This window comes from Trinickia terrae (assembly GCF_005144415.1).
Taxonomy (GTDB): Bacteria; Pseudomonadota; Gammaproteobacteria; order Burkholderiales; family Burkholderiaceae; genus Trinickia_A; species Trinickia_A terrae.
Genome location: NZ_SWJE01000021.1, coordinates 1 through 57,671, shown reverse-complemented (window position 1 = coordinate 57,671; position 57,671 = coordinate 1). Strand labels below are relative to the sequence as shown.

Below are 57,671 nucleotides of genomic sequence, written 5' to 3'. Positions count from 1 at the left end.
GATTGACGGGCACGACCACCGCATCCGCGCGCAGGATCGCGTAGAAAGCGATGACGAACTGCGGGCTGTTCTGCATGTACAGCACGACGCGGTCACCCCGGGCGACGCCGCAATGCTGCTGCAGGAATCCGGCCAGCGCATCGACTTCGGATCGCAGTTGCCGGTAGCTCACGGTGCTGCCGTAGTAAAGGATTGCGGCCTTTTCCGGATGGCGGTTCGCGGAGACTTCGAGATTCGCGTACAGCGATGTCTGCGGCGCGGATAGCTGCCGCGGCGCGTCGGCCGGCCGACGCGGGGAGATTGCCGTCATGTCTGCTCCGGGCATAAGACGAGATGCAGTGATAGGGCGTGGCGCCTTGAAACCGTTTGCTTGCATCCACCAAGCGCCGCGCGCCAGGCGGATGCGCCTCTCTACTTCTAGAGAAGCTCGCGGCTCCACTGGCCGATTTCTTCGAGCGTCTCGGCGGTTTCCGGCAGGAACGGGAAGAGCGTGAAGACGTGAACCGAATCGGCCACCCTCTTCAACTTCACGTTCACACCGGCTGCCCTCGCCCGCTCGGCGAAGCGAGTCGTGTCGCTTTCCAGCACCTCGCCCTCCACGGCCGAAAGAAATACCGGCGGAAGATCCGCGAGGTCGGCGAACAGCGGCGACACCATCGGATCGGTCGGCTCGTGGCCCTGGAAGTAGGAGGCGGCGAGGTTGGAAAGCGTCTCGCGATTCGCGGCCGGGTCGTCTCCCGAATTCGCCATGACGGAAGGGCCGCCAAGCGTGAGGTCGGTGAGCGGACAGATTGCGATGACGCCCGCCGGCAGTGGCAGACCCGCGCGCCGCAACGCGGCGGCCAGCGCCAGCGCCAGGCCGCCGCCCGACGACTCGCCGCTCAGGAACACCGTCGACGGATCGACACCCGCGGCAAGCAAGCCGCGATAGGCGCTGAACGCGTCGTCGAATGCCGCCGGATACGGATGCTCGGGCGCGAGGCGATAGTCGACCGTGTAGCACGGCCCGTTGAGGGCGCGCGAAAGACGGCTTGCGTATTCGACCGAGCTCTTCGCCGAACCCAGCACGTAGCCGCCGCCGTGGAAGTGCAATGCGGTCGCGCTCGCCTTTTGCGCGGATCCCGGTGCAACCACTCGCAGCGCGCTCACGCCGTGAAGATCGACGTCCGTCGCCTCGGTGCCCGCCGGCGCGGGGAACTGCTCGAGCAGGAACCGTTCGTAGGCGGCTCGCTGCCCCCGGTCGCCGCGAGCAATGTCATCAGGCGTGAACACACCCTTCCAGAGATCGAAAGCGCGCTGGCTCTCGGGGCGCGCCATCCGCTTTCCTTCGCGCGCCGCGCTCAGGCCCACGACCTCGCCCGGCGGCAGCTTGGCGGCCGCGAGGATGTCGTGCCCCCAGGCGAACGACCACGAAGCCTCGGCCAACGGATCGATGCGCGAGAGTCCCTTCAAGCGTCCGTTGCGCTGGCGCACGCGCGCCTCGTCGGGCTCGTGCGCCCAATCGACGACAAACCGCGCACCCGCCTGAATCCGCGTCGTGCGCGGCTGGCGGCGCCGTTCGTATTCGAGCAGCGCGTCCTGAACACCGGCTTCGCCATGGTTCGCGAGGCAGCTGGCGAGAACCCACGCGTCTTCGATCGCCTGGCAGGCGCCTTGCGCGAGGTACGGCACCATCGCATGCGCGGCGTCGCCGAGCAGGGCGATCCGCCCGGTGCTCCAGTGCTCGATCGGGTCGCGGTGGTACATCCCCGTGATGAACGCCGAGTCCACGGCTTCCAGCATCTTTTGGACCCTCGGCTCGGACCCCTCGAACGAGCGCCGCAGCTGCGCGACGTCCCCCGACTGCGTCCACGACTCGCGGCTCACTTCGGTTGCCGGCACCGACGCAAGAATGCTGTAGAGATCCTTGCGAACCCAGTACGAGACGATGTTCCTGCCCACGCCGAACCAGTTGTTCCCCGCCACCGGCAACTTCAGGCCGGCGAGCCGGTCGGCGGGGATCAGCGAGCGCCACATCAGGATGTTGGCGAACTGCTTCTCCTCGGGGCCGCGCAGGGCAGTCCGGACGGCGGAGTGGATGCCGTCCGCGCCGATCACGGCGTCGCCGCGAATCACTTCGCCGTTTTGCAGCGTGACCCAGGCGCCGTCGTCGTCCTGGGAAATGGATGCGCATTCCGCTCCCAGCCGGACCACGCCGGGCGGCAAAGCCTTGGCGAGCAGGTCGATCAGGTCGGCCCGGTGAATGTTGTAGAGCAACGCGCCGTAACGCGCCGCCGCTTCCTTGCCCAACGGCGCAACGTACAGGAGACGCCCCGTTGACAGCTCGAGGTAGTCGAAGCGCTCCGGCACCGTCGCGATCTTCGCCATCGCGGGCTCAAGCCCCAATTCCCGCAGCACGATCGTGCCGTTCGCGGCGATCTGCACGCCCGCTCCGACCTCGGTCAATTGCGGGGCACGCTCCAGTACAATCGGCTCGATGCCCTGGCGCAGCAGCGCCAGAGCGGTCGTCAAGCCACCAATGCCTCCTCCGACAACTACGACTTTCATGCTAAGTTTCTCCTACTGGGTTAGTTAATCCAGTGTAGTTAATTAACTCGACACGGTAAAGTAATGACGACGTCAGGGAAAACCCTTCGCTCGGACGGGGCGGAAACACGGACTCGCTTAAAGGAAGAAGCGCAACGCCTGTTCGCGCTGCGTGGATTGGACGGGGTGTCGGTGCAGGACATCATTTCCGCCGCAGGACAGCGAAACAGCGCCTCGCTGCGCTACTACTTCGGAAACAAGCTCGAACTGGCGCGCGAGCTGATCGTCGACGGCGCGCGCCTGATCGACGAAGACCGTCAGGCGCGGCTCGACAAGCTGGAGACGGAGGGAGGGATAAGCGTGAGAACGGTATTGGGCGCGCTGCTCTTTCCGATGCTCGATCTCGCGGATCGCACGGGTCAGGCGACCTACATCCGCATGATCGCCAACTTGCAGTTGAACAACCGCGCGTTCTTGCGGGAAGCGCTGGAAAACAAATGGAATCTGGGCTATCAGCGCTGCAACGCCCAGCTCCGGGACCTGCTTTCCGACCTTCCGCCGGCCATCGTCGATCACCGGCTTTCGCTCGTCGGCATCTACGGCAATGCTGCGCTGGCGGCGTGGGAAGCGAGCCGCGACAACGGCGAAGCGGGCGGGCTCTGGTCCCCGCAATATGCCGTGTCCAGCTTGATGGACAGCTTCGAAAGCATCCTCGTCGCAGCGCCGTCGGAAGAAACGCGGCTGCTGTCGGAGGAAATCTGACGGCAAATGCCGAGCGTCGCGCCAACGCAGCGGAGACTGCGTTGGCGCAAACCGGCTCGATGCCTTACAACAGCGGCGTCAGGTAGGGATTGTCTTTCCCCGGCTCATGGCGCCGCGCCTTGACCTCCATGCGCGCAATGCTCTGCAAGTGGACCTCGTCGGGACCGTCCGCGAACCGCAGCGCACGCCCCCACGTCCAACTGTCGGCCAATGGCGTATCGGGGCTCAGCCCCATCGCGCCGAATACCTGTATCGCCCTCTCGCAGACCGCCGTGTGAACGCTCGGCACGAGCGCCTTGATCATCGCGATCTCCTTGCGTGCCTCCTTCGCGCCTACGTTGTCGATCATCCACGCGGCTTTCAGCACGAGGAGCCTGGCTTGGTCGATTTCGATGCGCGACTTCGCGATCCACTCGCCGACCGGGCCGTGCTCGTGCAGCTGCTTTCCGAATGCCGTACGCGCCTGCGCCCGCTCCACCATCAACTCGAGCGCCAATTCCGCGGCGCCGATCGAGCGCATGCAGTGGTGAATCCGTCCCGGCCCAAGACGCGCCTGCGCGAGCGCAAAGCCGCCGCCCTCTTCACCGAGCAGATTCGAGCGCGGCACCCGTACGCCCTTGAATTCGATCTCGCAGTGCCCTTCCGGCGCCACGTGATTGACCACCGGAATATTGCGGATCAGCTTGACGCCGGGTGCATCGGCCGGCACGAGGATCATGCTCTGCTGGCGGTGGCTCGGCGCGTCCGGATCCGTTTTGCCCATCACGATGAAGAGCTTGCAATTCGGGTGAGCCGCGTTCGTGATGAACCACTTGCGGCCGTCGATGACGTAGTCGTCTCCGTCGCGGCGAATCGACGTCGTGATGTTGGTCGCGTCCGACGACGCCACCGCCGGCTCCGTCATCGCGAACGCCGAGCGGATCTTGCCGTCGAGCAGGGGCTCGAGCCACTGCTCACGCTGGGCGGGCGTGGCGAACATATGGAGCAGTTCCATGTTGCCGGTGTCCGGCGCATTGCAGTTGAACACCTCCGACGCCCACGGTACGCGTCCCATGATTTCCGCCAGCGGCGCGTACTCGAGATTGGTCAGGCGGGTGCCGGGCTCGTCATCGCGCAGATGCGGCAGGAAAAGATTCCAGAGCCCCTCTGCACGCGCGCGTTCCTTCAACTCCTCCATGAAGGAAACCGGATATCGGCCCGCACCCACTTCGTCGTGCCATTGCCGGATGCGCGGGACGATGCAGGCATCCATGAAGCTGCGCACCTGTGTGCACAGCGCTTCGACTTTCGGGCTATACGCAAAATCCATTTCCATTTCTCCAGTATCCGATCGACGCCGCGCAACGACCACGCGGCTAGATCGTCAATCCGCCGTCGACGACGACGCACTCTCCATTGGTATAGCTCGCTGCGTCGGACACGAGGTAAAGCACGGTGCCCGCCATCTCGCGAGGTTCCGCATGGCGCCGCAGCGGAATGCGGGATACCCAGTCTTCATACGTGGCCTGATCTTCGAACAATGCTCCCGCAAAGCGGGTCTTGGTCAATCCGGGGAGCAGCGCATTCACGCGAATCCCCAACGGACCGCACTCCTTGGCGAATGCGCGCGTCATGTTGACGATGGCGGCCTTGGTGATCGAGTAGATCCCCTGCTTGTCGCCGGGCTGCAATGCGTTGACCGAAGCCGTGTTGACGATCGCGCCGCCGCCGTGCTCGCGCATCAGCTTGCCCGCCTCCACGGACATGAAGAAGTAGCCGCGCAGGTTGACCTCCACCGTCTTCTCGAACGACGCCAGATCGGTGTCGAGAATGTGTCCATAGTACGGATTCGCCGCCGCGTTGTTGACGAGGATGTCCAGACGCCCATGCCGCGCGCGAACATGCTGGAAGATCGCGTGGATGTCCTCGACGCGCCCGACATGGCACGCTTGCGCTTCAGCGCTCCCGCCCGCCGCCTCGATCTCGCGCGCCACGGATCGGCAATCCTCGAGCTTGCGGCTCGACACGATCACGTGAGCGCCCTGCTCGGCGAGCAGCTTGGCGATCTCCGCACCGATGCCCCGGCTGGCGCCGGTCACCAACGCAATCTTTCCTTTCAGGTCGAACAAATTCGTCGTCACGATCAGCCTCGATATGTCGTCTTACGTTCCGGTTTCCTGACTGTATTCAGACTTCAGACCAGGTCGACGCCCATCTTCGCGAGCGCCCCGGCCATCTCCCCCACCTGCCGCGCCTTCTCGTTCGACGCGTTGCCGCTCAAGGCCCGCTTCTTCACCCCCTGGGCGATCGCCGCGAGCCGGAAAAAGCTGAACGCCAGATAGAAGTTCCAGTTCTCGATCGGCGCCATTCCCCGCAGCCCGCAGTACCGCTCGACGATGGACGCCTCGTCCGGCACCCCCAGCGCCGCGAGATTCAAGCCTGCGAGGCCGGCGATATGGCCATGAGGCGGGAGCCGCAAACACATGCAGAGGTACGCGATGTCAGCGAGCGGATTGCCAAGCGTGGAGAGTTCCCAGTCGAGAACGGCGCGAACCTGCGGCGCGCCGCGCATGAAAATGAGGTTGTCGATACGGAAGTCGCCATGCACGAGCGAAGGCTTTCCGGTCTCCTCCGGGCAGTAGGTAGGCAGCCACTCGATCAGCGACTCCATCGCGTCCAGCGTATCCGTCTGCGCGGCGCGATATTGCTTGGTCCAGAGGTCGATCTGACGCGCGAAATAATTGCCGGGGCGGCCGTAGTCCGACAGTCCGGCTGCGTCGATATCCACGTCGTGGAGCGCCGCCATCGTGCCGATCAGCGCGTCATAGACGGCGCCGCGCTCCTCCACGGGCAACTCGGGCAGCGCCGGGTTCCAGAAGATGCGCCCGTCTTCGTAGCTCATGACGTAGAACATGCTGCCGATGACGTTGCGGTCTTCGCAAAGGTGATGGGCACGGGCGACAGGAACCTTCGTGTTGCCGAGCGCCGACAGCACGCGAAACTCGCGATCGACGGCATGCGCGGACTTGAGCAGCGCGCCGGAAGGCTGACGCCTCAGCACGTAGCTGCCGCTTTGCGCCTTCAGGAGAAAGGTCGGATTGGATTGCCCGCCGGGAAATTTCTCGACGGACATCGGCCCTTGAAACCCGGGCACGTGCGCCGTCAGATAACGGGTGAGATCGTCGATGTCGAACTGGAGTTCTGCCATGCCATCCTCGCTTCTATATGGCTGTCAGCGTACCCAGCGCCGAGTCATTCAGGAAGTTTATTGTCGTGATGGCGGCCAATAAATTTTCGTGACACCCGGCTACAACTGCATGTCCCGCATGAGCCTGCCGACCTGCTCGCGCAGCCAGCGATGCGCCGGGTCCGCGGTGACGCTGCGGTGCCAGTAGCAATGAGACTCGAGATCCGGAAGATCGAACGGCAACGCCAGGATTCGCGCGTCGTAACGCTGCAGGAGCACGAGCGGGGCCGTGAGGACGAGATCGGTTCGCATCGCGATCAGCGGAGCGACCAGATAGTGCTGGACCCGCGTCTGAATCGATCGCCTGAGGCCCAGCTTGTTCAGTTCTGCATCCACGAGACCCGTTCCCTGAGGGCGGCTCGATACGTGGATATGACCGAACCCGAGGTAGTCGTCGATCGTCAGCTTCTTCCTGGCGCAAGGATGGTCGTGGCGCAGCATGCATGCGTACCGGTCGCGGCCCAGCGGCTCCTGCTCGAGATCGGGGTCGTCGATCAGCGGCGCGTCGATCGCGAGATTGACCGCGCCGCTCGCCAACGCTTCCGGCACCTCTCTGCGCGTCGTGAAGTAGCTTTCGATGCGTATGCCGGGCGCCTGCCGCTGCAGCACCTCCTCCAGCGCGGGCAAGAGGAGCGCCTCCGTGAGGTCGGTCATGCTGAGCCGGAACGTGCGCTCGGACGAGGCCGGGTCGAAGTGTCCCCCGGCATGCGCGCTCGAATCGAGCAACTGCAGCGCCTCGCGGACCCTGCCGATGATATTTTCCGAAACGGGCGTCGGCACCATGCCGCTCGACGTGCTCACGAAAAGCTGATCGTCGAACGCCTTGCGCATGCGCGCCAGCGCATTGCTGACCGCCGGCTGGGTGATGAACAGCATCTCCGCCGCGCGGGTCAGGTTTCGCGTTCTATAGACGGCTTCGAAGACAACGAAGAGATTCAGATCGACCTTCGACAGACGCATTTTTCACCTTCCCCGACGCCGCTTGAACTGGCGCTTGAACTGGATTATCTGCTCCTCTTCTTCACACGTAAGCATCGGCAAAGCGCCATGGAGCAAGCTTGCGCGAGTCTACTCCCGCCGGCGAAGCCGCGAGAATGCCGGGCCCGGCCGACGCGATGTCCGTGCATCCGCACAAGGCCATGGTCGTATCGAGCTCCGCCGCGATGATCTCCAGGCTGCGCCGCACGCCCTTCTCGCCGGCCGCCGCCAGTCCATAGAGAAAGGCCCGGCCGATCATCGTGCCGCGCGCGCCCATCGCCACGGCCTTGAGCACGTCCTGGCCCGTCGTGATGCCGCCGTCGAGCCACACTTCGAGACGCTTTCCCACCGCATCCACGATAGCCGGCAAGGCCTGTACCGTCGAAACCGCGCTGTCGAGCTGCCGTCCGCCGTGGTTCGAAACGACGATGGCGTCCGCCCCGGCGCAGACCGCGTGGCGCGCGTCATGCGGATCGAGGATCCCCTTCAGTATCAGCTTGCCGTTCCAGCGTTTCCGGATCCATTCGACGTCCGCCCAGGTCACGGCCGGGTCGAACTGATCCTTCACCCAGGAGGCCAGCGACGACATGTCTTCGACGCCCTTGACGTGGCCGACGATGTTCCCGAAATGGCGCCGCCTGGCGCGAGCGATGCTCCACGACCAGCCCGGCTTGCCCGCCATATCGACGAGATTGGCCAGGGTCATGCGCGGCGGCGTGGACAAGCCGTTCTTCACGTCCTTGTGGCGCTGCCCGCCGACCGGCAGATCCAGCGTCACGACGAGCGCAGGGCAGCCGGCCGTCGCGGCGCGCTCGATCAGCCGCTCGATGAATGCGCGGTCGCGCATGACATAGAGCTGGAACCAGAACGGCCCCGGAGCATGCTCGGAAACATCCTCGATCGAACAGATGCTCATCGTCGACAGCGTGAACGGGACGCCGAAGCTGCGCGCGGCCCGTGCCGCGAGAATTTCGCCATCGCCCCTCATCATCCCGGCGAGCCCGGTCGGCGCCAGCGCGACGGGCATCGCAACCGGATAGCCGGCCATCGTCGTCTTGAGGTTCCGCGCTTCGAGGCCGATCCCGACTCGCTGGCGCAATTTGATCTGCCGCAGATCGATCGCGTTGGCGCGATAGGTCGATTCCGTGTACGAGCCGGAATCGACGTAGTCATAGAACATGCGCGGAATGCGCCGCTGCGCCAAAGCGCGAAGATCTTCGATGCAGGTGATCGGTTCGGACATGGTCTCGCTCCAGTGGTGTGGTGGCTCGCGCTCAATCCGTCATGTCGGTCAGCGCATTCGGTCACTGGAAACGCACAATGCCCGCCATGCCAAATCCCCAACTGCCAGAAATCAATCAATCTCGGGTTTACGCCGAATTGTTGGATTTCTGGCAGTTCTTCATTCAGGCCTCGCCGTACTGTGCGTCACCGGCGAATGAGTGAACTACGCCGAATCGCAAGCTGATCGAACTCAAGGGATGGACGCCATGAATGGAGCAGAGAGCCTATTGAAATCGCTGGTCGCCAGCGACGTGACCGTGTGCTTCGGCAACCCGGGCACATCGGAAATGCACTTCGTGGCGGCGCTCGATTCGGTCCCGGGCATGCGGCCAATTCTCGCCCTTCAGGAGAACGTCGCCACGGGCGCGGCCGACGGCTACGCACGGATGGCGGACAAGCCCGCGGCCACGCTGCTTCACCTCGGCCCCGGTCTCGCCAACGGGCTGTGCAATCTCCACAACGCGCGCCGCGCTTCGAGCCCCGTCGTGAACATCGTGGGCGACCATGCGTCTTCGCACTCGCGCTACGATGCCCCGCTATCGTCGGACATCGCCGGGTTCGCCCGCCCCGTCTCGGCATGGGTGCATTCGTCGACGAGCGCCCGGTCGGTCGGCTCGGACGCCGCGAAAGCCGTGCGGATCGCGCGCGAGAAGCCGGGGCAAATCGCCACGCTGATTCTTCCCGCCGACTCGGCATGGGACAGCGCGGACGACGTCGCCGAGCCGTTGCCCCTCGCACCGCACGCGCAGGCATCCGACGCGACCATCGACCGGATCGCCTCGTCGATCCGCAAAGGCGCGAAGACCGTCTTTCTGATGAGGGGAGACGTCCTCCGGGGACGCGGCTTGATGCTCGCCGGCAAGCTCGCGGCCAAAACGGGCGCGCGTCTCGTCTGCGACACGTTTGCCCCGCGTCTCGAACGAGGCGTCGGGCGCGTGAAGCTGGAGCGGCTTCCGTATTTCGGCGAGATGGCGCTCTCGTCGCTCCAAGGCACGGACCTGCTGGTCCTCGTCGGCACGCAGCCGCCGGTGAGCTTCTTCGCCTATCCGAACAAGCCGAGCTGGCTGACCCCGGAAGGATGCCAGGTGACCACGTTGACTCAACCTCATGAGGACAGCGTTGCGGCGATGGAGAAACTCGTGGATGCGCTCGACGCCCGGGACGCGCTGGAGTGCGTCACCGCGCAAACCGACACCGCCGTCTCGCTCGACGGCCGCCTCGACAGCGAAAGCATCGTGCGGCTGATCGCCAGGCACATGCCGCCGAACGCCATCTTCGCCGACGAGGGGATCACGGCCTCCATCCTCTACTACGACGTTCTGGAGAACGCCGCGCCCCACGACCACCTGAACCTGACCGGCGGCGCCATCGGCAGCATGATGCCGGTGGCGACCGGGGCGAGCGTCGCGTGCCCCGAGCGGAAAGTCATCACGCTCGTCGGCGACGGCAGCGCCATGTATTCGGTTCAATCGCTCTGGACGCAAGCTCACGAACAGCTCGACGTCGTGACCATCATCCTCGCGAATCGCGCCTACAAGGTGCTCAACAATGAACTCAAGCGCGTCGGCGCCGACCAGGACGGCCCCAACGCAAGGCGGATGCTCGACCTCGACTCGCCGGCCATCGGCTGGGTGGACCTCGCCAAGGGTCTCGGGGTGTCCGCCGCGCGGGCCGAGACGCGCCGCGAGTTCGAGCGGGCGCTCGGCGCGGCCATCGCCGGGCGCGGCCCTTGCCTTATCGAGGCGGTGATCGACTAATCAGCGTGGACACGGGATATCGCCCCTCATCCCGCCTGCTCGACCTCGATGCCGTCCAGGCCTTCGTCCTCGTCGCGGACTTGAGGAGCTTCACACGCGCGGCCGAGGTGCAGAACACGACTCAATCGGCGAACAATCGGTTCTATCCGTACGGAAAGACCCCGAAGAACTCCATGTCGCCTCGCGTCCGCCGTGCGCGAAGCGCAGTGTCGTACCGAAAGTTGTAGAAGACCAGGACGCACGCCGCTTTCGGTAGCGGGTGAGCTGTCGTTGCCGCAGCCAGCCCGCCTTTCAGCCGATCGCCCGATGACATCTCCGCGACCAATGCGTCCAGTTGGCAATCGCCCTCTTCCGCAAGATTGAACTCCGGCGGATCCAGCGGATCGATCGCGAACCCGAAATCACGGGTCCACTGGCCGCTCATATATTCATCGAGCGCCTCCTCAGTCCGATATTGGCCGATCCAGACCGAGAACACGCCCCCTTCACGCATGTCGGAGTGATTTTTCATATTAAAGGCTCGTCTGTACATTGAGAGCTTGCTGCGCCGGCCAGCGACAAACACCCGCTTCTTTGTAGTCGAGGCTATCGTGGCCGACGCGCGCTCAAATCGTCATAGCCAGATACTCGCCATTCCATTCCGACGCGCCGACCGCCAAAACCAGCTTGCCGACAAAGTCCTCAAAGCTATCCGCGATGAGGCGCTTGGTCTCCTCGTCCCGCCCGAATCGGATCACCTGACCGGACGAGCCTTTCTCATCAGGATCGTAGTCAAGTCCAATATGATTCCCGCCCCAGTCCTTCGTCAAAGGAATCCACAAGCGGTTGGTATACATCGGCTTGATGAATCCTTCGGGATGGGACGCCATGAAGTCCGCACTGTCGGCGTTCATGGCTTCTTCATCGAGCGAACGCCAGAGATCCCACTCCTGGCGAATCCCCTCGATCGACAGCAGCAGTTCGCCCCCCACCAACCCAACGGTTTCATCCTGGCCATCGTGAACGGAGAGAAAGGCCTTGAGACTCTCGGACAATCTCACGCCGAGGTGCGCTTCGAGTCCCTCGATCCCGCTCGTCGAGGCGCCGGCCCGCAGGCGCATCTGCTCCAGACACCCCTTCGTCGATAGCCATTGCTCGATTCGATCCCACTGCGCTTTCATATGGAAGCTCCTTGTAAGCACGGTCAATAGCAAGCCCTGCTGCTCAGCCGTCGCGATTCACTCGCAGCGATGACGGTCGCGCAATTCGCCGAGTCAGATTTCAGGCCGCCCATCCGCGTCCCAGTGCTGCCAAGGCTCGATTTCGATTCCGCGATCATAGCGACCCAGCGCCGCGAGCTGTCCGTTCGGATGGAAATCCTTCCACGGACCATGCTCCAAGCCATGCTCGTAGGTGCCTTCGGACGCAATCGCGCCATTCTCCTGATACGCGACAAACAAACCATGCCTGATCCACCGGCTTCCGTCCGGAACCAGATATCTGGTGTAACGAAATCTCAGCGAGCCGCTCTCATGGAAAACTTCGGCAATCTCCAGGTCTGCCATCTCCGCTCCCTCCATGGGTAATCGGACCCTGCGGTTCACGCGCCATCCTTCGATAAGTATCGATCGCAATTCTCGCTGAAATGCTTCAGTAATATGACCCGAAGTCCCGTCCTTTACACCGAACTCCCATCGACAAGCGGTATTACAGCCGATACCCCCCGGTATAGAATCGCGAAAACCAGCGAAGCAAAGCGCATTGTCGCGACATGACGCCGACGACGTTTTATGCCGCCCCTGAAAAGCCGCGTTGCTGCCCGGCCGGAGACACTACTTGATCGATTTCCCGCCTTTTCGATTGGATCGCGTCAATCGATGCGTCTGGGAATGCACGCCCGACGGCGCGAGCCGCAAGCTCACGCTGACGCCGCGCGCCTACGACATGCTGCAATACCTGATCGAGCACGCCGGCCGGCTCATCACACACGACGAATTCCTCAATGCACTGTGGCAGAACGTGCATGTCCAGCCTGAAGTGCTGAAGGCGCACATGCTGACGATCCGCACGGCGCTCGGCGACGACCCGGCGCGTCCCAGCTTCATCGAAACCCAGCGCGGCCGCGGCTATCGCTTCATCGCACCACTGCACATCGGTTCCGGCACGGCAACGCCCCGCACGCACAAGCGCGGCCACGGCGCGTTCGTCGGCCGCACGCCGCAGCTGACCCGGTTGCAGACGCTGTTCGAAGAGGCGCGCAACGGCGCCTCGCGCATCGTGTTCGTGGCGGGCGAGCCGGGCATCGGCAAGACGACGCTCGTCAGCCGGTTCCTGGATTCGCTCGCGGGCGAAGTCACGGTGCTGACGTCGCTCGGGCGCTGCGTCGAAGGCTATGGCGGCACCGAGCCCTACTACCCGGTGCTCGACGCGCTGACGCAGCTGACCCGCGGCGAAGCGGGTCCGATGATCAGCCGCTCGCTCGTATCGATTGCCCCGACCTGGGCCTTCCAGATGCTCGGATCGGTGCCGCAGCAATACCGCGCCGACCTGCAGCGTCAGGTGATCGGCGCGGCGAGCGGGCGCATGCTGCGCGAGATTTGCGAGTTCCTCGAAGCGCTGTCGCTGGAGCGTCCGCTCGCGCTGGTGTTCGAAGACTTGCATTGGTCCGACTATTCGACCGTCGACATGCTGTCCGCGCTCGCCCGCCATCGCAGCAATGGGCGTCTGATGGTGATCGCGACCTACCGTCCGGAAGACGCCGAAGCCGTGCAGCATCCGTTGTGCCGGCTGAACCGCGACCTGGGGTTGCAGAAGCTCTGTCACGACATCGTGCTGGAACCGCTCACCGAAGGCGCCATCGCCGAATACCTGACGGGCAGCCCGCACGACGATCGGCTCGGCAGTCCGGACGGCTTCGCGCAACTGGTGCGCGAGCGCTCCGGCGGCAACCCGCTGTTCATGGTCGCGACGCTCGATCACCTCGTCGAGCAAGGCATCGCGCAATCGACGCCCGAAGGCTGGAAGCTGCACCTGTCGCCCTCGGAAGTGCGGCTCGAAGTGCCGCTGACGCTGAACCAGGTCATCGAGCACCGCATCCAGCGGCTCACCGCCGACCAGCAACGCGCGCTCGAAGGCGCGAGCGTCGCCGGCCTCGCGTTCAGCGCGGCCACGGCGGCGCCGGCCGCCGGCTTGAGCCAGGAGCATTTCGAAGACATCTGCGAGGCGCTCTGCCGCCAGGAGAGCTTCATCCGGCGCGAGCCGTCGTCTACGCTCGACTACGGTCTCGCCGCGCGCACCTACGCGTTCCGCCACACGATGTACCGGCAGACCTTCTACGACCGGCAGGGCCTGCTGCGCACCGCCCGCTCGCATCTGCGCGCCGCCGAGGCGCTCGAAGCGCTGTTCGCGCCGGACGAGCGCGGCGGGGTCGCCGCCGAGCTCGCGCAGCACTTCGCGGCCGCGAAACACTGGGAGCGCGCGCTCGGCTATCTGCGCATCGCGATCCAGACGGCGAAGAAGCGTCTCGCGTACAACGACGCGCTCGCGGTCATCGACCGTGCGCTGATGCTCGCCACGAATCTGCCCGATGAAGCGCGCGCGGCGGCGGAAACGGAATTCCTCGAGGGCCGCGCTTCGATCTTCGCGGCGGCCCACGATTCCCGCACGCGGGAAGCCTGCGAACAGCTCGCCGAGCGCGCCGCGCAGCACGGCCTGATCGACATCCAGAGCCGCGCGCTGATGAGCCTCGCGTACGCGTTCAGCTGGCGCGACCAGGCACGCTGCAGCCAGATCATCGACGAAACGCTCGTGCTCGCCGAACGGCAGACCACCCCGCAGCAGCAGGCCCGCACGCGCATCAGTTGCTACGTCTGGCGGATGTGGGTGCGCGGCTGGCGCGCGGAAGACATCCCGCGGTGCGAGGCTGCCCTCGTCCCCCTGCGCGCCGGCGACGACCCCTGCACGACCGCCTGGTCGCTGTGCGAATACTCGATGGTCCTCATGGTGTCGTCGCGCTACCAGGAGGCCCAGGACACGATCCTCGCGAACTACCGCTTTCTCATCGAAAACGAGGAGAACCGCCCCGAGTTCAACATGGCGCGCGCGACCTGGATGGTGCATCTGGGTGTGCCGTGGGCGCTGCTCTACCTCGGCGAATTCGGCCGCGCGCAGCACGAGTTCGACAAGGCGATCAAGATGTTCGCGCACAACGGCAACCAGTATGGCGCGGACACGCTCACGCTCTATCGCTGCTGGCTGCAGTTCCACACCATGGATTTCGAGGCGATGTTGCAGTCCTGCGCGCAAGTGCTGGCCGGCAAGTCGCCCGAACCGGGCAGCGGCAAATCGATCCTGCCGGCCGAATACCGGCTCTGCCTGCTGCTGACCGGGCTCGCCCGGCTCGGCCTCGGCGATACACGCCCCGCGCGCGACGCGCTCACGCAGGTGCTGCGGCTGATGGACACGCAGCCGGTGATCTTCGACTGGTACTGGCGCGTGCCGCTCGAATGGGGGCTCGCGGGCGCCGCGCTCGCGGACCGCGATCTCGACACCGCGCTCGCCCATGCCGACCGTCTCGTCGAGCTGGCAACCCGCATCGAAGAGCGCACGTGGCAAGGCTTCGCGTGGGAGCTGCGCGCGCGGATCGCGTGCGAGCAGCACGATGCCGGCCATGCGCTGCACTGCGTGCAGCATGCGCTCGACGCGACGCGCGGCTACCAGACGCCGCTCGTGGACTGGCGCATCCACCGCACGGCCGCGCGCGCCTGCGAGATGGCCGGCGACCTGCAATCGGCCGAACGCCACGCCTTGCTCGGCAAGTCGATGAAGGACGCACTCGCCGCGACGCTGCCGCCGGGGCATTGTCTGCGCGAGACGTTCGAAGCGAGCTAGCCCGGCTCGAAAGCCCGAGCCCGAACTCAATCGCCGCCGCTCCCTGACAGCCGGACGAGCCCCAGACGGTTCGCCAGCGTCGCCGCTTCGGTCCGGTTCCTCACCGACAACTTCGCATACAGACGCTTCGCGTGCGACTTCACGGTCTCGGGCGCAACGCGCAATCGGATCGCGATCTGCTTGTTGGTCAGCCCGTGGCCCATCAGTCCGATGATCGCGCGTTCGCGGTCGCTCAAGCCCATGGCGGCCACGGATCGCCCCGTGTCGCGCGCCGCATCGGGCCCCGGTTGCGCACCGGCTGCGGCGCGCCCGCGCCGCGACATCAATGCGCTTATGTAGGGCAGCCATTCGCGGACGTCGTCGGCAGGCGCGATCGCGCCCTGCGCGATGTCGTCGATCAGCGCCGCAACGCACTCGCTACAGTCAACCAGCGTCTGATGCAACCCCACCGAAGCCGCCTGCTTCAGCAGCGAGATCAGCGCTTCGGCCGCTTCGTCGCGCAGACCGGCGGCCAGCAGCGCTTCGACCAGCAACAGCGCGATCGTCGCTGCGCCGTAGTGGTCGCGCCGCCGGACGAGATCACCATGGAGCTGCCGCAGCGACGCGAGATCGACCGCTGCGCCCGCCTGGGCGAGCGCAAACCGCGCCTGCGCGATCACGTGGTAGCGCGCGATCTCGAAGCGCACGCTGCTGCTCGCCGCGCCGCATTGGCCGGCCAGCTCGGCAAGCCGTAGCGCGCAGCACGCCGCCTGGCCGATGCGATCCGCCGCCACGTGCATCTCGACCTGCTGCGCCAGGCTGGCCGCGCGCAGCCGAGGCCAGTTGCGCTTCATCCCGAGCGCGTCCGCCTCGGCCAGCAGGACGAGCGCGTGTCCCGGCTGCCGCCGGTTCGCGGCGATGCGCGCGAGGAGCCCGTATCCGCGCACCGCGCCTTCGATCGTGCCGCCCTGCCGGATACCCGGCAGCCGCGCCGCGACCAGCGCCTCGCCCTCGTCGACGCGGCCCTCTTCGTACAGCACCTGGGCCATCACGGCGGCGGGCAGCGCGTCGAGCGCCACCGGATCGCCGCCGCAGCGGCGCGCGAGGTCGAGTGCGTCGCCGGCCAAGAGCCGCGCCGCATGAAAACGCATCTGGCCGAGTTCGGCCGCGGCATCGAGCGCAAGGTCGAACATCGCGGTGATCGCGCGCAGCCGGCCGGGCTGCACGCCCGGCTCGCGGCGCTCCACCGCATAGAAGCTCTCGAGATCGCCGAGGCGCCAGTACACGCAACGGCACACCGTCAGCGCGACATGCGCGGTCGGCGATGCGGCGCCGAGCCGCAACGCGGAAAGCGCGGCGGCCAGCGCCTCCCCCGCATCGTCCTGCAGCACGAGCGCCGCAGCCCGCACGGCCGCGATCTCGCAGCGCAGCGCAAGCGCGGCGGAGCCCGCCAGCGGGCCGGCCTGCCCCTCGATCCGCCGTGCAATCTGCAGCGCTTCGGCGGCCTGCAGCCGGGTCAGCATCTGCCAGGCGCGCGCCAGCTCCGGCTGGATGCCCGCCACGCCCGCCGCCGGCAGGACCTGAAGGCTGTGCATCACGCGGGCATCGAGCCAGCCGCCCGGGGGCGCTGCGCGGGAAGCGCGATGCTCCGCTTCCTCATGGGTTTCGCAAACAAACGCCTCGTTCATTCCACGCTCCGTCGGACATCCGCTCGTCGCAACGGCATCGACGAAAGCGGTACCGTCCAGACTAGACATGACCGTCCGTAAAAGCGTGATGATTCGGTTCTTTTTCGGTAAAGGATGGTTGTCGCGCCGTCTTCGCCAGTCAGTAACCGCAACGAAAGCGAGCGATGACGGAAGCCGTAATCCGTGTGCAATCCGCGTCATCCGGCCGCCTCTCAATCCGGCGACACCCGCTCGACCTCCGACGCCAGCATCATCGCGGTCGCGTTGACCGGGCGCGGGCGCGTCGGCCGCGGACGGTAGATCGCGTCGCCGGTCTCGATCGGCGCACCCGACAGCGCGCAGCGGCCGCGCCGCTTCGCGACGTCCGCCTTCCACAGCTGGTCGCCGTAGCGGCAGGCGGTGGGGTCGCACCAGTACACGACCACGATCTTGTTCGACACGCGCTCGACCACGCGCACCACGCAGGTGCGGCGCACGTCGGTTTTCGCGGCCCGCGCCGCTCCTGCTTCGCGGCACGGCGCCGGCTGGCGCTCGGCCCACGCGTGCGAGCCCCCCTCGAGCAGGCGCAGCGCGGCGCGCCAGCATGCGTCATTCGCAAGAGCGGTTGGCATGATCACGCTCCGGCATCGTCGCGCATTCGCGTGCGCCAGCGGTTGGGCGGCTCGCCGACCATCCGCCTGAAGACGGTCGAGAAGTGCGCATGTGAGCCGAAGCCACAGCTGAGCGCGACGTCGAGCACGCTGGGCTCCGGCAAGCGCAGCAGCGTCTGGGCATGCTCGATCCTGCGCTGCAGCAGGTAAGCGTGCGGCGAATAGCCGGTCGTCGAGCGGAACTGCGCGGCGAAATGCATGCGAGTGAGGCCGGCGCTGGCGGCGACGTCGGCCAGCCGGATCGGCTGCGCCAGATTCGCTTCGATGAAATCGAGCGCGCGCCGCAAGCGCCACTTCGGCAGTGACAGCGCGCGCGCCGCGACTGGCTGGCCGACGGCGATTCCGTGACCGGTGTTCAAGCATTCCTCCCCGTTGCTGCACGCCGCATTCGATGTCTGCGTGATCATGTGCGCCCCCTCTCGCGCTGCCGGTGATGTGCCGCTGACCAAAACCATATGGCTTCTGTCGCCGATATACATCTTGCGCAATGCGGCCGCGGCGCGACATCCCCTCGTCGGGTGAGCGCAATGAAAGGGGCTTGCCTCTTTGGCCGTTCAGGCCAGGTCGCCGCGGCGCGGCTTGATCGCGCCCGCGGGATGGCGCTTCGCGATCGACGAGCGCAGCGCGGAATAGGCCGGCGCGACCATCGGGTAGTCGGCGGGCAGCCCCCACTTCGCGCGGTATTCGTCGGGGGTCATCGCGAACTGGCGCTGCAGGTGGCGCTTGAGCGACTTCAGCTTGTGTCCGTCTTCGAGACACACGAGGTAGTCGTCGTGCACCGATTCCTCGATCGGCACCGCGGCCCGCTGCTGCGTGGACGGCGCCGGCGCCGGCGCCGCGCGCAACGCGGCCAGCGCGGCATGGATGCTCGCGATCAACGCCGGCAGGTCGGCCGCCGGCAACGGATTGCGCAACACGTAGCTCGCCGCGATGGCGGCGGTGAGCTCGATCAGGTCGATGTCTTCCGTCATGGAGTAGGCCGGTATCGCAATCAATCCCCCGAACGGGTGTCGCCGCTCGCGCGGACGCGCGAAAGCGCCCTAGCGCGCTTTCGCGCCAGCCAGGCTCTCCGGCAGATCGTCGCTGCGGTAGCCGCCGCCGAGCGCCTTGGTCAGCGCGATGCCCGCTTCGATCTCGTCGCCGGAAAGCTGCACGAGCTCGAGGCGCCCTTCGATGACCGGCGCCTTTGCCTGCATCGCGCTGATCTTGTCGCCGAGGCCGGTCCGGTAGCTCGCCTCGGCGCTGTCGCTTGCGAAGCTCAGGGCGTCGATCCGCTCGCGCTGCAAATGCACGCGATGATCGAGATCGCCGATCTCGCTGCCGCTCTGCGCGACGTCGCGCACCGCGTCGAGCACCGCCTGGTCGTACTGCTCGATCAGCGTGTTGCTGGCCGTGCGCGCGCCGTGCAGGTTCGCGTTCAGGCGGCCACCGTCGAAGATCGGCAGCGACAGGCCAGGGATGAGATTGATCTGCTGGCTCGAATGCAGGAACAGGTCGCGCATCTGCAGTGCATTGAAGCCGAAGAACGCGGTGATGTCGAAACTCGGGTAGAACGCCGCTTTCGCCGCATCGATCCGGTCGAACGACGCCTGGACCAGCCAGCGCATCGCCTGCAGGTCCGGGCGGCGCGCGAGCAGCTCGTATGAGAGCGTCGACGGCAGCGAACCCGCCGCCGCAGGCAGCGGCGCCGGCGCAACCGCCGGCAGATCGTCGGGACCGGCGCCCGCCAGCGCGCGCAACGCCTCGCGCGCATGCACGATTTGCTCCTCGGCCGACGCGATCTGCTGGTCGATCGCGAGCAGCTTCGCGCGCGCCTCGGCGGTCTGGGTCAGCGCTTCGAGACCGCGTTCGTGCCGGGCCGATCGCGCATCGAGCTCGAACGCGCGCACGTCGCGAAGCTGCCGCAGCAAATCGAGGCTCGCGTAGGTGGTCTGGATGCCGTAGTAGAGCTGCGCGACGCCCGCCGCAAGTTCGAGCTCGGCCTGCGCCGCCTCCGCGCGCCGCGCGTTCTGCTCGCCGATCGCCGCGCGCACGAGGTCGCGCTGCTTGCCCCAGATGTCGATGTCGTAATGACCGTCGAGGCCCACCAGGCCCGCCCAATACCACGGGCCATCCGCGCCGATCGCGGGATCCTTCGACGCGTATGCGCTCAAGAAACCGTGACTCGACACGCGCTCGCGATCGGCATCCGCGCGCGCCTGCATCTGCAGGCCGGAAACCGCGCGGATCAGCTCGACCTGCGCGCGGGCCTGCGAAACGCGCTCGCGCGCAATCGCGAGCGTGGGCGCATGGGCGAGCGCAAGGCCGATCAGCGCATCGAGCTGCGGATCGCGATACTGCTCCCACCAGCGCGCCGACGGCCAGCCTTCGTTCGCGAGATGGATGTCGCCGGCGAGCTTGATCTGCTGCGGCGCGATCATCGCGGCGGGCGGACTGTCGTGGTGGATGATCGCGCACGCGGCGAAGAATGGCAGCGCGAAGGAGACGAGCCAGCGGCAGGCCTGCAATGAGCGTGGGGGCCGTTTCATGTCGGATCACCCCGCATTCGCGAATTCGCCCGACGCGCGTTCGGCCGACCAGCGCGGCAGTCCGGCGAGCGCCGCATCGATCCGCCGCGCGTGCGGCTCCAGCGCCTCCCCTCCCGGCGCGGCGCGCAGCCCGCCCGGGTCGACCGGCGCCGGCGTCGCCGCGGCCGGCGGCTCGGCCGCGAGTTGGGTCGCGTAGTGCTCCAGCGCATCGGCAACGTCCGACTGGAACGTCCCTGCGCGCTCCATCGGCGCGCCGGTCATGGCCTCGTCGTAAAACGCCTCGATCGCGACGAGCAGCGCACGGCTCTGCGCCAGCACCGTTTGCGACAGCAGCGTGATCCGCGCCGTCTCGCCTTCGCGCCAGTCGGGTTCGAGCGAGACGCGCGCCAGCACCGTCTCGCAGTCCGCGAGCATGGCCCAGGTCGCGGCCACCGCCGGCGCATCCGCTGCGTTCGGGCCGCTGCGCGCCGCTCTCGCACCGGCGCGCGCCAGCGCCGCGATCCGGCGCAGCACCCCCGCCAGTTGCGCGCGCAGCGCATCCGCCTCGCCTTCCGGCCACAGCGACATCTGGATGAAGACCGCCACGCCGACGCCGAGCAGAATGCCGACCATCCGGTCGCGAATCTCGGTGAGATCGGACGGCGGCGAGAACGACTCGAGCAACGCCAGCGAAAACGTGAACATGATCTGGACGCCGGCATAGGCGATCCGCTCGGAACCCGCCGACACCCACGCGCCGAGCGCGATCACGGGCAGGCTCATCAGCAAGAGCCCCGTCACGCTCTCCAGTTGCGGGATCACGAACGCGACCATGAAAAGCGCCAGCGCGCTGCCGATCAGCGCGCCGCTGATCCGCAGCAGGCCATGGCGGCTCGATGCGCCCAGGCTCGGCAGCGCGACCACGAGACTCGTCAGCATGATCGTGTGGATGCCCGGCCAGTTCACCGCGTTGTAGAACACATAGCAGATCAATGCCGACAGCAGCGTGCGCAGCGAGAAGCGCGCGTAGCGCGGATTCGCGAACATGTCGGGTTCGAGCAGCGCGGACTGCGCCGCTGGCTTCGGGTCGGCGGCGCCCGTGGCGGCACTGTCCGGCAGCGGCGGCGGCGCGGCGCTCCGCGCCGCATTGGCCAGTGCATCGAGCGCGCGCTGGATCGCAGCGGTCGCCGCCATCGGCGCCGGCGCGCGCGCGGGTGCGGCTGCGCTCCAGCGCGGCCATTGCGCGTCGTCGCCGATCGCGCGCTCGAGCGACACGAGCTCGTCCTGCACCGCGCGGATCGCATCGGCCTGCGCCGAGTCGCGCACGACGGCGTCGTCAGGCAGCGCCGCCGCTGCCTCGACGATGCGCGATACCGCGGTCACGCAGGCCAGCGTCGCCGCCGCGTCCGCCTTGCCGTAGCGGCGCCGCATTGTCGAGAAGCGCAGCAGCTTCTGCAGCGACAGCGCGCCGCGCTCGACATCGAGCGCGCCGATCCGCACAGCCGGCGCATGCGTGTCGATCACGGCGGCGAGCCGCGCACGGGCCGTCGCAAGCTGCCGTTGCATCGCGGCGCGCAACTGCTGCTCCGGCTCGGCCGGCAAGAACAGCGTGTTGATGATCAGCGACAGCACGACCGCATAGTTGACCGCCACCCACACCCACAACAAGCCCCGCACCAGCGCTTCCGCGTTGCTGGTCAGATCGCCGAAGGTCTGCGAGTAAATCACGATCAGCGAGACGAGAAAGAAAACGAGCCCGAATTTCGTCACGGCTCGCATCAGGTAGGTGCTGCAAAAAAAGATCGCACTCGCGGCGACGATGCGCAGCAGCGGATAGTCGAACGCGAGCTTGTAGACGCCGATCGCGAAAGCGATCGCGCACGTCGTGCCGATCACGAGATTCAGGGCGACCACGCGGGTCAGCACGATGTTCGCCTGCGTGACGAAGAACACCACGATCAGCGACACCGCCAGCTCGGGCACTTGCAGCGTCATCGACGTGACGATCACGATCGCGCTGCCGAGCACGCAGCGCATCGTCACGTTGCCGCGCCCCGGAAACGCGGCGAGCTCACGGCGCAGGAAAACCGCGAGCTCCGCGAACGGCCGCGGCCATGCGAGACGGCGCGCGACGCCGCCGAGGGCGCTCATGACGGCGCTCCGTCGCGCGCCGCGTGGCTGTCGCGCTCGGGCTGCAGCACGGCGACGGCGGAGGTGCCGATCCGGAACAGCTGCGGGTCCGGATGATCGACGCGGATCTTCACCGGGAAGCGCTGCGCGACATGCACCCAGTTGATGCTGCGCTGGATGTTCGGCAGGCCGTTCGCGGTGCTTCCACCGTCCTGCGGATCGACGCCGAAGCCGATCGAGTCGACCTCGCCGCTGAAGCGGATGCCGGTATTGCTCATCAGATAGACGGTCGCGCGAGTGCCGGGGCGGATGTGGCCGAGCTCGTTTTCGCGGAAATTGGCGATCACGTACCAGTGGCGCGTATCGATCAGCGTGAAGACCGGCTTTTGCGCGGACACGTATTGCCCGACGGACGTGCGCAGCTCGACCACGCGGCCATCGAACGGCGCGCGCACCGTCGCATATTCGAGGTTGAGCCGCGCGGTCGCGATTTCGGCGCGCAGCACCTCGCGCTGCGCGACGAGCGCGTCGACGCCGCTGACCGCCGCCTGCGCCTCGCTCGCCTGCTTCTGCGCCGCGTCGAGCTCGGCCTGGGCGGCGCGCTGCGCGGTGCGGGCGCGCTCCAGTTCGTCCGCGGAGACGTAGCCCTTCGCGAGCAGCGGCTCCATGCGCGCGAGCGTGTCCCCAGCCTGCTTCGCCGCGGCCTGTGCGCGCACGGCCGCCGCCCGTGCGGCAGCGGCGCCGAATCCCTGTGCGTTGACGGTGCGCTGCGTCAGCGGAATCTGCGCATCGAGCTGCGCGAGCGACGCCAGCGCGCGCTGCAACGCGTACTGATACGGCCGCGGATCGATCTGGAACAGCAGATCCCCCTGCTTCACCGCCTGGTTGTCGCGCACCGCGAGCGTCACGATCTTGCCGCTCACTTCCGGCGAGACGCCGATCGTGTCCGCGTAGGCGTAGGCGTCGTCGGTGCGCGGCGCGGTATCGACGCGCCAGATCACGGCAATCACCGCGATCACGGCCAGCGCGATCAGCAGGAGGGCGGGCCAGGTTCGCGGGCGCCGGCTTTTTGCGTCCGTGCTGGGGGAAGCGGTCATGGTCACACGGTCGTTGTCGGTTATAGGTTGAAGCCCACTGCCCAGAGCGCGATCGAGAAGAGCACCGTCAGCGCCGGGTAGACGAGCGCGGGCGGCGCGAGCCAGCCGCCGCGGCCGCTGCGAGAGAGCAGCACGTGCACGCACGCGACCAGCAGCACGCCGCCCACGATGCAGAACAGCCAGTCAGGGAAGTACGCGCCCAGCACGCCGATCGAAGGCGAGTCGCTGCAGGCGGTGAGCGTCGTGCACGACGCCAGGATCGTCCAGGCTCGCATCGGCGGTTCAGCGCGTCAGGTCATCGAGCAGCTGCAGGTCCGTGACGGAGTACGACAGCCCGAAGCGGAAGCCCGCGCCATGGCGCACCGGCGCGAGCGCCGAGAGCTCCTCGCCCGCCGCGTCGGGAAACGTCAGCGTGCCTTCGCCTGCCCAGGCGTCGACCACCTTGAGATCGTCGGTGATCGAGAGCACCAGTTCGTTGATCGCCGGCTGATCGTGCTGGCCGGCAGACAGGCGCGGGAAATACCGCAGGTTCACGGTCGGACGCGACACCAGCGTCGACGGATCGGCAACGGGCTCGCGCAGCGTCACGCGCGCATCGGCCAGCCGCTGGCCGTTCGACGACATGCTCGCGCCGAAGCGGCCGCCCGCCGCGACGGGCGCCGCGGCCTTGCTCGGCGCAGCGTAGGTCCGCGTCTGGTAGACGCTCGCGAGGCGCTTCGGGAAGCCCTGGATCCAGCCGCGCGCGAGCGCCGCATCGTTGTCGACGAAGATGTACGGGCACCATGCGACGCGCCGCTCGCCGTATCGGGCGTCCAGCAGCAGCAGAAATTCGCGGTACTGGTAGCGCGCGGGATCGAGATATTCGTCGCGCTCGCCGTTGAACTGCCAGTCGATGAACAGCGCGAGCGCATGGCCGTTGGTCTCCGGGTCCGGCGTGAGGCCTTGCGGCAGCGTCGCCGCGGCGACATCGGGCGACGCCCAGAACTCGACGCCGACCACGTCGCCCGAGTAATGCCACGGCGGCGGCGGATTGAGCGACGACAGGCCGAGCGGCGTCCGCGGTACGGTGTATCCCTTCAGCATCTCGATCTCCCGGTGACGAAGCCGCGCCGCGATCAGTGGCGGCGGGCCGTGAGGTTGGCTGTCACCATGGTGTCGCGGCTCGATCGGGTTTGCTTTCGGATTCGCACGATGGCGTAACGAGATCGCTCGGGCTACGTGGCCTCAATCGGCCTTGCAGATCCCGTAGTGCTTGCCTTCGTAATCGGGCTGACGGGTCAGCTCGCAGACCAGTGTAATCGGCCGGCCATCGAGTTCAGTGTTCGCGTCATAACTATTCTTGCCATGCTGCCAAGCGATGTATTCGACGCCCTGGTAACGGATCAGGATTGTCTGAAGCATGGTCGGCTGGGCAGGAATCAGCCGGAGCAAGCCCGCTTTGCGGGTAATCGCCGGAAACGCGAAAGCGCCTGTTGTGTCGGTCACCGTGCGCTGCGGCGGAATTTCATTCTCGTCGTCCGACCATACGACCTTCTGAATCAGTTCGGCACCGGCCACGGGCTTGCCATCCTTCAGCACCGTGCCGTGCACATCGGAAAAAAGAACCAGGCGATCGAACATCCCCATAGCCCATCCCTCCGGTATGGCTGCGAATAGCCCAACGCACGCAAGCAGGAGCGCGCCGATCGAACGCGAGACTCTCCGCCGCCCGCGCAGACGCATCAAGGTCACTTCGATTTCGTGCGATACACCCACGGCCAGTCGTCCGAGAAAAAACCGGCGCATGTCCCTTGCGCCCGTATCTCCGCCAGAACGAAGTTGGCGCCGTCGAAGATCCACTTCGTCACCGCGCCGCAATCGCCTGGGCTATGGACCCGCTCGAAGCTTTCGAGCGAGCGCCGGCTGGAATCGTAGCCGGCGCCCATCAGCGCGTTCTTGAGCGGCGGCTCGCCGTCCGGGTCGGGATCGGTATTGGCGTCCTGGCTGATATCCAGCCGCTTGCCGGTAAAAGGCGGCTGGCGGCTCACGCGGTACCAGAGCGTGGTGTCGTTATACGAGGTGTCCGCGCAGCCCAGCGTGACGACCGCCTCGCTCGCCGAAAGCGCTGCAGCCGCGCTCCCTTGAGGAGCTGCCTTCAGCGGTTCATCATCGTCGCCGACGTAGCAACGCTTTACGTCGGCGCGAAATTTTTTGAACGTGGCGTCGATCAGCCGCTGCTGCTCCGCCTTGGACATCTCCGGCACGGGCGCGGCCGGGCGCACGACCGGCAACGGCAGCGCGGCCGGCACCGACGACGCGGGAGCCGCCCCCGCGCGCCGCCATGCGGTGACCGTCCCCACCCGCCCCTGCACGTCGTCGACGGCCAGGAGCGCGGCGCTCAAGCCGGCCAGCGGGAGCTTGCGCGCGCCGGCGGCAGCCGGATCGCCGAAGCTTATCGTTCGAGCGTCGCGCGCCGCGTTCACCCAAGCGGCGATCACGGAGGCATCGTCGGTGCCGAGCCGGCTGCCGTAGGACTGCGCGTGCTCAGGCCGCCACGTTTTCCATTTCGACGGGTCCGTGCCGAACGCGTGACCGTCGAAGCGCATCTGATCGGCGCCGACAGGCTTCTCGGCCGCAATCTCGAGTTGCATCCGTCCATCGGGTCCGGCATCGCGCCAAAGCCAGACCACGACGTCCTTCTCCGGGTCCGGGTCGTCGCCGTTGACGCCTTCCACCGCGCAGCGTTTGACGTTGTCGCAAGCGACTTCCCAGCTCTTGAAGTCGCGAAGGATCGATGGATCGGCTTTTGGAGCCGCCAGCGCCAGCGATGACGATGCGGCGCACAGCATCGACATCAGCCCGAGCCTGAAACGAAGAGTCGCGGTCATTACTCTCTACACTTGGTATGACGATGACGACGGTGGCACTATTGAAGAGGATGACGACAACGGGGAGATTGCAGACGAATTCACCGCAAGTATCGGGCGGCAAATGTTCGCGGCCAACACGTCGGCCCGATCCACGCGGACCAGCGCGGAAGCGTCGCCAATGATCTTCACAATTGTTTGATGGTCAAGATCCGCCGGATTGATCCCTCTGGCAAAGGCATACTTTTTTATGCGCTCCGCTATCTTTGTCGTATCGTCGCCGTCGATGGAGTAGATCAATACACCGTCGGGGGTTCTCAGGTAGTCGAATGGGGTAAAGGTGTGATGGCTAACGTACTTGCTCGTTGGCAATGCCATGTTTCTGACGCTGACAACGATTGCCTTGTGCTCGTCCAATGCGCGGACAATGTCCTCGCCTGTCAGGATCGTATAACCTGGTCGCCAGGAATTCGGAAGATATCCAAGCAAGGCGTAAATTGCCCAGAAGAGCCTTGAGCCTACCGTTTGAGTCACGCCGTAAATTTCGTCGAGACGGGTGTTGGGGTTTGTCAGTCGGAAGTCGCCATCAAACTGCTGCTCCCACACCTCTTCGCACTTGTACATCGGATTGCGTTCGAACACCGCACTCCACCAGGGCTTCCAATCCAATCCCCGTAGCGCATAGAGGTTGCGGACGGCATTTACATCGCAAAGGTCCTTGGGTTGGATATGTCCGGTTGCCTCCTTTTTGCCGGGATATTCATGGTAAGCGCGTTTTGCCGTCGCGTTTAAATGAAAGAATTGATCTCCCGGCAGGAATGTCGAGGTTCCACGATTTCGAATCAGCGATATGCCGCTTGCGGACGTTGTCAGAGGACGCGTCGCCGAGACTGTTGACGAGAGGGGAGCGGTTGTTGCGGTGCTACGCACGGCACCCGCCAGAGCGGGGCTCTTGGGCAGTCTGCTGCCGGGTCTTGACATCGTTTTTCCTCTGCACGATGGTCCGTCGTTTGAAGCAGACCGGCGCCCAACAAGGGGCGCAAGCCGCAGCGAGGGTTCTTCTACACGTCGGTGTTGCAGGCGCTAATGATATGACGAGTATCGAGATTGAGCCTAGCAATTCAGGCCTAAAAGCAAACCTTGCGGATGGGTGGCTAAACGCTTCGAATTCGACCCGCGCCACGCACGAGACGGCTAACCTGCCGGGGCGACCGTTGCGCCGGTTATTCCATGCCGCTCAAGCGATTGCGCGACGAAGCCCGTGACGATCATGTCCCCGGCGAAACGGTCCAGACACGCCACCGCCGCTTCCCCCCGGCTCTTCGACACCCCCATCGCCTGCCGGATCACCATGAATCGCTCGTCCAGCAGCCGCAGCAGCCCCGGCGTTTTCGCCGCATCGGCTTCGAGCTGCTGCTTCACGCCCGCCGCGACTTCGAGGTTCTGTTCGAGGAACGTCTGAACGACAGCCGGGGACGTCGGCGCGCGCACGATCTGCGCCGCCTTCAGCTCGCGCGTGAGAAAAAGGTCATAGGCGCTGCCCTTGCCGACGCAGACCCGGTGGTGCGGCTGATCGGCGTCCGCGTTCGTCCTGACAGGCGAGTCGTCGCGCACGAGATAGAAGCCTTCGATCAGCACATACGGCGCGGTGAACGCAATCGTCGCGCCGCGCAGCGGGTCGACGGCGAAGAAGCCGAAATCGGCGCGCTCCTCGCTCACGGCCTGGACCGATTTGCCCGCGGTGTCGAAGACCACCAGTTCCAGTTCGACGTTCAGCCTTTGCGCAAAGGCGCACGCAAGGTCGATCGATACGCCGAACGGCTCACCGGTTGCTGGATCCTGGTTCGCGAGAATCGGGTTGCCGAGGTTGATCGATGCGCGCAACTTGCCAGTCGGCGTAAGCGCGGCGGCGACGGATTGGTCGATGTTCATGGATGGCGCTTGTTGCGGCCGCGATATCAAGCGTGCGGTCTAGGGTTCAAGAATTTCGCTGATCATATTCGTCACAAGTTCCGATTGCACGTGTTGTGGCCTCCGCCTCGCGCGGCCCGTCCTCCTTTCATCACACCTTTTCCCGATCTTTTGCATTCACCCCATGCCGTCAGTACGGCACGGGGTGAATCGCACAGTCACGCCCATGGCGTGGGCACATCATGCTCCGACCGCTCCGACCAGCCCGCTATGTGGGCGCGGTCGCGCAGGTGTATCTTGACGACTCCAATCCCGAGCAAAACCCTGACCGCAAAGCACGGCAGATGAACGCGACACACGGCTCCGATCCAGGCAGCAGCCTCGAGATCCTATGGGAGGACGGCGAGCGCGTTTTCTGCCGAAGGCGGTCCCCGGGCAGCGGCGACAGCGTGCTGATTGCGCGCGCCGCCGCCGAGCATCCGCCGCCTGCCAGCCTCGATCGCTTCGCCCGCGAATTCGCCCTGAGGGACCAGCTCGACAGCGCGTGGGCCGTGCGCCCCAAGGATCTCGTGCACGCGGACGGCCGGATCGCGCTGGTGCTCGAAGATCCGGGCGGCGAGCCGCTCGAACGCCTGACCGGCGCCCCCATGGAAGCGGCAAGCGTGCTGCGCCTCGCCATCGGCATCGCGGCGGCATTGGGCAAGCTCCATCAGCAAGGCCTCGTCCACAAGGATCTCAAGCCCGCTCATGTGCTGGTGAACTGCACGGACGGTCAGGTGCGGCTCACCGGCTTCGGCATCGCCTCGCGGCTGCCGCGCGAGCGGCAGCCGCCCGAGCCGCCCGAAACCATCGTCGGCACGCTCGCCTACATGGCGCCTGAGCAGACCGGGCGGATGAACCGCTCGATCGATTCGCGCAGCGACCTCTATGCCTTCGGCGTCGCGCTCTATCAGATGCTGACCGGCGCGCTGCCGTTCACGGCTGGCGACCCGATGGAATGGGTGCACTGCCACGTCGCCCGCAAACCGATGCCGCCTATCGTGCGGGAGGCGACAGTCCCGCCTGCACTCTCGGCGCTCGTCATGAAGCTGCTCGCCAAGACGCCGGAGGAGCGCTATCAGACCGCCGCCGGCGTCGAGCACGATCTGCGGCATTGCCTGGCCGCTTGGCAGGGCCAGCACCGCATCGACGTCTTCCCGCTAGGCGAGCACGACACGCCCGACCGCCTGCTGATCCCCGAGAAACTCTACGGGCGGGAGCGCGAGGTCGCGGCGCTGGTCGCCGCATTCGAGCGCGTCGTCGCGAGCGGCGCGCCGGAGTTGGTGCTGGTTTCGGGCTATTCGGGCATCGGCAAGTCCGCGGTCGTCAACGAGCTGCACAAGGTGCTGGTGCCGTCGAAGGGCCTCTTCGCGTCAGGCAAGTTCGACCAGTACCAGCGCGACATCCCCTATTCGACGCTGGTGCAGGCTTTTCAGAGCCTCGTGCGTCCGCTGCTCGGCAAGCGCGACGCGGAGCTCGCGCTCTGGCGCGACGCGCTGATGGAGGCGCTGGGGCCGAACGCGCGCTTGATGACCGATCTGATCCCCGAGCTGAAGCTCATCGTCGGCGATCAGCCGCCGGTGCCGGGACTCGAGCCCAATCAGGCGCAACGCCGCTTCCAGCTCGTCTTCCGGCGCTTCATGGGGGTCTTCGCGCGGCCGGAACATCCGCTGGCGCTGTTTCTCGACGACCTGCAATGGCTCGACGCCGCGACACTCGATCTGCTGGAGGACCTCCTCACCCGTTCGGACCTGCAACACCTGTTGCTGATCGGCGCCTATCGCAACAACGAGGTCGATGCCGCCCATCCGCTCGCGCGCAAGCTTCAAGCCATCAAGGCCGCGGGCGCGAGAGTCGACGACATCACCCTCGCGCTGCTCGACCGCGCTCACGTGGAGCAGCTGATCACCGAGGCGCTGCACTGCGAGCCGGAACGCGCCGCCCCGCTCGCCCAGCTCGTGCACGGGAAGACCGCCGGCAATCCATTCTTCGTCATCCAGTTCCTGCACGCGCTCGCCGACGCCGACCTGCTCACCTTCGATCACGGCGCGGCCCGCTGGTCCTGGGATCTGCCCCGCATCCACGGCAAGGGCTACACCGACAACGTGGCGGACCTGATGGTCGCGAAGCTGACCCGTCTGCCCGCCGACACACAGCAGGCCTTGCAACAGCTCGCCTGCCTCGGCAACCGCGCCGCGATCGCGATGCTGCCGAATGTGCTGGGGATCTCGAAGCAGCAGGTCCGCGCGTTGCTGCGGCCGGCATTCCATCACGAACTCGTCGAGCATCTGGAGGATTCCTACCGATTCGTTCACGACCGCGTGCAGGAGGCTGCCTATTCGCTGATCCCGGAAGCCTCGCGTGCCGAGGCCCATCTGCGTATCGGGCGGCTGCTCGCCAAGCGGACGCCCTCCGGGGAGCGGAAGGAAGCCATCTTCGAGATCGTCAATCAAATGAACCGCGGCGCGGTGCTGGTCACCTCCCAGGAGGAGCGCGAGCAGTTGGCCGAGTTCAACCTGATTGCCGGCCAGCGCGCGAAGGCGGCGTCGGCCTATGAATCGGCGCTCACCTATCTGAACGCCGGGGCTCAGAGCCTGACCGACGATTGCTGGGCGCGCAGGCATGAGCTGATCTTCGCGCTGGAGCTGAACCGGGCCGAATGCGAATTCCTGACCGGCCGGCAGGCGGCCGCGGAAGAGCGGTTGAACGCGCTGTCGCGCCACGCCGCGAACGTGTCCGAACGCGCGAATGTGGCGTTCTCGCGTGTCGACCTGTACATGACGCTCGATCAGGCGAGCCGCGCCGTCGCGGTCGCGCTCGACTATCTCGGGCATCTCGGGATCGACTGGTCGCCGCACCCCGCCGAAGAGAAAGCGCGAGAGGAGTATGAGCGAATCTGGTCCCTGCTCGGGAGCCGCACGATCGACGCTCTCGTCGATCTGCCGCCGATGACCGATCCGGAATCGCTGGCGACCATGGACGTGCTGGTCAAAGTCATGCCCGCAGCGTTGTTCACCGACGCCAACCTGTGGTGTCTGGTCGTCTCCCGGGCGGTCAATCTGAGCCTCGAGCGCGGCAATTGCGACGGGTCTTCTTCCGCCTATGTCCGGCTCGGCATGATGGCCGGGGCGCGCTTCGGCCACTACCAGGTCGGATTTCAATTCGGGCAGCTCGGCTACGACCTTGTCGAACGGCGCGGGCTGATGCGGTTCCGGGCGCGAACCTACATGCATTTCGGCAATGTCATTCTGCCCATGGCCAAACATCTCCGGGGCGGCCGGGAGCTGCTGCGCCGGGGGCTCGAGGCAGCAAGGAACACGGGCGATCTCGTTTGCGAAGCCTACTGCTGCACCCATACGATCACTAATCTGCTCATCGGAGGAGACCCGCTCGCCGACGTGCAGCGCGAAGCCGAAGCCAGCCTGGCGTTCGCGCAAAAAGCCCATTTCGGATTCGCCATCGACGTCAGCGCGACTCAGCTTGGGCTGGTGCGGACGCTGCGAGGCCTGACGCCCGCGTTCGGCTCTCTCGATGAAGAGCCGTTCAACGAAGCGCAGATCGAGCGCCATTTCCTGGACAATCCGGATCTGGTGATTGCCCATTGCTGGTATTGGATCCGCAAATTGCAGGCGCGCTTCTTCGCAGGCGATTACGCGGCGGCCGTGGATGCCTCGTTGAAGGCACAAGGCCTTTTGTGGGCATCGGCCTCTTATCTGGAAGAAGCGGAATACCACTTCTACAGCGCGCTATCGCTGGCCGCCCGCTGCGGGCCGCTTTCCGGCAGCGAGCGGCAGGCGTCGCTCGAAGCCATCGCCGCTCACCACAGGCAGCTGCAATTGCGGGCGCAGACCTGCCCCGAAAACTTCGAGAACCGCGCGGCGCTGGTCGGCGCCGAGATTGCCCGTCTGGAGGGCCGCGAGGTCGACGCGACGCGCCTCTATGAAGCAGCTATCCGGTCGGCGCGCGCCAACGGCTTCATCAACAACGAAGCGCTTGCCAACGAACTCGCGTCCCGCTTCTACGCGGCACGCGGCTTCGAGAAGATTGCCCGCGTGTATTTGCAGGACGCGCGGCAGGGCTACCGGCGCTGGGGCGCCGACGGCAAGGTGCGGCAGCTCGTCGAAAGGTATCCGCATCTGCGGGAGCAAGAGCGGACACCCGGGCCGACCAGCACGATCGGGGCGCCGGTCGAACACCTCGACCTCGCGACCGTGATCAAGGTATCGCAGGCTGTCTCGGGCGAGATCGTGCTGGACAAGCTGATCGACATGGTGATGCGCACGGCGATCGAACAGGCCGGCGCCGAGCGCGGCCTGCTGATCCTTCCGGACGGCGGCACGCAACGGATAGCGGCCGAAGCCACGACGAGCGGCGGCACGCCTCGCGTGGCGCTTCGCGATATGCCGGCGAGCGCGTCGGCGCTGCCCGAGTCGGTCCTCTACCATGTCCTGCGCACGAAGGAGAGCGTCATTCTCGACGATGCCGCGAGCGAGCCCGCGTTTGCCGCGGATCCCTACATCCGCGAGCACCAGACCCGCTCGATTCTCTGCCTGCCCCTGATGAACCAGGCCAAGCTGACCGGCGCGCTGTACCTCGAAAACAATCTGATCACCCGCGCCTTCGCGCCCGCCCGGATCGCCGTGCTCAGGCTCGTCGCCTCCCAGGCCGCGACGTCGCTCGAAAATACCCGCCTCTACCGCGACCTCGCGGAACGCGAAGCGAGGATCCGGCGGCTCGTCGACGCCAACATCGTCGGCATCATCGTGTGGAGAGCCGACGGCGCTATTCTCGAAGCCAACGACGCCTTCCTGCGCATCGTGGGATACGAGCGCGAGGATCTCTTTTCGGGGCGCATCCGCTGGATGGACCTGACGCCGCCGGAGTGGCGCGAAAGCACTGAGCTCGCCTTGGCGCAGATGGCGAATATCGGGTACATGCCGCCCGCGGAGAAGTCGTACATCAGGAAGGACGGCAGCCGTGTGCCCGTGATGGTGGGACGGGCCGCGTTCGACGCCAGCGGGAAGGAAGGCGTCGCCTTCGTGATCGATCTGACCGAGCGCAAGGAAGCGGAGCAGCGCTTGCGCGAGTCCTACGAGATGCTGCGGGAGCTCACCTCCCGCCGCGAGACGGCACGTGAGGAAGAGCGCAAGCACATCGCACGCGAAATGCACGACGAGCTCGGGCAATACCTCACCGCGCTTCGCATGAGGGCCTCGGCCATACGCATGCAGTTCGGCGACGACCGTCCGGACCTCGTCGGCCAGACCCAGACGCTGGTTGCCCTGGTCGACGAAACCATGCAGGTCGTGCGAGGCGTCATCACGTCGCTGCGCCCTCCGGCATTGGACACGGGCATCGTGGCGGCGCTCGAGTGGCTCGCCGCCGAGTTCAACCGCAGTGGCCGCACGGTGTGCCGCCTTCGATTGCAGGACGAGCATATCGTCGTGAGCGAGGATCGCGCCATCGTGCTGTTTCGCGTCGTGCAGGAGGCGCTGACCAATGTCGCCCGTCATGCGGCGGCCGGCCAGGTGATCATCGCGCTCGCGCGAACGCCCGATGCATGCTTGCTGGAAGTCCGCGACGACGGCCGAGGATTCGATCCGCTGGCGGCCAGAAAGAAGTCGTTCGGACTGGCGGGCATGAGAGAGCGCGTCCGGATGCTGGGCGGCCAGATCGAGATCGTCAGCGCGCCCGGTAATGGCACCGCGATCAAGGTCAGTCTTCCCGATCGCCGGGCTACGCCGGCGTAGCCTTGGCATCGGGCGCCAGCCTACCCCTTGTTCAGATAGTTCCTTTCCAGGAATTCGGATCTGAAATCTTGCGGTGGAGTGGGAATGTCCGGCCGGCCCTCCGGTGTGAAGTCCATGAGATTCCAATATGGCCATACCGTGTCGACGTGATTCCCCGGCAATTCAGTTCCCCAGAAATGGAAAATCTTGCCATCCCGCCTCGTGAATACGTGCATCACTGGCCATTGCATGTCGTCGGAGTCTCCTTGGCATTTGTAATCGGCTTGATACGTGGAGCCCGATCCGGAAACCAGCGCGATCTGCGACCATCCGCGCTGCTTGGCCCATGCATTGATTCGATCAGCCGGGGCTTTGGCAATCGCGGCAAACGCGGCGTGCCGGGTGACCTGATACCAGGTGCGATCGAACCCATCGACCAGCGACGTGCAGGAAGGACAGGGATTGTCCCAGTTCGGACCGAACATGAACGAGTACAGGAGCAGCGTGTTTTTATCCCCGAACAGCTCCGAGAATCTCACGCTGGTCCCAACTTTCCCATCGTTGGCCCATTGGAAGACGTAGTCCTCTTTCAACTGTCCGCCTAGAGGAAGATTGCGACGCTTTTCCGCCAGCGACTTTACTTTGTCGACAAGCTCTCGCTCATCTTTGAGCAATACGTCACGCGCATCGCGATACGCTCTGCTTTCGTTTGGATACCGTAGTTCGCTCATGTCCGTCTCCATCTGAATGAACGAGCGGGAGGGTCACACCATCGGAGTGACGCCTGCCCAGGCGGCTGGAGCATCTTCTGCAGCGATGCCGCGCAGATCGAGGTAGAACCGCGACAACGCAACCAAAGCGGCCATGCCAAAAGCCGCGACGACCCGCTCGCGTCCGAGAATGGCTTCGATGCTGCTCATGCGGTGGCGCGATGGCGGATCGGCCCTTTGTTATTCATGTGCAGCCGCGCGAACTGCGCGTAAGTCCCCTTGAGATCCAGCGCGATGTTTCCCTGCGAGCGGCTGGTGCCCGAGCCAATCTCAGCAAGCTCGTATTCGAAGCCGTGCGGCAGATCGATCCGGACGCGATGCTCGTCACCCGTCACCATATTGCGGATCGGTTCCCCGTCGAGGTCGAACACACCCTCGACATGAATCTGGCCGCGTCTGGCATCGACATCGACGTCGAAATCGATCCGCGTGAAGATCGGATCGAACGCCTGTTCGAGCGTCGATGCGAATACGGAGAACATCGTGGCAAACGGCTCGGTGTCCTGCCCGGTCATGATCTTCAGAATGGCTTCGCGTTGTTCCGGTGAAGCTCGTTCGTCGACGATCGGCTGGCACTTGCCTTTGCCTTCGTGAATGGGTCCCGGCCACTGGAACACCACCGCGATCTTGACGCCGTCGAGCCGCACGTCACCGTAATAGCCGCTGCTGATCGAAATGGCTCCCATCGCTTGGCAAAAGCCGTTCGTCGGTAGCGCATTGAATTGGCAAGGGCAACCGTATGAGCAATTGCAGTTGATCAGCTCTGTGCCTTGAATTTCCCAGGGAGTCATGGTTGTCCCCTTGTTGTCGGCGATGAGTGCCGTGGTTCGAATCTAGGTCACGCCATGGGGGAAGTCAAAGTTGATGCGCGAAGCACTCACGCGCCGCCATGCGACCTTTCCCGCGCGAGCAGTTCCTGTTTCAGCGCGAGCGCCTCGCTGTTGTCATGCTCCAGCGAAAGTGCCCAATAAATGCCCGAGCGGGCCTTGCGCAAATCGTTCTTGTCGAGGCCGTCATGCGCTCGCGCAAGCGCGAGCGAGAGCAGTCTGCTGCGCCGGTCGCCATGTGGTGATTCGCTTGGCGCCGAGTTCGGCGGCAGCGCCGCCACCGCCTTGGGCAACATGGCCGCCGGAGCCGCAGGTGTTCGCGGCGACGCCGCATTGGAGGCTGTTTTCGCGCTCTGCGCCGGCGTCGAATTCCGGGCAATCCGGCCGCCCTTGCTCGCGCCTTCCGCAATTACGCTGCCTTGTACCGTTTGCAACGCGTCACGCCGCTCGAGCGCCGCAGCGTTCTCATGCCGCTGCACAACGACCGATGCGCCAAACAAAACGACGAATGCGAACGATGCGAGCGCTGTGTTCGGCCTCGCGCTCCGGAATCGGGAGACGCTGCGCAAAGGCGAGCGTACCTTCCCATCGAGAAAGTAGTCGGGCGACTCGAACAGGAGTGTCGGCCTCGGGAGCCGTGCGAGCGGATCGCTCATGGTAAGACCTTCCATTCCGATCTCAGGCGTGAAATGACCCGGCCAATATCGGCCAGCGGCGCCGCAGCGTCAACCCGCGAGAGTCGCGATCATCGGGACTCATCCGCCAAACGTTAGCTGCTGTCCGCAATACGTCATGCCCGGCGAAGCGCGGATCGACACGTTCTTCGCGAGTACGCTGATGAGGAACCAGATACGCTTTCGTTCTCCAGCGCGATACCATCGGGTAGATTCAAGTGACGACCCATACATGGAATGCGCGGCTACCTACCCAGTGTTGTGTTGACCGGAGCTGCTGCTCTGCTCGAGGCACTCGGCGTCCAGCCCGAGCTGGTTGCGACCGGAGCCGATTTGCCCGAGCTCGCGCTCCGCTCCACCGACGTGCCGATCCGGGGTGCGCAAGTGCTTCGCTTCCTTTCGCTCGCTGCTGAAGCGACGCAATGCCGGGACTTCGGACTGAGGCTCGCCGAATATCAAGTTCAGGCAGTGGAACTGGGTCTCGCCAACGGCATGCAGTATTTGCGTTCCGTCTGCGGCAAGGACTGGCAACCGGCCGTCGTGCAATTCCGTCATGCTGCGCCCGCGGACTGCACAATGTACAGGCGCACGTTCGGACCTTCGCTGAGCTTCGATCAGGACCGGAATGCGATTGTCCTGGACCGCGATACGGCGATGCGTCCGGTTACGCAATTTCGCCGTAACGCGCATCGTGTGCTCGAGGCGCACTTGCGGCGAGAGAGGGCCCAGGTGGAGGCACTTTGGGTCGTACGCACGCAAACCATGATTCGCGCACTCTTGCCCTTCACGGACAGTTCGTTGAATGCGATAGCGCGAGCGCTCGCCACTTCCCCGCGGACCCTGCAGCGTCGCCTCTCGGAGGCCAGCACGACATTCGATGAACTACGGGAACAGGTTCGGGAAGATCTCGCGGTGAAGTACGTGCAGCAATCAAACCTGCGTCTTGCCGAGATATCTGAAATGCTCGGTTATTCCCAACAAAGCGCGTTCAGCCGTGCGTTCAAGCGACTGCGTGGCGTCACGCCCCGGCAGCTTCGAGCCATGCGTCACGAGGCGGACCCCGGACGCTCTGCCGAATAGCAATAGCCTGCTAAGGGCTCACGCGGCGACGAACGTCGGATTCTGGAAGCCCGGGTGAGGGTATTGATAGAAACCGCGTCCCGCCGACTCGCCGAGATACCCGGTATCGATGAAATGTGTTTTCACGTATTCGGCAATACGCCGATGCGTCGAATCGCCCGTGCGTTCCGCGAGGGCGCGGGTCACGTTATAGACGGTCGCCATGCCGATTCCGTCGAGAATGCCGAACGGGCCAATTCGATCCCCCTTCGCAATCATCCACGCCTTGTCGATCGTCTGCACGTCGGCGACCTCGCTGACCAGCAGACCCAGCGCGGCGATCAGCATGGGGACGAGCATGGTATTCAGCAGGTAGCCGGGTTGCTCCTTGCGCAGCGGCAAGGGCACCATGCCAATACGGTGTGCGAACTGCACCATGCGTGCGAATACAGCGGGATCGGTGCCCGCATGCCCCATGATCTCCGCGATGTTGTGCTTCCACACTTCGTGCGCGAAATGCAGGCTCAGCACGCGCTCGGGCCGGTCGGTGAACATGGCGAACTGGCTCGGCACCAGCGTCGACGAGTTGCTCGCAAAGATGGAGCCGGCTGGCGCTACAGCCGACAGTGCGTGATAGAACGCCTGCTTGATTGCCAGATCCTCGGGAATGGCTTCGATAACGAGGTCCGCGTGGGCAACAGCCGAAGCGAGGTCGATATGGCTCTCGATGCGCGCCAGCGTGGCTTCGATCAGGTCGATCTCGGGCACCTGATGGTGCTTGCAGTAGTCCCGATAGCGGCTCAACGCCGTCCGCCACGTCTCGACATGCGTGACGTTGCCGTCTTCGTTGAGGAAGTGGAGTTCTCCGGTCGACACAACGAGCGCCATGCCATTGGCGTCATCAGAGAGATTCGTGAACGAGTGTGACGACTCAGACGGCTCAAAAACGAAATCTCCGGCTTCCGCGACCCAATCGTGCTGGTCGTATTTCCATCGGCCGCTGAGTGTGTAGACCATCACCGTGCCGGTATGGCGATGGATATGCGCACCCTCGCCTTTGGCCGCCTTCATGAGCAACACCACTTCACCCGTGATGGGGTTGATCTTGAAGTACTTGAGTTGAATGTTGTCGTTGATGGGAGCGAAGGGGATCCACGGCGTGGCTTTTCCGCCGATATGGACCGTGTCGATCGCGGAAACATCGTTGAGGACTTGCGTAGCTTCTGCGTTCATGGAAGGCGTCTCCGGTTGGATGATGAAAGGACTGGCGCCGATGTGGCCGGTGCGCAATCTCTGGTGCCTATTCCATCGCAATTCCACCGGGGGAACTTGACCCGTGCCGCCCGAATTTGTACTTTACGCGCCAAGTTCAAACGCAGAAGCTTCCACGCATTGGTGGCGGCCTTGCTCACCTGAATCCACCTACTGCACGGTGATGGTCGCCTTCATATACGGATGTATGCCGCAGAACACTTTGTACACCCCCGGCTTGTCGAACTTGAACCGATACGTATCGTTCTCGTCGAGTGCCGTGGAGTGGAATACGCCGGCATCGTTGACGATCGAATGCGGCTCGCCGTCCATGTTTTTCCAGGTCACGGTCGTGCCGGCCTTGACCGTGAGAGACATCGGCGAAAACATGAAATTCTTGATCACAATCTCATTGGGCTCCTGCGCTTGAGCGGCAGGCAACCCGGTGACCAATGCCGCCAGGAGCATCCCGCTCCCGACGGAGAGGGCAAACGCGCGACGCAAGAAGGTGGATAGCATGGCTTGGATCCTTGTCGAGTGAGCGAGGTGCGAAGTCAGGCGAGGGTCGCGTCGGAAAGCGTCGCAGCGAGGGGATGGCGCGAGATCCTGATGCTGGTCACGCCAAGCATCTTCGGAAGCTGATCGCTTGCCACCTTCAACGGCCCGGGTCCGGGGCCATCGCCGGCCGTCGGTTGCGGATACGCGGTCGAGCGCGCGGTATGGAACGTGATATTGCCCTCCACCTTGGAAACGATCTGATGGATGTGCCCATTCAGGACGGTGACCGAGCCGAACCGCTTCAGATAGTCCATTGCCTGGCCAGCATCGCCGGTGCCCCAACCCCATGGTTCGTAAATCGTCCACAGCGGCATGTGGGCAAAGACGACGATCGGCGTGCTGGATGAACGCCCCTTCAGATCGTTTTCCAGCCAGGAGAGTTGATCCTCGCCCAGCCCCCCCAGCCCATTTGGCTTGAAATGCATCACATTGACGAGCCCGATGAAGTGCACGCCGTTGTGGTCGAAGCTGTAATAGCCTTTGTTGTCCGAGGCTTGGCCGAAGCGTTTGAAGTATTCGCCTTCCGGTCCGTCTGTCACGTCATGCTCGCCGGGCACGGTATGCAACTCGGTGATGTTCAGCCCCGACAGCAATTGGGCTGCGAGATCGAACTCCGCCGGCTTGGAAAGATGGGTGATATCGCCCGTGTGAATCGTCAGGGCCGGCTTGACCGGCATGGCGTTGACGAAATCGATCGTCTGTTTGAGCGTGCCCGCGACATCGGGATTGGCTTCCTTGTTGAAGCCAATATGCGAGTCGCTGATCTGCAGGAACAAAGGAACGCCCGAGACCGCTGATTTGCCCTTGTCGCCGGCGGCAAGGGCCAACTCCACGGGCGTGAGGACGCCTCCGGCCAGGACAAACAGAGTGCCCGCGCCACCGAAGGCGAGGCATTTCAATGCGCTGCGGCGCGACGGCTGGGAAGGATGATCTGACGACATGGTGTCCTCTCGACGGGATTCGGGAAGCAGACCGGCGGTTCAATCCGGAGGGCTCCCAGGGTTGGTTTCAGGAGCTATACCGCGGAAGAGTCCGTTTTATTCCCGATCGTGAATCGCACAGCCGGCGCTTGATAGAGCACGCCGCTTCACCGTGCTGCCGCACCGTGCATGGACGCGCGCCCAACGCATCGCCCTGCCTTCACCTGCATCTCGTCGACTCGGGGAATAACCGGCGCATGCTCGCGGTATTGCAGGCGTGACACACGAAACAGGTGATCGAAATGAGAATCCTTGGCGGCACATCTGCCCCACACGCGAAGTGAGAGTTAAGGTGCAATCCGTTCTGCGCCGCCTTCAGCTCGGGTCGGGCCTGGTGATGTTGACCTATCTCTTTCTGCATCTGGTCAATCACGCGCTCGGGATCTGGTCGCTCGACCTTGCCGGGCACGGTCTCGTACTCGCGCTGCGGCTGTGGCACAGCACACCTGGAACGATCGCGCTGTACGGTGCCGCGTCGCTGCATTTCGCGCTGGCGCTGCACACGCTATACGGTCGGCGCCACTGGGCGTTGCCGCCCGCCGAATGGATCCGCCTCTGGGCAGGGCTCAGCCTGCCGCTGCTGCTTATCCGCCATGCGGTGACGACCCGGCTTGCGTCTTCGATCTATGGCTTCGAGCCTGACTACGAGCGCGTCATCGTCGTGCTGCTCACGAGCGGCACGCAGGGTCTGCAACTTGCGCTGCTCGCGCCCGGCTGGATACACGGATGCCTCGGACTGTGGTTCCGGCTGCGCCAATATCCGCGGGCGCGCCGCATGAGACCCGCGCTGCTGGCGTTCGTCGTCCTCCTGCCGTTGCTTTCCGCTGCGGGCTTTATCCGGATGATGCGGGCCGTCGAGGGAAAGAGCCTCGTACTTCCGCCCGCCGATCCGACGCTCGTGGCTCATCAACTCGCCCTCAACACTTGGCGTCACGATCTCGTCATCCTGTATCTAGCCCTGGTCGCCAGTGCGACGATCTCTGGCCTGTTGCGCAACGGCCTCGAGCGCCGAAGACTGCGAAAAAATTCGCTGAGTTCCTGATCAGTCGCGGGCACACGCGAGGCCGCTTACGCCTGCGCATTGGCAGGGATCGGAAATATCCGCAGACGAAGCGGCGTCTACACCCGGCGTCTACACCATGCGGATCGAGCGATTGCCTTATCTCAGAAAGCATGTATAGTTGAGCGCTTACTCACTCTATTTCCATGCCCAAACGTCATGGCTCGCCCTTTAAGTCCGGAAAAACGGAGCGCCCTGTTACTGTCCGCAACGCAAGCCGTTGCCGAACAGGGCGTGCAAGCCACTACGGCGAGCATTGCCCGGGGCGCCGGCGTGGCCGAGGGCACCTTGTTCACCTACTTCGAGAACAAGGACGTGCTGTTCCAGGAACTGTATCTGCACCTCAAGCGGAGCTTGGCGGAAACCGTGATGCCGGACTATCCGCACGAAGCGGACTACCGGCAACGCATGGAGCACGTTTTCCAGCGCTACGTGAGCTGGGGACTGGCCAACGAGGCCGGGCGGTTCGCCATCGCCCGGCTCTCGGCTTCGGTGCAGATACTGGACGACACCCGGGCACAAGGCATGGAGCCGTTTCTGGCCGTGTCCCGGATGATGGAAGACGCAGTACGTGACGGCGTGCTCGTGGATGCGCCGATCGCGTTTCTTTCGTCACTGATAGAGCACGTTGCCGCTACGACAATCGAGTACGTCGGCAAGCACCCCGAGGATGCGGAGCATCACCGGCAGTTGGGATTTCGCGTCGTGTGGCGGGCCATTACGGCGTAAAAATTTTCGATTGTTGATGAGTGATTAATCGCTCATTTCGTAAAAGGAGAACGGCATCATGTCCAGTCAGAAGTGGTTCATTACCGGCGCGTCCGGCGGTCTGGGGCTCGCCCTCACGGAAAAAGTGCTGACCCAGGGGCATCGCGTGGTGGCGGCGGTGCGCCGTATCGAGGCGATGCGGGCGCTGAAGGAAGCCTGGCCGGATCTGCTCGAAGTGGAATCAGTCGACGTGACGGATCGCGAGCAGGTTCAGGCCGTGGCGGCGCGCCATCCCGATGTCGACGTCGTCGTCAACAACGCGGGAGGCGCAGTGATCGGCGCGATGGAGGAAATGAGCGAAGCCGATATCGCGCAGCAGATCGCGCTGAATCTGCTCGCGCCCATCCATGTCACGCGCGCCTTCCTCGGCGCGTTGCGCGCAAAAAAACGCGGCGCGTTCATCCATGTCAGCAGCGTCGGCGGCCGTGCGGCCTTCCCGAGCGGCTCGCTGTACCACGCCGCGAAGTTCGGTCTTGAAGGCTTTGCCGAGGCGGTGAGCCAGGAAGTGGCCGAGTTCGGCATCAAGACCCTCATCATCGAACCGGGCTCGATCAAGACGGGCTTCGTGGCCAATATCCGCTGGACCCGGGAACGCGACGACTACAAGGACAGCGCGGTGGGCAAGCTGCGCCGCTGGATCGAGGAAAACGGTGAAGCAAACGCTTCGGGCGATCCCGTGAAAATGGCCGACGCCATCTATGCGATCAGCCAGATGCCGGAGCCGCCGCTGCGGACTGTCCTCGGCGCGGATGCCTATGCGGTAATCGAAGCCGGCTACACCCGGAGTCTCGCCGCGCTGCAGGCGCAAAAGCAGCTCGCCGAGTCGGTGATGCTCGAAGGCAAGACCGGCTTCAGTCCTGCGTAGGCGGAATCCCCAGGCGGTGCGGAATGGCTTGAGGATCGCCCGCCTCCATCGCCAACGCGCCGATGACGGCGCATGTCAAAGGTAAATGATCATGTCCAAAGTCTGGTTGATCACAGGTGCGTCCCGAGGTTTGGGCCGCTCCATTCTCGAAGCCGCGTTGCAGGACGGCGGCAAGGTGCTGGCGACCGCGCGCGACACGGCGCGATTCACCGATTTGCAGGCGCGCCATGGCGAGCGCCTGACCACGTTCGAACTGGACGTGACGAACGAGCGGCAGGCACAGGAATCGGTAGCCGAAGCGGTGCGCCGATTCGGCCGGCTGGACGTGCTGGTCAACAATGCCGGCTACGGCCACATTCAGCCTTTTGAGCATGTGCCAGCCGAAGACTTTCGCGCGCAGGTCGAGACCAATCTATTTGGCGTGGTGAACCTCACCCGTGCGGCTATTCCGGTGATGCGCGCGCAGGGCGGCGGCCACATCTTTCAGGTTTCGTCGGTAGGCGGGCGCATCAGCACCCCGGGACTCTCGGCTTATCAGGCCGCCAAATGGGCCGTCGGCGGATTCAGCGACGTGGTGGGCAAAGAAGTCGCGCCCTTCGGAATCCGGGTCTGCACGCTGGAACCCGGCGGCATGCGCACCGAGTGGGGCCACGAGGCTCGCACGACGCTGGAACAGCTTCCCGAGGATTACCATGTATCGATGGCCAGCTTCAAGGCGCTGATCGATGCGTACGTCGGCCATGAAGTGGGTGACCCTGAGCGCGTTGCGAGGCTGATCGTGGCGCTCGCCTCTCGTGCAGCGGTGCCCGCGCGGCTGCTGCTCGGCTCGGACGCCTGGCAGTACGCCGAAGCGGATGAAGAGGCGCGCCGCGAGACGATGCAACGCTGGAAGCCGGTCACCGTTTCTGCCGACTTCGACGCGGCATCGCCCGAGTGGCCGTCGGAGTAAGGCGATGCGCATCGTCCTGATCGGCGCGAGCGGCATGGTGGGTCAGGGCGTATTGCGCGCGTGCCTCGAAGCCCCGGACGTCACCGAAATCATCGTGATCGGCCGGCGCGCGCTGCACGGTTACGAGGACCCGCGGCTCAACGTCTTCATCACACCGGATCTGGAAGATTTCGAGGCGGTGGGAGACACATTCGCCAACGTCGACGCGTGCTTCTTCTGCGCCGGCGTTTCGTCCTTCGGCATGTCCGAGGCCGCATACCGGGCGGTCACCTACGACCTCACGCTCCACGTCGCGCAACAACTGCTCGCCCGCAGTCCCGGCATGACGATGGTGTATGTGTCCGGAGCGGGCGCGGACAGCACCGCGCAAGGCAAGACCATGTGGGCCCGCGTCCGCGGACAAACTGAAAACGCCTTGCAGCGGCTGCCGTTTCGACAGGTAGCCATTTTCCGGCCTTCCGCGATCATTCCGGAGGATGGCATCCAATCGCGCACCACCAGCTATCGGTGGATGTACGCCGTGCTCAAGCCGCTTCTGACGTTGGCCCGCCGCATCTCACCAGACCGTGTACTGACCACCGGGATCATCGGTGAGGCCATGCTTAACGCCGTGCGCCGGGGCGTACCGCAATCCATTCTGAAGCCTGCCGACATTCATCGATTGGCCGCCTCGCAGGCGTAATCCGCTTGCTCGCGCTCTCCCTGTCTGTCCAAGGGAGAGCCACTTGGCGCGCAAAGTACAAATTCCGGCGGCACCGGTCAAGTTCCCACGCGTGAATTGCGCGTAAATAGGAACTAACCGGAGATTGCGCTCAATCATTCTATTTAGCGATCCAAATTGTTTACGACGCTTGCCGAGACCGCAAGGACGATTCGGCCGCGCATTCGGCTGCTCGCGACAACGGTGTGCAGCGCGCGTAACTGATCACGTCCACGCGCAACCTCCGCTCGACTCGAACGACGCCAATCCATGCCGGCGCTGTTCGCCCCAGCTTCACACCAATTCATCGATATCCGATAAGCCCAAGGAGACACCCGTGACGACGAAGACGACTCCCGCCATTCGCGCCATCCGATACGCCGCTGTCAGCGGCGCCTGCGCACTGGCCGTCTTACCTGCCGCCCACGCGCAAAGCAGCGTCACCCTCTAGGGCATCACCGACGCCCAGATCCTCTATACCAGCAAGACGTTCAGCCTGGCCACCGGCGCCAGCGGAGGACACCAGTTTTCCCTCGAAACCGCGGGCGAAAACGCGACTCGCTTCGGCCTACGCGGCACCGAGAATCTCGGCGGCGGGCTCGCCGCCATCTTCAACCTCGAAAGCGGCATCGACATCGCCAACGGCGGACTCGCGGACTCCAACGGCGAGTTCTTCGGCCGCCAGGCTTGGGTCGGCGTAACCGGCGGCTTCGGCACCCTCAGCGCCGGTCTTCAGTTCTCGCCTTTCCTGCTTTCCGTCTTCTCGACCGATCCTCGTGAACTCAAGCAATTCGGCAGCGGGCTCGTCAACTACGTCGACAACGTCATCGTCACCGGCCTTTTCAACCCAAATTCCGTCATGTACACGTCGCCCGAGATCGCCGGGATACAGGGCCGCGCGATGTACGCGTTCGGCGGATCCCCGGGCAACTTCAAGGCCGGCCAACAGTATTCGGCCGGGCTCTCCTATCACTACAGCAGCTTGCTGCTCACCGCCGCGATGTATAGCGGCAACTCCGGCGGCTCCGCAGCCACCATCCCGAACCCCAGCACCATCGCTTTCGCCGGTCGTAACATCGGCGCCAGCTATCACTTCGACTGTCTGACTGTCAAAGCCGCATACACGCTTTACAAAGTCGCAGGCGCCTTCGACAACCGCGTGATCTCGGGCGGCCTCGCCTTCTCGCTCACACCCGCCCTCTCACTCGACGGCGGCGTCTGGTATACCCGCGACGGCAACGACCCGAACAACCATTCGATCCTCGGCTCGCTCGGCGTCGACTACTCGCTGTCCAAGCGCACCACGCTCTATAGCCAGGCCGCCTACGTCAACAACCACGGGCTCATGAACACCGGCCTCGCGATCAGCGGCGCGCTCTTCGGCGTGCCAGGGTCCCAATTCGCCGCCGACATCGGTATTCGCCACGTGTTCTGAATGCTGCGCAAAGCGAGCGCGCGAATTACCGGTCACGGAGGAGGAAACTGCGCAGCGGTACGTTGAGCATCGACGTTCCCCACGCGCTGCCACCGCAGCAGGCTGCGCCAGCCGACCGTGGTCGAATCGCGCGTGCGTTCGCGCACGATCAGCATCAACGGTCGCCACGTCGCGGGCATCAGCAGGATTTCGTCGATGGACTGCTGCGCGCGCTGCGCGCCTTCGCGATCGCCGCGTTGCGCGGCCAGTTCGGCGAGCGCACGGTAGCCGTCTATCCAGGCGCCTGCCTCGCCCCGCATCGAGTAGTTGACGTTGTAGTGGCAATACTTGCTCGTCTTGCCGAGCTTCTCGATGTCCCGTTCGAACTGGCCGAGCAGCACCGCCGCACGGAGCCGGTTGTCGGGCGTGTCCTTCTCCTCGTTTTTATCGGACGCGAGCGTTTCGACGCAACGCATCAGCCAATTCTCGCGATTGCCGGCGATTTCCGCGAGCATGTCCCGCGGCGTCGAATAGTGGCGGTCGAGATCGGCATCCTGCTTGTCGCCGATCAGGAACGGCGAAATCTCGTGCTGCTCCTTGACCCACGCAAAATCGCGCGACACGCCCAGCTGCATCGGCACCGATTCGCGCTGCACTTCGCCGTGGCGCCCATGGGGACCGACCGGCACCGCCTGGTTGGTGAGCGGAGCGAAATTCAGGTTGACGGTGCCGCCCGCCCTCTGCTGCGCGTTATCGCCCTTCGCATTGACAATGCGGATCTGGCCGCCGGTTTCGGTGCGCTTGTCGCGCGTGCGCTCTGCTTCGGCGTATGCGGATACCTCGACGCCGAGCGTCTGAGCGACACCGTCCGGATCCTTGAAGCGCGCCGACGGGAGCCGCGCCGCGACACGGGCCGTCACGGTCTTCGTATCGGTGAAGCCTTCCAGTTGCGTCACGACGACTGCGGGATTGCGCGCGAACATCGCTTCGAGCGGGTCGCGGTAACGCCGGCCGCGCTCCGGCTCGATCATGTCCCAGCGCACCATGCTGTCCAACGCGCTCAGCATGTTGGCGCGCATCTCGTCGTCTTTGTGGCGGCTTCTCAGGAAGCGCACCACGGTCGAGTCGGTGTGCGTCTGCTGACTGGCCGCGCGCGCGGTGAAGGCAGCCTGCAGCGAGACGCCCGGCGCCACCTGCGGTCCCACGGCGACGCCGGCGGTGGCTTCCTTCGCGCGCGTGTGTGCCGAGCCGAACGACATCTCCATCCCGAGGATGGGCATGAAGAGCTGCACGAATGCTTCGTCGGTTCTCGATGTTTCGGCCGTGAAGATCGGCGACGCAATGGGCGACGCCGAACCGTACGGCAACGTCGGCAGATTCACTCCGAGCGTCCCGCCCCCGCCGATGCGCAGCCGGTCGCGCAGTCGACTGTTCTGGATGAATGACTGGAAGAACGCGACGATGTCGGTCTTGCTCCCCAGGCACTCGGCCTTCATCAGCTGGATCGCCGCATCGAGACCGGCGGCGGTCGTGGTCTCGTCGTCGGCTCTGTGCCGGTCGGCGGGAAGAGTCGCATTGAGATGCTCTTCGATCCGATCGATCGCTTCGTAGGCAGTGAGGCCGCTGCCGCAGACCTCTTCGAAAAATTCGGGCAAATCGACCGGTGCGGCCTTGCGCAGCCGATTGGGTTTGCCCGCGCGGCCGGCGGCGTCGCTGTGCGCCTTCAACATATCCTCGCCGATCCGACGGCTGACGCTCTTCGCATCCTTCGGCTCGAGCTTGATCTGCGACAGATGCCTGCCGCGGTTCCGCAACAGCTTCAAATGGTCGATGGTAGCCTGCGCGGTCCGCGTCGCCGTTCTGAATTCCGGCGTGCCGCCGAACTCGCGGCACGCGGCGATCGTACGCTCCAGTTCCGACATGCGGCGTTGCACATGAGCGTCGACCTTGATGCGCGGCGACTGCATGCCCATGCTTTCGCCCACGCCGTATGCCCGGTTGAGCGTGCGCTTGCGAAACGGCGTCTTGTTCAGGTTCGGCATCGCGCGACGCCACAGGGACGGCTTCGGCGCGATCGCATCGTCGGCTTTCTCTACGGCGTTCGCGTCGTCGCCGGCGTCGAGCGCGGAGACCGAAGCGCTTGCGGCGCCCGGCGCCGCCGCACGAATGACCCATTCCGTGATTGCCTTCTTCAGCCGCGCGTTGTGCTGCGCGTACGGCGAGCCTGGCGCATTGCTGAAGTAGCCGTTGCGAACGGCGTTGTATGCGGCGTGATCGACGTCGTCGAACGCGACCTCGTCGTTCGGCGTCAGGCTCGCGTGCGCGACGCTCTTCGCCTTCTGCAGCCAGCTCGCAACGCCGTTGTCGTTCGACAGCTCGGCCTGCTGCGCATCGTCCGCATTCCAGAACACGCGCAGCGCCTGCGATCGCGCCGCATCCGGCGGCTGCGCGCCTCCGCTAGACAGCGCGTGCAGCATGTCCGTGCCTCGCGGCAGCGTCGCCATCTTGCGGCACAGCGCAATGACGCGCGCGTTGCGGTCGACGGTCCTCGCGGCGCCGGTGGTTCCATGCACCGGTTGCGCAGCCGCGAGGCCCACCCAGTGCGCGACCGGATGCTGCGCCAGCGCGTCGAGCATCCGCGCGGCCTCGGCCGCGTCGGCGCCGACGTCGGCCATGGAGCGCGAGACGATTTCCAGCACCGTCTGAGGCGGCACCGGAACCGGCGGCTGCGGCGCGGTCAGCCGCAGTGCCAGTTGCCCGAGCGCCGCGCGCAGTTCGGGCGGCGCTCGTGGGCCGAACACGGGCGTGGTGTCGACCAGTTGCTCGACCATGCTCTGGCGCACGGCGTCAATCGCCAGCTTTTCGCGCGCGGTGCTGCTCGTGGCTTCGCCGGCGAGCGAGACCCCGGTCTCGGCCTGGTCGATCCTGTCCGCATGGGCCTTGCGTTGAGCCAGCGCGAGCGACGCGTCCAGCAGCGACGGCACGGCGCGGTCCGCGACGAGCCTGCGGCGCTCCACCCGCGCGCGTTCGCTCATCAACTCGGCGATGGCATCGTTCAGCTCGGCAAAGCGGCGCAGGCGCTGCTGGCAGCGCTCCTGCTCCTCGAGCGCGTGATCGAGCGTGTTGCGCGTCCGCGCGATCCTGCGTTCGAGCCTGGCCTTGGTCGCAGCCGGAAGCGGGACGGCCGTGGGGCCGGTCAGCGCTGCGTACCGGGTACTCATGCGGTTCAGCCGCGCTGCGGCCTGCAGGGCGATTTCCTCGGCCGCGGACATGTCGTAGTCGAACGACTTCAACATCTCCGTCTCCTCGGCGTGGGCCTTCAGCTCGAGCTCGATCTCGGCACGCCGGTCGCCGGCTCTCGCGCGCAATGCGTAGATGTTCGCCTTGAGGTCGTTGAGCCGCTGCAGCGAGAACGACAGACTCTTGTCGGCCTGGTCCGACATATGGCTCAGGCTGATCAGCTCCAACAGGTCGGTGCTGTGAATGGCATCGTGCAGCGCACGGCTCGCAGCTCGCACCGACGCTTCGGCCATGCGCATGCGCGCTTCCGTTCTGACCAGGTTCGATTCGTGCTCTTCCGGCTTGTCGCCGGGCGCGGCCGCACGAGCTGTCTCGTGGTCCGCTCGCGCCTGCGTCGAATGGGAGACGGCATCATCGAGCGCTTTGCGGCGGCTCTCCACGACCTTCAGGAGCGCGCGTGCCTGTTGCTCGTTCGCGAGCCGGCTTCGCGAAATCATCGGGTCCTTGCGCGGTGCTGGTGCGGTCAGCTTATTGCCGTGGCCGTCCGTGAAGCTCGCCATGTCCTGCAAAGACGTGGGACCAAACCAGGGCACCACCCGGGTTGCCATCCGGCGTGCCATCGAAGGTGCCGGCCGCTCGTACACAGCCACTTCCGACTGCTGCAGACTCGCTGCCATGGCCTCGGCGGCGCTCAGCAGGTTGCGGGCATCTTCGAGCACTGGGTCGTGCCCGGCATCCCCATCACCAGCCTTCTCCTCGATCACGTGGCCCAAGGGACCCGGCGGTCCCTCGACGCCCGCATGCGCCTGCCCGGGCACGCCGGCACGCAACGGCCCATTGATCGTGCGGCCCGTGCCCGGCACACCCAAGGTCATGTTGAGCTGGCGTCCGGTGATCGTACCCGCCAGTCCTGCCTTAAACGAGGGTTTGTCAGTCGAGGTTGCCGCGCTCTGCTTCGCTTGCGAACGCCGCAGGGTGGCCTGCGCACCCGGACCCAGGCGTTTCGCGACGGTGCGGCGCTCGGACAGGCCGTGGAATGGGCCAGGTGCGGGAGATGCTGTGGCAGGACCCGGCGGCGGCTCGTCGCGACGCGGCGCCTCGTCGTCGAGGGATACCGCAGGCCCAGGCGACAGCGGACGGCCGATCGAATTCGAACTCATGTCCGCGGCACCTGTGCGCGCCGGCAGGAGCCGCGAACGGAAGGGACTTTCCCGGCTTCCGAATAGTCTAGGGTCATCGATTGAACGTCCAGAACGAGATGGCGTGGTTCTGGAACGTTAAACGCTAGAGACTCAAGTGGTTATAACGAATAATGCTTTCGAAATCACGGTGGCAATGATGTCGACATCTGCGCTGACGATCGCACGAAGCCATTCGTGCAGGTCGCTTCGCGCTGCATGCGGCGAGGGGTGACGTCAGAGTAAGCGCACCCATGCGCCAAACTGCCCCATCCCTTCCACTCGGCATGATTGCGCGTGAAACTGACGCTGCAATTCTTCATTGACCTCGTTCAAATCCACCATGCCTTCCCCGTACACAGAGATCTCGTCATCTCCCCCGGAAAGCGTTCTGAGCAACTCGATGACCCATGTGCAAAGAGACTCGGCGGGGCCGCGCTCTCTCGGCCGCCAGTAAGAGATCTGTGGGGCCTGCAAACCGGCCTTGGAAAAAACGTCCGTCAATTGAGACCCAATGGCAAACGACGGGCTCGCCCGCGCACAACGGCTAAACAACTCCCGCACGACGTGCTCCCACAATTCATTTCTCGGGCTGGCAAGCGGGAGTCGAACAAGATCTATTTCATGAAGCACGAGTGTGCCGCGGTCCTTCGCCAGGCGGGCCATCTTTTGCATAAAGGACACCGGATCTCGCTGATGACTTAAAACATAGCGGGCCACCACGAAATCAAAACCATGACGTTCGTGAAAGTCCTCAATGTGACACGGCCGAAAGCTCACATTTTTCGAGCGACGTCCAGCAGCTCGTTCGCAGGCCAGATCCACTGCCGTGCGACTGCTGTCAATACCAACGACAGTTCCATGCGGGCCAACTATTTCTCCGGCAAGCATGGCAAGATCTCCCGCACCGGTTCCTACATCGAGGACTGTCATCCCGTGACGCAGCCCGGCCTGTTCCAGCAGCCGGCGCGTGAAGGGCTCCAGTATTTCTGATTGAAGCATCAGGCGATCTATTTCTCGCCGGGAATGCCCAAGCTGGTATGTCATGATGGAATATCCATGTGGCAATATCGTCCGCGACTCTGCTCGCGGATCATAACGGCGCGCTGTTTAGGGATGGAATGACTCTCGAACCAAAAAGATGAAAGGATTTCTGTATCGCAGCGTGATCATCATGATTTCCCGAAAAAAAGCCGATGATGTTGCTGGCGCCCACCTCTCTCAACTGATAGATGATTTGTTCGACGACGGATTCGGGCGTCCCGGCAACAATGTCTTCATCTAATATCGATTCCATTTTTTCTTGCGCCGCTGCTGCCTGTTCCATCGCTTCAGCGTGGCTATCCGCGACAAAGATGCAGCGCCGGATTGCCAGCTTCTTGGCGCATTCATACGGATCAGATATTTCCGCCGCCGTACGATAGGAATCGAACAAGGTTTTTATCTGGCCAACTGGCAGAAAACCCGTGCAGGCGCCATACCCTCGCGCGGCTACGTCCCTCGCCGATTCGACGCTCCGAACGGTACCCCACACCGGGGGCCGCGGCCGTTGCAACGGCCGCGGCAAGATCCGCAACTGTTCGAACGACGAGTATTGCCCTTTATGCGATAGCTCCGGTTCGAGCCACGCCGTGTCTAGAATGTCGAGCGCTTCGCTAAACATGGGATCGATGTCCGTGGCGCAGAGGCCGATGGCCTCGGCCTCCAGAACATTCGATCCTCGCGCTACGCCTATTTCGAGCCGCCCCCCACTCAGTTGGTCGAGCATGCCGGCTTCTTCCAGAAAGCGCCACGGCTGCCACAAAGGAAGCACCCAGCCGAGCACCCCTATACGAAGCGTAGTTGTGCGCGAAGCAACTGCCGCGGCCAGTACCGCGGGACAGGGACTGATACGTATGCCACTGAAGTGGTGTTCCCCGAAGAAGATTCCATGGAACCCTAGACTTTCAGCCGCAATCCATGTGTCCAGCCGCCAGGTGAGTTCCCTGTGGAACACTGCGGCGTCAAACATTTCAGCTGCGGGGGAGGTAGAGACGTTGAGCTGCTCGAATATCCATGACCTGATCATTTCAACCCTTTCTGATGAAGCTACGGCGGCGACGCGGTGTCCCCGGCCAACTTGGTGATGTTTCCAGCCATCGTGCTAGCTGGGATTGCGATGCCGTCGACAGTGATGCTCATGATTGTTTCCCTTCAGATGGGTGTTGAATCGCCGGGATCTCCCACTTCTCCCGGTGAGATCCGCAGACGTGAATGACCGTCATCCGCTGAGGACTTTGATGTGCAAGGCTGCAATCCCAGCGCATTAAAGTTGAGGAGCGTTGAACTTTGAACTGTTAGATTTGGCAGGGGCATCGGACGTGCTTCGCATTTTTGTTCAATGCTTCCGACGGCGCGCTTCCTCTCGTCCGCCGGGTAACTAAATTCGATTCTGCGCGCTGATTTTCGAGCGCACAGTTGCATTCAATCAAACGACCAAAGGAGCTAGAAACCGCCCCGCATTGGACAACCGTCAAACTTGCCACCGGCTTAAGAAGCTGCAGTTCCGGCATCGAGTACTTCATCTGCGTCCGCAAGCGCAGCGGCAGGAACGAATCCGCTCACGCCGATGCACCCGGAGACGGCGAGGTCGTGAGGCCGTGAACCGGCGTCCATCGGAGGCTCTAACGTGGCTCGAGCCTCACGGAGCACGTACTACCCCGTCCATTCCTTCGTGCGCACTTATATGAACGCCGCGGATATGCAAGAAATATTCTTTGAATGACGACTCACGTCGGCATGTGGTTTGCGCGCCGACCGTCGACATTTCATGGGAGACAGATGATGCGCGTCAGCAACGCGATCTTCTTTGGAGCATGCGCCCTTGTACGCACACTCGTCGGCGGCTTGATGTGGTGGGATGTCCCTTCGGAGATCTCGTCGGGAGTGGTCCATGATGGAAAAACTGGCCCCTACTTTTAGCGTTCCATTGATTTCTTTGTAAGACGCCGATGATTCGCTGAGCGAGGTTGAGCAATTTCGCTGAAGAACCAAAATGGGTCTTCTCGCGGCACTTCACAACTATTTTCGATACGAGCCCAATAGCGCTGCACTCGGAGAAATTTCAAGGAAGGATCGCACACGTCTATTCGGCCTTATTGCGACACACGTTTGTCGCGGGCCACGATGAAAACCGCTGACTCACCCCTCGTCGAACTATCGCGATCGAAGCGCCGGTGCACATCACGTATTGCAGTGCCTTGGCCGGCGGTCCGGGGCCATCCACATAAGCGACTCTAAACGCGGATCAATCCTCCATCGACAACAATGGTTTGGCCGCTGATGAAATCCGCATCCTTCGAAGACAGGAACGAAACGACGCCGACCAGATCCTCCGGCGTCTGCGCTCGCGGGATAGACTGCATGGAAACCACCAGCTTCGACTCGTCCTCGTAGCTCAATCCGCCCGGCCCCCTACGTCCGGGCGCGAGCATCCAGGGTGTTTTGGTCAACCCGGGAGCAACGGCATTTACGGTAATGCCTGAGACGCCCAGTTCGCTTGCCAATGCGCGCGTCAAGCCAATCAACCCCATCTTGCTGGCAATATAGTGAGTGAAGTCCTTTATGGGAGCGCCGAAGGTATTGGATGCGATATTGATGACACGGCCCCATCCTTTAGCGCGCATATTTCCTACGAGCGCATGTGTCAGCCAGAATGGCGCATCCAGGTTAATGGCCATCAGCAATCGATAGTCTTCTACGGTAATTTCATCAAAAGATTTATTGGGCAGAATGCCGGCGTTATTGACCAGTACGTCAATGCCGCCGAGCCGGCTGTGCACGTCCGCCGCTACGCGGTCTATGTCTGCTTTCTCGCTGAGGTCGGCAAGAAAAATATGTGCCTCCGAGCCGGCTTCACGAACGAGTTCCGCCGTGTCCTGGCAATCGAGACGATCGAGGAGAGCAATGACAAAACCGTCTCGGGCAAGTCTTTGGGCAAACGCCTGACCGATGCCGCGCGCAGCACCGGTGATCAAGGCAACCTTTTTCATCTTGGATTCCTTAGTAAATTAAAGATCCTACTAGAACATGTGGCGAATACCTACCATCGCACCGGTCTGACTCACGCCTGGCAACGGATTCGAAGCGGGTGGAATCACGCCGCCGTCGATCGAGAACGCTGCGTTGCGCTGATTGAACACATGCCCTGCGGTGACGTACACCGAGGTGCGTTTGGACAGGAAGTACATTACGCGCGCGGCAATGACGGAGCCTCCCGATGCGTTGCTGCTCACCGTGATATGGCCGAATTGGGCATCAAGCGCAATCGTCGGCACGGGCAGATAAGATCCACCGATCCACCAGTAGTTGCTGATCGCGTCGAACACCGTTGGCGTCTGCGCTCCATGATTGATTCGATGTTGGAATCCCGCACCGAAGGTCGAGTTGCCAAACTTGACGTAGCCATCGATGACGGCGCGCGTATCGGTTTGCGAGCTGCGGGGCAGTGGCGAACCGGTGCCGCCACCACCGTAGTTGCGATCGATGGCTGTCGCCACTCCCCACTTCCCGGCGTCATACTTCACCATGGCGGACATTGCCTTGCAGGCGCGCCAGTCGGTTGGGGATTGGCCCGCGCAACCTCCCGCCGGCGCGCTATCGGCTGCGTCGCGTCCGAACGAATATGCCGCAGCCACGGTAAGGCCGGATAACTTGTACGTATAGACGATCGAGTTGTCGACCCGGGGCTGGGTCAGGTAGGGATCGAGATCCGCGGCGGCATAGATGTTCGGCGCCAAGGTATCGCCCGTCAATACCGCCCAGAAGATCTGCGAATATTGCCGGCCCAACGTCAACGTCCCCCACTGCCCCGATAATCCGACGTAGGCCTGTCTGCCAAATAAGCGCCCCCCTTGATTCAGCGTGCCCTGTCCCGGGGCAAATCCCGATTCCAGGACAAAAACGGCGCTAAGACCATTTCCCAGATCCTCCTTGCCGCGCAGCCCCCATAGCGACGGCAGCGAGGCCGTCAACGTCGAAAAGTGCACCGAGCTCGACTTCTGCGGACCGATATTGGTCACGTACTCGACGCCGGTATCGATGATGCCGTACAGGGTGACAGAGCTCTGCGCATACGACGCTCCCGACGCACACGTCGCCAGCGATGCAGCTCCGCACCACGCCGCCCTGCGCCACGCGCGGCCGCGTCTGACCCGAATCAACCGTGAATTCATTTCCGTCTCCGATGTTGTTGAAATATGTTGTTGAAATCTCATACCCCGTTCAGATCTCCGCCCGCCACTCCGGCCGGACAAAATGAAGCAGCTCACGCGCCATGTCCGGTCACCCTCGCGGCGAGATCGCCGGCGGCCTGCGGGAGCCGGTTGCCGCGCCACGCGACATGCATATCGGGTCGAACGAGGATCAGGTCACGTTCGTAGATGACGCGAAGCGCGGAATCCGGAAGCACGAGGACATCAAGCGGCGCTCCGAGTGCTTCGAACGCGTCGAGCAGCGGGCCTGCATCGTGACGCCCAGCGACGTCGATCAACGTGTAGCGGTCTGACCGTAGCCGGTCCTGGATGGCACTTCCGTCGGTAAGCCACATATGGGGAAGCCGCGCGCCCGGCCATGTCGTCGGAAGATAGGCACGCAACTCGTGCTGCGGTCCGCCCGGCACGTTGTCGATGATGGGCGAGTCCACGTACCGATAGCCCAGTTCTGCGCCGATCATCTCGTTCGACTTGCGCTGCTCGACGTTCGCGACTTCGGCAAGGTGAGCGCGGGCAGCCGCCCCGGCGGGCGTATCGTCTCCGATCTCCGGGCGCACCTCCGCCAGCCAGGCGCGGTATCCGAGCGATGCGTATCGCGATGCGCCAACTACCCGCTCGCCGATCTGACGCCGCTCCGCTTCATAGGAGGCAAGCAAGCCCGCACCGCCCCATCCTTGCAGCGTGGCGGCCAGCTTCCATGCAAGATCGGTGGCATCGCCAACGCCGGTGTTCATACCGAGACCACCAGTCGGAATGACAAGGTGCACCGCATCCCCCGCGAGGAACACCCTGCCTTCTCCATAGCGTTCGGCGAGCAGCAGGTTCTGCCGCCATTCCGCGCAATACAGCATCTCGTAGGGCAGCGGCACGCCGATGATTCGCTCGAACATCCGTCGCATCTCGTCATCGCTGTCGACAGCGGAATGAACTGTCCAATGCCGCGTCGAGTCCTGCATGATCATGAACGCAGGCGGCCCGCCCGCCACCAGATAGTGCCGGCCGGGGCGCGGCCCGTTGCCGATCGGCAGCCGTTCGTAGAGCTGCTCGCAGTAGAACAGTCCCTGCCTGAGCCGCGCGATGTCGCCCTCGCCTTCCAGGCGGATGCCCAGTTGCTTGCGCACGCGGCTCGAGCCGCCGTCGCAGCCAACGAGGTAGGCGGCCTTCAATGTTCTTCTCACGCCGCCGGCGTCACTGACCGCTGCCAGAACGCCCTCCGCCTGCTCGGTGAATTCCAGAAACGTCGTGCCGCGCATCACCTTCACCGCGGGCAATTGCTCGGCTACCTCCAGCAGGAGCGGCTCCAGCGTGTACTGCGAGATGAGCTGATAGGGTTCGAGCGGCAGGCGGCCGTCGCGGCTCTCGAGCGTCAGCGCCCGAGCCTCTGAAACGGATGGATAAGGCAAGCGCAGGACCGGCGGTTCCACCATGGAGCGGATGATCTGGATGTCCATGGGAACGTCCTCGGGCATCCCGGCGGCCCGGATACGGTCCGCAAGCCCAAGCCGCCGGAAGATCTCCATGGTCCGCGCGTTGCAGCGTTCCATTTTTGGCAGGAACTCGGGCTTCGCCTTTTGCTCGACGAGCACGCACTCGATACCGCGACTGCCAAGGTCGATCGCAAGCGTCAGTCCGACTGGCCCTGCTCCAACGATGATGACTCGAGTTTCCACATCCGGGCTCCGTCTCCAAGCCTTCCATGGCAATCGTGTGAACTGCGCTTGCCGCGCATCCGCCGTTATATATGCATTACTAAGTAAATCGTCAAACTTTGAAACCCGGATCCTCTTCAACCTGAGACGAGCAGCTCAGCACTCGGACGGCTGTCTACTTGATTTATCAAGTAGTTTATGGAAACAGTGTATTTGATTTTTCAAATATAAACACTCATGTAAACCCTCGACCCGCGACCAGGGAAATAGTCAGGCGAGCGCAAAAGGCCGAACGGTCCGGACAAAAGCGAATAAGCGAACCCACGGCCGCGCTGTCGGTCGCCTTCCAACCCCAGCTGCCCCCCCGCTAACACTCGACGCAGTCAGCCTGGCGTGCGCCCTCAACCCGTCTGAGGCAAACAAGCATCAGACACGCCGCCAGTGCCGGCACCGCGGCCGCGAAGAACAACGCCGTGTTCGACCACTGCAGTTTGATCAG

46 protein-coding genes and 2 pseudogenes (1 of these 48 running past the window's edge) are annotated in these 57,671 nt (G+C 64.4%); 12 read left to right on the top strand and 36 right to left on the bottom strand.

What is annotated here, in order from left to right:
- Positions 1-310: the 5' portion of a long-chain-fatty-acid--CoA ligase gene (locus FAZ69_RS29575; RefSeq protein WP_136898686.1), read on the bottom strand. The gene continues 1,394 nt to the left of window position 1, outside the view; 310 of the gene's 1,704 nt are visible here — the first part of the coding sequence; its start codon is at positions 308-310; its stop codon lies beyond the left edge, outside the window.
- Between the two features lie 107 nt (positions 311-417).
- Positions 418-2,547, bottom strand: coding sequence for an alpha/beta hydrolase fold domain-containing protein (locus FAZ69_RS29570; protein ID WP_136898640.1), 2,130 nt, complete (start codon positions 2,545-2,547; stop codon positions 418-420).
- A 63-nt stretch (positions 2,548-2,610) separates the two neighbouring features.
- Here FAZ69_RS29570 and FAZ69_RS29565 point away from each other — a divergent pair, with 63 nt between their 5' ends.
- Complete coding sequence (locus tag FAZ69_RS29565; RefSeq protein WP_136898639.1) at positions 2,611-3,288, top strand: TetR/AcrR family transcriptional regulator; 678 nt, start codon at positions 2,611-2,613, stop codon at positions 3,286-3,288.
- Between the two features lie 64 nt (positions 3,289-3,352).
- On the opposite strand, the gene FAZ69_RS29560 is transcribed toward FAZ69_RS29565, so the two are convergent.
- The 5 genes from FAZ69_RS29560 to FAZ69_RS29540 all read right to left on the bottom strand — a co-directional run bounded on the left by FAZ69_RS29560 (position 3,353) and on the right by FAZ69_RS29540 (position 8,735).
- On the bottom strand, positions 3,353-4,597 hold the full coding sequence (locus FAZ69_RS29560) for an acyl-CoA dehydrogenase family protein (RefSeq protein WP_136898638.1): 1,245 nt from the start codon (positions 4,595-4,597) through the stop codon (positions 3,353-3,355).
- A gap of 46 nt (positions 4,598-4,643) precedes the next feature.
- Positions 4,644-5,408: an SDR family oxidoreductase gene (locus FAZ69_RS29555; RefSeq protein ID WP_136898637.1), complete on the bottom strand. Its 765-nt coding sequence runs from the start codon at positions 5,406-5,408 to the stop codon at positions 4,644-4,646.
- A gap of 53 nt (positions 5,409-5,461) precedes the next feature.
- Positions 5,462-6,475 (bottom strand): phosphotransferase, encoded by a 1,014-nt coding sequence (locus FAZ69_RS29550; RefSeq protein WP_136898636.1) that lies wholly within the window; start codon positions 6,473-6,475, stop codon positions 5,462-5,464.
- A gap of 99 nt (positions 6,476-6,574) precedes the next feature.
- The gene (locus FAZ69_RS29545) at positions 6,575-7,474 is read right to left on the bottom strand and encodes a LysR family transcriptional regulator (protein WP_136898635.1); all 900 of its coding nucleotides are present in this window, start codon (positions 7,472-7,474) and stop codon (positions 6,575-6,577) included.
- 61 nt (positions 7,475-7,535) lie between these two features.
- Complete coding sequence (locus FAZ69_RS29540) at positions 7,536-8,735, bottom strand: alpha-hydroxy acid oxidase (protein WP_136898634.1); 1,200 nt, start codon at positions 8,733-8,735, stop codon at positions 7,536-7,538.
- Positions 8,736-8,982: 247 nt separating this feature from the next.
- On the opposite strand from FAZ69_RS29540, the gene FAZ69_RS29535 reads away from it, so the two are divergent.
- Both FAZ69_RS29535 and FAZ69_RS34120 read left to right on the top strand, forming a co-directional pair.
- Positions 8,983-10,533 (top strand): acetolactate synthase large subunit, encoded by a 1,551-nt coding sequence (locus FAZ69_RS29535; protein ID WP_136898633.1) that lies wholly within the window; start codon positions 8,983-8,985, stop codon positions 10,531-10,533.
- Between the two features lie 5 nt (positions 10,534-10,538).
- Positions 10,539-10,664: pseudogene (locus FAZ69_RS34120) on the top strand (LysR family transcriptional regulator); the annotation flags it as partial.
- Between the two features lie 11 nt (positions 10,665-10,675).
- Here the strand turns inward: FAZ69_RS34120 and FAZ69_RS29525 are convergent.
- The 3 genes from FAZ69_RS29525 to FAZ69_RS29515 all read right to left on the bottom strand — a co-directional run bounded on the left by FAZ69_RS29525 (position 10,676) and on the right by FAZ69_RS29515 (position 12,077).
- Entirely contained in the window at positions 10,676-11,044 is a 369-nt protein-coding gene (locus tag FAZ69_RS29525; protein WP_169708807.1) for an immunity 22 family protein, read from the bottom strand.
- 94 nt (positions 11,045-11,138) lie between these two features.
- Positions 11,139-11,693 carry an SMI1/KNR4 family protein gene (locus FAZ69_RS29520; RefSeq protein ID WP_136898631.1) on the bottom strand — a complete coding sequence of 185 codons (555 nt, stop codon included), beginning with the start codon at positions 11,691-11,693 and terminating at the stop codon, positions 11,139-11,141.
- 93 nt (positions 11,694-11,786) lie between these two features.
- Positions 11,787-12,077: a toxin-antitoxin system YwqK family antitoxin gene (locus FAZ69_RS29515; protein WP_136898630.1), complete on the bottom strand. Its 291-nt coding sequence runs from the start codon at positions 12,075-12,077 to the stop codon at positions 11,787-11,789.
- 271 nt (positions 12,078-12,348) lie between these two features.
- On the opposite strand from FAZ69_RS29515, the gene FAZ69_RS29510 reads away from it, so the two are divergent.
- Complete coding sequence (locus FAZ69_RS29510) at positions 12,349-15,402, top strand: AAA family ATPase (protein WP_136898629.1); 3,054 nt, start codon at positions 12,349-12,351, stop codon at positions 15,400-15,402.
- Between the two features lie 26 nt (positions 15,403-15,428).
- Here FAZ69_RS29510 and FAZ69_RS29505 read toward each other — a convergent pair whose 3' ends face one another.
- The 13 genes from FAZ69_RS29505 to FAZ69_RS29445 form a co-directional block, all read right to left on the bottom strand.
- Positions 15,429-17,069, bottom strand: coding sequence for a LuxR family transcriptional regulator (locus FAZ69_RS29505; RefSeq protein WP_169708806.1), 1,641 nt, complete (start codon positions 17,067-17,069; stop codon positions 15,429-15,431).
- A 212-nt stretch (positions 17,070-17,281) separates the two neighbouring features.
- A complete protein-coding gene (locus tag FAZ69_RS29500; RefSeq protein WP_136898627.1) occupies positions 17,282-17,680 on the bottom strand; it encodes a DUF3331 domain-containing protein in 399 nt (132 codons plus the stop codon).
- Between the two features lie 2 nt (positions 17,681-17,682).
- A complete protein-coding gene (locus FAZ69_RS29495; protein WP_439654813.1) occupies positions 17,683-18,126 on the bottom strand; it encodes a helix-turn-helix domain-containing protein in 444 nt (147 codons plus the stop codon).
- 147 nt (positions 18,127-18,273) lie between these two features.
- Complete coding sequence (locus FAZ69_RS29490; RefSeq protein ID WP_136898625.1) at positions 18,274-18,690, bottom strand: Ros/MucR family transcriptional regulator; 417 nt, start codon at positions 18,688-18,690, stop codon at positions 18,274-18,276.
- A 69-nt stretch (positions 18,691-18,759) separates the two neighbouring features.
- Complete coding sequence (locus FAZ69_RS29485) at positions 18,760-20,247, bottom strand: MdtP family multidrug efflux transporter outer membrane subunit (protein WP_136898624.1); 1,488 nt, start codon at positions 20,245-20,247, stop codon at positions 18,760-18,762.
- Between the two features lie 6 nt (positions 20,248-20,253).
- Positions 20,254-22,377, bottom strand: coding sequence for an FUSC family protein (locus FAZ69_RS29480; protein WP_136898623.1), 2,124 nt, complete (start codon positions 22,375-22,377; stop codon positions 20,254-20,256).
- The gene (mdtN, locus tag FAZ69_RS29475) at positions 22,374-23,453 is read right to left on the bottom strand and encodes a multidrug transporter subunit MdtN (RefSeq protein WP_136898622.1); all 1,080 of its coding nucleotides are present in this window, start codon (positions 23,451-23,453) and stop codon (positions 22,374-22,376) included. Before mdtN ends, FAZ69_RS29480 begins: the two co-directional genes overlap by 4 nt.
- Positions 23,454-23,473: 20 nt before the next feature.
- Entirely contained in the window at positions 23,474-23,728 is a 255-nt protein-coding gene (locus tag FAZ69_RS29470) for a YtcA family lipoprotein (RefSeq protein ID WP_136898621.1), read from the bottom strand.
- 7 nt (positions 23,729-23,735) lie between these two features.
- A complete protein-coding gene (locus FAZ69_RS29465) occupies positions 23,736-24,536 on the bottom strand; it encodes an acetoacetate decarboxylase family protein (RefSeq protein WP_136898620.1) in 801 nt (266 codons plus the stop codon).
- Positions 24,537-24,677: 141 nt separating this feature from the next.
- A complete protein-coding gene (locus FAZ69_RS29460) occupies positions 24,678-25,079 on the bottom strand; it encodes a DUF6795 domain-containing protein (protein WP_136898619.1) in 402 nt (133 codons plus the stop codon).
- Positions 25,080-25,180: 101 nt separating this feature from the next.
- A complete protein-coding gene (locus tag FAZ69_RS29455) occupies positions 25,181-26,320 on the bottom strand; it encodes a DUF1176 domain-containing protein (protein WP_136898618.1) in 1,140 nt (379 codons plus the stop codon).
- Between the two features lie 6 nt (positions 26,321-26,326).
- Positions 26,327-27,280: a hypothetical protein gene (locus FAZ69_RS29450; protein ID WP_136898617.1), complete on the bottom strand. Its 954-nt coding sequence runs from the start codon at positions 27,278-27,280 to the stop codon at positions 26,327-26,329.
- Between the two features lie 213 nt (positions 27,281-27,493).
- Positions 27,494-28,231 carry an ABC transporter substrate-binding protein gene (locus tag FAZ69_RS29445; RefSeq protein ID WP_136898616.1) on the bottom strand — a complete coding sequence of 246 codons (738 nt, stop codon included), beginning with the start codon at positions 28,229-28,231 and terminating at the stop codon, positions 27,494-27,496.
- Positions 28,232-28,554: 323 nt separating this feature from the next.
- Between FAZ69_RS29445 and FAZ69_RS29440 the strand changes: the two genes are divergently transcribed.
- Positions 28,555-33,999, top strand: coding sequence for an AAA family ATPase (locus FAZ69_RS29440; RefSeq protein ID WP_136898685.1), 5,445 nt, complete (start codon positions 28,555-28,557; stop codon positions 33,997-33,999).
- A 20-nt stretch (positions 34,000-34,019) separates the two neighbouring features.
- Here FAZ69_RS29440 and FAZ69_RS29435 read toward each other — a convergent pair whose 3' ends face one another.
- The 4 genes from FAZ69_RS29435 to FAZ69_RS29425 form a co-directional block, all read right to left on the bottom strand.
- On the bottom strand, positions 34,020-34,709 hold the full coding sequence (locus tag FAZ69_RS29435; RefSeq protein WP_136898615.1) for a DUF899 family protein: 690 nt from the start codon (positions 34,707-34,709) through the stop codon (positions 34,020-34,022).
- A gap of 33 nt (positions 34,710-34,742) precedes the next feature.
- Positions 34,743-34,898, bottom strand: a complete 156-nt coding sequence (locus FAZ69_RS33475) for a hypothetical protein (protein ID WP_169708805.1) — start codon at positions 34,896-34,898, stop codon at positions 34,743-34,745.
- Positions 34,895-35,539, bottom strand: a complete 645-nt coding sequence (locus FAZ69_RS29430) for a DUF1326 domain-containing protein (RefSeq protein WP_136898614.1) — start codon at positions 35,537-35,539, stop codon at positions 34,895-34,897. The genes FAZ69_RS33475 and FAZ69_RS29430 overlap by 4 nt, the downstream gene beginning before the upstream one ends.
- Positions 35,540-35,625: 86 nt before the next feature.
- Entirely contained in the window at positions 35,626-36,231 is a 606-nt protein-coding gene (locus FAZ69_RS29425; RefSeq protein ID WP_136898613.1) for a hypothetical protein, read from the bottom strand.
- A gap of 255 nt (positions 36,232-36,486) precedes the next feature.
- Between FAZ69_RS29425 and FAZ69_RS29420 the strand changes: the two genes are divergently transcribed.
- A complete protein-coding gene (locus FAZ69_RS29420) occupies positions 36,487-37,329 on the top strand; it encodes an AraC family transcriptional regulator (RefSeq protein WP_136898612.1) in 843 nt (280 codons plus the stop codon).
- Between the two features lie 18 nt (positions 37,330-37,347).
- Here FAZ69_RS29420 and FAZ69_RS29415 read toward each other — a convergent pair whose 3' ends face one another.
- From FAZ69_RS29415 to FAZ69_RS29405, 3 genes are all read right to left on the bottom strand, one after another.
- Positions 37,348-38,598, bottom strand: coding sequence for a 3-hydroxyacyl-CoA dehydrogenase NAD-binding domain-containing protein (locus FAZ69_RS29415; protein ID WP_136898611.1), 1,251 nt, complete (start codon positions 38,596-38,598; stop codon positions 37,348-37,350).
- A gap of 132 nt (positions 38,599-38,730) precedes the next feature.
- Positions 38,731-39,078, bottom strand: a complete 348-nt coding sequence (locus tag FAZ69_RS29410) for a cupredoxin domain-containing protein (protein WP_169708804.1) — start codon at positions 39,076-39,078, stop codon at positions 38,731-38,733.
- 35 nt (positions 39,079-39,113) lie between these two features.
- A complete protein-coding gene (locus FAZ69_RS29405) occupies positions 39,114-40,058 on the bottom strand; it encodes a metallophosphoesterase family protein (protein WP_136898610.1) in 945 nt (314 codons plus the stop codon).
- A 331-nt stretch (positions 40,059-40,389) separates the two neighbouring features.
- Here FAZ69_RS29405 and FAZ69_RS29400 point away from each other — a divergent pair, with 331 nt between their 5' ends.
- The 6 genes and pseudogenes from FAZ69_RS29400 (at position 40,390) to FAZ69_RS29375 (ending at position 45,874) form a co-directional block, all read left to right on the top strand.
- Positions 40,390-41,139 (top strand): hypothetical protein, encoded by a 750-nt coding sequence (locus FAZ69_RS29400; RefSeq protein WP_240702516.1) that lies wholly within the window; start codon positions 40,390-40,392, stop codon positions 41,137-41,139.
- A gap of 177 nt (positions 41,140-41,316) precedes the next feature.
- A complete protein-coding gene (locus FAZ69_RS29395) occupies positions 41,317-41,886 on the top strand; it encodes a TetR/AcrR family transcriptional regulator (protein WP_136898609.1) in 570 nt (189 codons plus the stop codon).
- Positions 41,887-41,944: 58 nt separating this feature from the next.
- On the top strand, positions 41,945-42,790 hold the full coding sequence (locus FAZ69_RS29390) for an SDR family NAD(P)-dependent oxidoreductase (protein ID WP_136898608.1): 846 nt from the start codon (positions 41,945-41,947) through the stop codon (positions 42,788-42,790).
- Between the two features lie 91 nt (positions 42,791-42,881).
- Complete coding sequence (locus FAZ69_RS29385; RefSeq protein WP_136898607.1) at positions 42,882-43,739, top strand: SDR family NAD(P)-dependent oxidoreductase; 858 nt, start codon at positions 42,882-42,884, stop codon at positions 43,737-43,739.
- A gap of 4 nt (positions 43,740-43,743) precedes the next feature.
- A complete protein-coding gene (locus FAZ69_RS29380) occupies positions 43,744-44,421 on the top strand; it encodes an NAD-dependent epimerase/dehydratase family protein (RefSeq protein WP_136898606.1) in 678 nt (225 codons plus the stop codon).
- A gap of 388 nt (positions 44,422-44,809) precedes the next feature.
- A pseudogene (locus tag FAZ69_RS29375) lies at positions 44,810-45,874 on the top strand (porin).
- A 32-nt stretch (positions 45,875-45,906) separates the two neighbouring features.
- On the opposite strand, the gene FAZ69_RS29370 reads toward FAZ69_RS29375, so the two are convergent.
- From FAZ69_RS29370 to FAZ69_RS29345, 6 genes are all read right to left on the bottom strand, one after another.
- Entirely contained in the window at positions 45,907-50,253 is a 4,347-nt protein-coding gene (locus FAZ69_RS29370) for a type III effector (RefSeq protein WP_136898605.1), read from the bottom strand.
- Between the two features lie 255 nt (positions 50,254-50,508).
- Positions 50,509-51,318 carry a class I SAM-dependent methyltransferase gene (locus FAZ69_RS29365; protein ID WP_136898604.1) on the bottom strand — a complete coding sequence of 270 codons (810 nt, stop codon included), beginning with the start codon at positions 51,316-51,318 and terminating at the stop codon, positions 50,509-50,511.
- Positions 51,319-51,364: 46 nt separating this feature from the next.
- On the bottom strand, positions 51,365-52,339 hold the full coding sequence (locus FAZ69_RS29360; protein ID WP_136898603.1) for an LLM class flavin-dependent oxidoreductase: 975 nt from the start codon (positions 52,337-52,339) through the stop codon (positions 51,365-51,367).
- Positions 52,340-53,546: 1,207 nt separating this feature from the next.
- Positions 53,547-54,302, bottom strand: coding sequence for an SDR family NAD(P)-dependent oxidoreductase (locus FAZ69_RS29355; RefSeq protein WP_136898602.1), 756 nt, complete (start codon positions 54,300-54,302; stop codon positions 53,547-53,549).
- A gap of 30 nt (positions 54,303-54,332) precedes the next feature.
- Complete coding sequence (locus FAZ69_RS29350) at positions 54,333-55,484, bottom strand: porin (protein WP_136898601.1); 1,152 nt, start codon at positions 55,482-55,484, stop codon at positions 54,333-54,335.
- Positions 55,485-55,576: 92 nt separating this feature from the next.
- Positions 55,577-57,193, bottom strand: coding sequence for an FAD-dependent monooxygenase (locus tag FAZ69_RS29345; RefSeq protein ID WP_136898600.1), 1,617 nt, complete (start codon positions 57,191-57,193; stop codon positions 55,577-55,579).
- Between the last annotated feature and the right edge of the window lie 478 nt (positions 57,194-57,671).

Coding starts and splice junctions, on each gene's coding strand:
- FAZ69_RS29545 (WP_136898635.1), bottom strand. CDS start 7,474: ATGCGTCTGTCGAAGGTCGATCTGAATCTCTTCGTTGTCTTCGAAGCC.
- FAZ69_RS29565 (WP_136898639.1), top strand. CDS start 2,611: ATGACGACGTCAGGGAAAACCCTTCGCTCGGACGGGGCGGAAACACGG.
- FAZ69_RS29470 (WP_136898621.1), bottom strand. CDS start 23,728: ATGCGAGCCTGGACGATCCTGGCGTCGTGCACGACGCTCACCGCCTGC.
- mdtN (WP_136898622.1), bottom strand. CDS start 23,453: ATGACCGCTTCCCCCAGCACGGACGCAAAAAGCCGGCGCCCGCGAACC.
- FAZ69_RS29370 (WP_136898605.1), bottom strand. CDS start 50,253: ATGAGTTCGAATTCGATCGGCCGTCCGCTGTCGCCTGGGCCTGCGGTA.
- FAZ69_RS29505 (WP_169708806.1), bottom strand. CDS start 17,069: ATGAACGAGGCGTTTGTTTGCGAAACCCATGAGGAAGCGGAGCATCGC.
- FAZ69_RS29380 (WP_136898606.1), top strand. CDS start 43,744: ATGCGCATCGTCCTGATCGGCGCGAGCGGCATGGTGGGTCAGGGCGTA.
- FAZ69_RS29525 (WP_169708807.1), bottom strand. CDS start 11,044: ATGAAAAATCACTCCGACATGCGTGAAGGGGGCGTGTTCTCGGTCTGG.
- FAZ69_RS29360 (WP_136898603.1), bottom strand. CDS start 52,339: ATGATCAGGTCATGGATATTCGAGCAGCTCAACGTCTCTACCTCCCCC.
- FAZ69_RS29560 (WP_136898638.1), bottom strand. CDS start 4,597: ATGGATTTTGCGTATAGCCCGAAAGTCGAAGCGCTGTGCACACAGGTG.
- FAZ69_RS29385 (WP_136898607.1), top strand. CDS start 42,882: ATGTCCAAAGTCTGGTTGATCACAGGTGCGTCCCGAGGTTTGGGCCGC.
- FAZ69_RS29540 (WP_136898634.1), bottom strand. CDS start 8,735: ATGTCCGAACCGATCACCTGCATCGAAGATCTTCGCGCTTTGGCGCAG.
- FAZ69_RS29425 (WP_136898613.1), bottom strand. CDS start 36,231: ATGAGCGATCCGCTCGCACGGCTCCCGAGGCCGACACTCCTGTTCGAG.
- FAZ69_RS29480 (WP_136898623.1), bottom strand. CDS start 22,377: ATGAGCGCCCTCGGCGGCGTCGCGCGCCGTCTCGCATGGCCGCGGCCG.
- FAZ69_RS29490 (WP_136898625.1), bottom strand. CDS start 18,690: ATGACGGAAGACATCGACCTGATCGAGCTCACCGCCGCCATCGCGGCG.
- FAZ69_RS29520 (WP_136898631.1), bottom strand. CDS start 11,693: ATGAAAGCGCAGTGGGATCGAATCGAGCAATGGCTATCGACGAAGGGG.
- FAZ69_RS29485 (WP_136898624.1), bottom strand. CDS start 20,247: ATGAAACGGCCCCCACGCTCATTGCAGGCCTGCCGCTGGCTCGTCTCC.
- FAZ69_RS29405 (WP_136898610.1), bottom strand. CDS start 40,058: ATGTCGTCAGATCATCCTTCCCAGCCGTCGCGCCGCAGCGCATTGAAA.
- FAZ69_RS29395 (WP_136898609.1), top strand. CDS start 41,317: ATGGCTCGCCCTTTAAGTCCGGAAAAACGGAGCGCCCTGTTACTGTCC.
- FAZ69_RS29355 (WP_136898602.1), bottom strand. CDS start 54,302: ATGAAAAAGGTTGCCTTGATCACCGGTGCTGCGCGCGGCATCGGTCAG.
- FAZ69_RS29550 (WP_136898636.1), bottom strand. CDS start 6,475: ATGGCAGAACTCCAGTTCGACATCGACGATCTCACCCGTTATCTGACG.
- FAZ69_RS29420 (WP_136898612.1), top strand. CDS start 36,487: ATGCGCGGCTACCTACCCAGTGTTGTGTTGACCGGAGCTGCTGCTCTG.
- FAZ69_RS29365 (WP_136898604.1), bottom strand. CDS start 51,318: ATGACATACCAGCTTGGGCATTCCCGGCGAGAAATAGATCGCCTGATG.
- FAZ69_RS29410 (WP_169708804.1), bottom strand. CDS start 39,078: ATGCTATCCACCTTCTTGCGTCGCGCGTTTGCCCTCTCCGTCGGGAGC.
- FAZ69_RS29445 (WP_136898616.1), bottom strand. CDS start 28,231: ATGAACATCGACCAATCCGTCGCCGCCGCGCTTACGCCGACTGGCAAG.
- FAZ69_RS29515 (WP_136898630.1), bottom strand. CDS start 12,077: ATGGCAGACCTGGAGATTGCCGAAGTTTTCCATGAGAGCGGCTCGCTG.
- FAZ69_RS29535 (WP_136898633.1), top strand. CDS start 8,983: ATGAATGGAGCAGAGAGCCTATTGAAATCGCTGGTCGCCAGCGACGTG.
- FAZ69_RS29495 (WP_439654813.1), bottom strand. CDS start 18,126: ATGATCACGCAGACATCGAATGCGGCGTGCAGCAACGGGGAGGAATGC.
- FAZ69_RS29450 (WP_136898617.1), bottom strand. CDS start 27,280: ATGTCAAGACCCGGCAGCAGACTGCCCAAGAGCCCCGCTCTGGCGGGT.
- FAZ69_RS29430 (WP_136898614.1), bottom strand. CDS start 35,539: ATGACTCCCTGGGAAATTCAAGGCACAGAGCTGATCAACTGCAATTGC.
- FAZ69_RS29390 (WP_136898608.1), top strand. CDS start 41,945: ATGTCCAGTCAGAAGTGGTTCATTACCGGCGCGTCCGGCGGTCTGGGG.
- FAZ69_RS29455 (WP_136898618.1), bottom strand. CDS start 26,320: ATGACCGCGACTCTTCGTTTCAGGCTCGGGCTGATGTCGATGCTGTGC.
- FAZ69_RS29460 (WP_136898619.1), bottom strand. CDS start 25,079: ATGGGGATGTTCGATCGCCTGGTTCTTTTTTCCGATGTGCACGGCACG.
- FAZ69_RS29500 (WP_136898627.1), bottom strand. CDS start 17,680: ATGCCAACCGCTCTTGCGAATGACGCATGCTGGCGCGCCGCGCTGCGC.
- FAZ69_RS33475 (WP_169708805.1), bottom strand. CDS start 34,898: ATGAGCAGCATCGAAGCCATTCTCGGACGCGAGCGGGTCGTCGCGGCT.
- FAZ69_RS29350 (WP_136898601.1), bottom strand. CDS start 55,484: ATGAATTCACGGTTGATTCGGGTCAGACGCGGCCGCGCGTGGCGCAGG.
- FAZ69_RS29570 (WP_136898640.1), bottom strand. CDS start 2,547: ATGAAAGTCGTAGTTGTCGGAGGAGGCATTGGTGGCTTGACGACCGCT.
- FAZ69_RS29435 (WP_136898615.1), bottom strand. CDS start 34,709: ATGAGCGAACTACGGTATCCAAACGAAAGCAGAGCGTATCGCGATGCG.
- FAZ69_RS29465 (WP_136898620.1), bottom strand. CDS start 24,536: ATGCTGAAGGGATACACCGTACCGCGGACGCCGCTCGGCCTGTCGTCG.
- FAZ69_RS29440 (WP_136898685.1), top strand. CDS start 28,555: ATGAACGCGACACACGGCTCCGATCCAGGCAGCAGCCTCGAGATCCTA.